The following is a 57,671-nucleotide window of genomic DNA, read 5'->3' as shown; positions in this document are numbered from 1 at the left end:
CGCGGGCCCTGTCGTTCGGCGCCCGGTTCGTCATCCTCGACGAGCCGACCGCGCAGCTCGACGGGGCCGCGATCACCCGGCTGTTCGGGCACATCGCCGAGCTGCAGCGCCAGGGCGTCACCTTCCTGTTCATCAGCCACCACCTCCAGGAGGTCTACGAAATCTGCGACACGGTGACGGTGTACCGGGACGCCCGGCACGTCCTCACCGCACCGGTCGCCGAGCTGCCGAAGGCCGACCTCGTCGCGGCGATGACCGGGGAAAACGCCGTGGCGACGCAGGAACGGGCCTCGTCGGCCCGGCACGGCGCCGAACCCGTGCTCCGGGTGGACGACCTGACCCTCGCCCCCTACTTCGAAGACGTGTCGTTCGACGTCGCGCCCGGCGAGATCGTCGGGCTGGCCGGGTCCGGCAGCAGTGGCAAGACCGAGCTCGCCGAAGCACTGGCCGGGCTGCGCAAACCCACCTCCGGCACGGTCTTCGTCGGGGACTCCCGGCCCCGGCCCGGCGACGTCACGGCCGCGCTGGCCGCGGGGGTCGGGTTCGTCCCGGAAGACCGCCACCACCAGGGTTTCGTGCCGGAGATGTCCATTGCGGACAACTCCACGATGAGCGTGATGGACCGGCTCGGCCCCGGCATCTTCGTCCGGTCCGGCCTGCGCGACCGGCTCGCCGGGCAGCTGATCACACGGCTGGCGGTGAAGACCCCGGGCCCGGAGCTGCCGGTGTCCGCGCTCTCCGGCGGCAACCAGCAGAAGGTCGTCATGGCCAGGGCCCTGGCCGGCGATCCCCGCCTGCTCGTGCTGATCACGCCCACCGCCGGGGTCGACGTGCGGTCGAAGGAGTTCCTCCTGGGCAAGGTCGCGGAGGCCGCCGCGGCGGGCACCGCGGTGCTGATCGCCTCGGACGAGCTCGACGACCTGCGCCTGTGCGACCGGCTGCTGGTCGTCGTGCACGGCAGGCTCACCACCGAAATGCCCGCAGGCTGGCAGGACCGCGAGGTCGTGGCCGCCATGGAAGGAGTCGACCTCGATGCCTGAAAGCCCCGCCGCGGTGGGCGCCCCGCCGCGGACCGGAACCCCGCCCGCGCCCCGGCGCATCGCACTGGCCCGCCTGCGCGACTTCGCGCTGGTGCCCGGGATCATCGCGATCGCCGTCGTCGGCCAGCTGGTGAACCCGGTGTTCCTCCAGTACGACAACGTGATCAACATCCTGCAGACGATGTCCGAGATCGCCCTGCTGGTGCTCGCCCAGACGATGGTGCTGGTCGTCGGCAAGATGGACCTCTCGCTGGAATCGACATTCGGGCTCGCGCCTGGCGTGGCGGCCTGGCTGACCGTCGGCGGTGGCCATTCGCTGGGGCTGCTGCCGTCGTGGACCGCCGTGCCGGTGGTGCTGGCCGTCGGCGTGGTGGTGGGGGCGCTCAACGCCCTGCTGATCGTCCGGTTCGGGCTGAGCGGGTTCGTCGTCACCCTCGGCATGCTGATCGTGCTGCGCGGCCTGCTGACCGGGATCTCCGGCGGCCAGACGTTCTTCGGCCTGCCCGATTCGATGCTCTACCTCGGGACGACGTTGTGGGCCGGGATCCCGGCGTCGATCTGGATCTGCGTGCTGCTGTTCGCGGGCGGGATCGTCCTGCTCGGCTACACCCGGTTCGGCCGCAGCCTGTACGCGATCGGCGGCAACGAGGACGCGGCGAAGGCGGCCGGCATCCGGACCGACCGGATCGTGTGGATCGTGCTGATCGGGGCCAGCGTGCTGGCCGCGCTCGGCGGGCTGCTGCTCTCGGGCCGGCTGGCGTCGGTGGCCGCGGCGCAGGGCAACGGCTACATCTTCACGGTGTTCGCCGCCGCCGTCATCGGTGGCGTGAGCCTGAACGGCGGCCGCGGCACGCTCTTCGGCGCGTTCACCGGCATCCTGCTGCTGTACATGATCCAGAACGTGCTGACCCTGGCCGGCGTGCCCGCCCAGTGGATCGGTGCGCTCAACGGCGCGATCATCCTCATCGCGCTGGTGATGTCCCGCATCACCAGCGGCAAGCGGCAGACCTGATGGCGGACCTCGGCCTGGGCACCGCGGGCCTGGGCAACGTCTTCGGCGACGTCGGCGACGAGGCCGCCGCGGAGGTCGTCGCCGCGGCGGCCGGCGCCGGGGTGCGGTACTTCGACACCGCGCCGTACTACGGGTTCGGGCTGGCCGAGCGCCGGCTCGGCCGGGCGCTGGCCGGGCTGCCTGCGGGCTCGTTCACCGTGTCGACGAAGGTGGGCCGGACGCTCACCGGCGGCGGCTGCTTCTTCGACTTCTCCGCGGACGCCGTCCGCCGCGGGTTCGAAGGCAGCCTGGACCGCCTGGGCCTCGACCGCGTCGACGTCGTCTACCTGCACGACCCCGACGACCACGAAGAGGCGGCCGCCTCCGAGGCTTGGCCCGAGCTGTGCCGGCTGCGGGATGAAGGCGTGGTCTCCGCGATCGGCGTCGGGATGAACCAGTGGGAGATGCCCGCCCGGTTCGTCGAGCGGCTCGACGTCGACGTCGTCCTGCTCGCCGGCCGGTACACCCTGCTCGACCGCGGTGGTGAGCGCCTGCTCGACCTCTGCGGCGAACGCGGGGTCGGCGTGGTGCTGGGCGGGGTGTTTAACTCCGGCCTGCTCATCGATCCCCGGCCCGGTGCCTGGTTCGACTACGCCCCGGCGGCGGCGGACCTGGTGGCCCGCGCCCAGCGGATGCGGGACGTCGCCGCGTCGGCGGGGTACGACCTGGCCGCGTGCGCGCTCGCGTTCGCCGCCGCGCATCCCGCCGTCACCTCCGTCCTGGTCGGCGCCACGAGCGCCGGCCAGGTGCGGGAGAACCTCGAGGCCTTCCACCGCGAGGTGGCGCCCGACCTGTTGTCCCGATTGCTTTCCGGTTAGCTCCCCGTCACCTTCTGGAGAGTGCGATGACGCCCCCTGCCCAGAATCCGTTGTCGCGCCGGCAGTTCGGTGCCCTCGCGGCCGCCGGGCTCGCCGCGGCCGCCGTGCCGCCCGCGCTGGCCGGCCCGGCAGCGGCCGCCGCCGCGCAGTGCTACGAGCCGGCCTGGCCGTCGGTCGACCGGCACTCGCCCGCGCCGGAGTGTTTCCAGGACGCCAAGTTCGGCATCTACTGGCACTGGGGCGCGTTCACCACGCCGGAGTTCGGCAGCGAGTGGTACGGCCGGAACATGTACATCCCGAACAGCGGTGAAAACGCCCACCACAAGGCGACCTACGGCGATCCTGCGGTGTGGGGCTACGACCGGTTCATCGACGGCGGCACCGACGTGGCGGGCAACCCCGTGCAGTTCGCGCCGAAGCTGGTCTCCCGCGGCGGGCAGTTCGACCCGGAGGAGTGGGCGCGGGTGGTCAAGGCGTCCGGGGCGAAGTTCGCCGGGCCGGTCGCCGAGCACCACGACGGGTTCTCGATGTGGGACAGCAAGGTCAACGAGTGGAACTCGGTGGCCCGTGGACCGCGGCTGAACCTGCTGAAGCTCTTCTCCGACGCGATCCGCGGGCAGGGCCTGAAGCTGCTGGTCGCGATGCATCACGCGTTCAACTACAACGGTTTCTACGACTTCGCGCCGCCGCAGAGCACGCCGAGCCTGCGCAAGCTGTACGGCCAGCTGCCACGTGCCGAAGAAGACGCGCTGTGGCTGGCCAAGCTCAAGGAGGTCATCGACCGCGCGAAGCCGGACGTCCTGTGGCAGGACTTCTCGCAAGGACGTCGTCGCGACGTTCAAGCACTTCGACCACGGCTTCACCACCAACGGCGAGGTCGCGGACTACGAACGCGGCGGCCCGGCCGACATCGTCACGCCGTACTGGCTCACCGACGACGCGATCAGCAGCAGCAGCTGGAGCTACACCCAGGGCATCGGCTACTACTCGAGCACGCAGATGATCCACGCGCTGATCGACCGGGTCAGCAAGGGCGGTAACATGCTGCTCAACATCTCCCCGACGCTCGAAGGCACCATCCCGGCCGAGCAGCGCGCGGTCCTCGCCGACTTCGGCACCTACCTCGGCCGCGTCGGCGAGTCGATCTACTCGACGCGCGTCTGGGACGTCTACGGCGAAGGCCCGACCAAGATGGGCGGCGGCTCGTTCGTCTCGCCGAAGGTGGGCACGGCCAAGGACTTCCGGTTCACCCGGGACAAGTCGAGCCGGGTGCTCTACGCGACCGTGCTGGCCTGGCCCGGGGCGACCGCGGACCTCACCACGCTGTCCGGCAAGCGGATCGACCTGAGCAGCCTGAAGCGCGTCGAACTGCTCGGCGCTCCCAGCGCGCTGAAGTACACGCAGGACGCCGCCGGTCTGCACGTCACGCTGCCGGCCAAGCCGTACGACTCGCCCGCCTACGTGCTCAAGCTGACCTTCGCGGGCAGGATCCCGGTGGTGGGTCCCGCCTCCGGCGCGAAGGTGTTCGCCGACCGCGGCTTCCGGGGCGCCAGTGCGGCGCTGGGGGTCGGCGGTTACACCGCGGCCCAGCTGAAGGCCGCACTGGCGAAACCCGTGTCCGCGATCTGGCCCGGGGACGGCTACCAGGCGCTCGGCTACCCGGCCGACGACTTCGCCGGGACCCCGAGCCGGTTCCTCGTGGCCACTCCGGACGTGCGGGCGTCCGCCATCGTGTCGATGCGCGTGGCGTTCGACCCCGCCCGGTGGTTCCGGATCGTCAACGTCACCAGCGGCCTGGCCGTGGACGGCGGGGGAGCGGTCGCGGCGGGCAGCAAGCTGAAGGTCTGGACCCCGGACGACAGCCCGAACCTCCAGTTCGGCATCGAGGACGCCGGCGACGGGTTCGTCAAGCTGGCCAACCGCACCAGCGGCCTGGTGATCGACGGCGCCGGTGCCACCACCGCGGGCGGCAACCCCGTGCAGTCGGCCGACACCGGTGCGGCGAGCCAGCAGTGGGCGGTCACCGACACCGGCGGCGGCGTCTTCGTGCTCGCCAACCGGGTGACCGGGCTGGTGCTCGACAGCGGCGGGAACGTGTCGTCGGGTTCCCCGCTGAAGGTGTGGAACGACGACGGCAGCTCCAACCTCCGCTGGTCGATCTCCGTTGTCTGAGAGGTCTGCACGCGCCGTGACCGGGCTCCGGTCACGGCGCTCCGCCGTCGAGCTCCCGCACCTCGGCCAGGTGCGCGCGCAGCCAGCGTTCGGACGTGTCGACGTGCATCAGCGCGGCGGCGGTGGCCACCGCGGGGTCGCGGTCGGCGAGTGCGTCGTAGATGGCCTTGTGCTGCGACAGCGTCACGTGGGTCGCGCCGCGTTCGACGGTGCCGCGCCAGACCCGCGCGCGCAGGGTCCGCGAGGAGATCCCGTCCAGCAGCGCGGTGAGCGTCTCGTTGCCCGTCGCGGTGACGACCGCTCGGTGGAAGGCGGCGTCGAGCACGGTGAGGCGTTCGACGTCCTCGACCGCCTCGTGCATCGCGTCGAGCAGTTCGCCGACGGCCCGCAGCTGCGCGTCGGTGATCCGGGTGGCGGCCAGGCCGGTCGCCGCGGGCTCCAGGAGCCGGCGCACCTCGGTGAGTTCGAGGACGCTGCCGCCCTGCATGAGCGCGACCGCGCTGCCGAGGCCTTCCAGCAGCAGGCTCGGGGCGAGACTGGTGACGTACGTGCCGTCGCCGCGGCGGACCTCGAGCACCCGGGCCAGGGCGAGCGCCTTGACGGCTTCCCGCGTGGGGCTGCGGGAGATCCCGAGCTCGGTGGCGAGTTCGTGCTCGGGCGGCAGCTTGGAGCCCGCCGGGAACCGGCCGGAGGAGACGAACTCCCGGATCCGGTCGATTGCTTCGTCGGTCAACGACCTCGCCATGGTTCTCCTTGCGCACCTCGCCTGGAGAACCAGTTTAGCATTCATATGATGTATGCCGGTGAAGGAGTCATTTTTATTGCGTGAGTTCGACTGATTCACCAGTTTTGCAACCAGGCTGACCCGGAGACGTGTGATGTCTGGGTCTAAGCTGGAGGTTATCGCGTCCCCGGCGGCGTGCCGGTGACGCTCGTCGTGCGCGGCAGCACCGGCCCGCCGCCCTCGTGGCGCGGGCCGGTGCGGTGCGGGAGTGCTCAGCGGTCGCCGGGCTCGGCATCCGGGTTCGCGGGCTGCGCACCGCGGCGGAGGTCCGCCTCGGTCCGGATCCGGGTGCGGTTCGGGTTGGCGACGCCGGTGGGGGTGGAGTTGTCGTTCACGTCCGTCCTTTCGACGATCGGTGATTACCCCGGCCGCCGGCTCGCCGAACAGTGGTCCGCGACACGGTCCTGTGGCTCACGTCGATCGGCCGGGCGGCACCGCCGGAGGCGAACCGGCGGCACGGAACGCGGGTCACCCGCCGGGACCGGCGAAGCCACCCGGCCGGCCTGGTGCGGTGCCGGAACTGTCAGCGGGACGCGGCCGCCACGGCCCGGGCGCGGTCGGCGAGCCGGGCGGTGGCGTGCAGCACCGTCACGACCGACCCGAGTGCGACCGCGCGGTCGCCCAGCTGTCCTTTGCAGACCGTCACCTGCGCACCGGCGAAGGGGAGGGCGTCGCGCAGGAGCGCGCTGCGCAGCGGGGGCAGCAGGAGTTCGTAGGCGGCGGCGAGCTCGCCGCCGATGATCACCCGGTCCGGGTTGACCAGGTTGCCCAGGACGGCGATGGCCGTGCCGAGGCGGTGCCCCGCGTCGGTGAGCACCCGGACGCAGGCGCGATCGCCCGCGACGGCGTGCCGGATGAGGTCGCCGGCCGCGAGCTCGGTGCCGTGGCGGGCCCGCAACTGGTCGAGCAGCGCCGGCAGGCTCACGTACGTCTCGAGGCAGCCTCGGTTGCCGCAGCGGCAGATCCGGCCGGACGGGTCGACGGTCATGTGCCCGAACTCCGCCGCCGTGCCGCACGAACCGCGGAACAGCCTGCCGCCCAGGACGAAGCCGGCGCCGACGCCGGTGCCGAGCTTGATGTAGACGGCGACCTGGGCGCCCTGGCCCGCGCCCCAGGTCACTTCGGCGAGCGCGCCGAGGTTGCCGACGTTGTCGACGATCACGGGCAGGCCGAGCAGGGCGCCGAGTTCCTCCGCCGGGCGCAGGCCGACCCAGCTCGGCGCGATGCTGGACGAGCCGACCGTGCCCGTCAGCGTGTTGACCGGCCCCGGCAGCCCGGCGCCCACGCCGATCACCTTGCTCTGCTTGACCCCCGCGGCGGCGAGCGCGTCCCGCGCCAGCGTGGCCGCGATCCGCAGCGAATCCCGCGCGTCGTGGTCGCGGTCCAGCGGGCGGAGCTGCTCGGTCAGCACCGTGTGCGCCAGATCCGCGACGATCACGCGGATGTGCGTGTGCCCGAAGTCGATGCCGACGACGGCGCCGGCGGCGGGGTTGAGGGTGAGCAGGGTGCCCGGCCGCCCCTGCTTCGGCGGCCCGCCGGGGCCCGGGCCGCCGTTCTCCACGATCAGGCCGTCCTGGTACAGCGCGCCGACGACGTTCGACACCGTGGCCCGCGAAACGTCCAGCAGGCGCGCGATCTCCGCCCGGGTCAGGGGACCGCGGGTGCGCAGGAGCTCGACCACCCGCTCGTGATTTCCCGGCCGGGCGCCCGGGCGCTGTGTCACCACATCCGAGATGTACACGGTCGCCGCCGAAGCGACAAGGGGTGAACTTATTCGACGATTTTCGACGGCGCGCCACGAATTTTCGGGCACTTTTGTTCATCCGGTTGACACATTGGGGCGCGTGGTCCCAGCATCAATGCTGCCGAGCAAGCGGTCAAAAGATCACCGGATGCCTTCCGGTGGCCGCGGCTCACCCGTTCGAACCACTCTCGCCCAAGGATGTGCGGACGTGAAACAGAACCGGTATCCCGGCGCCCAGCGCGCCGAACCCCGCTAGCCCCGTTGCCACCGCGGAGACCGCCGAACCCCGCTCGGCGGTCCGGATGGCTTTCCCGGGAGTGTTAGCGCTAACACTGTACTTTCCCGCGCCGCTCCCGGAACCCGCCATGCCGTCGCCGCGGCCTTCCGAGCGCAATGCGTGTTGTCCCCACGGAGGTGACCATGACCGTCCTCGACCTTTCCGATTCGCGGCCGACCCTGGCCGACGTGGCCAGGGCCGCCGGTGTCTCGTCGGCGACGGCGTCCCGGGTGCTCAACGGTTTTCCCCAGGTGCGCGCCGAGACCCGGCGCCAGGTCGAACAAGCCGTGCGGTCGCTCGGCTACGTCCGGCACCGCGCGGCCCGCGCGACGGAGGGACGGCGGACGGGCACGGTCGCCGTCGTGCTGTGCGAAGACGGCCTGCGGCTGTTCTCCGATCCGTTCTTCGGCCGCGTCATGAGCGGTGTCGACCGGGCGTTCACCGCGGCGGGCGTGCAGGTCGTGGTGCTGATGATGCAGGCGGCGGCCCAGGCCACCACCCTCCGGTACCTGGGCGGCGGGCACGTCGACGGAGCCCTGTTCGTGAGCACGCACACGCGCTGCACCACGGCGTTGTCCCGGGCCGACTTCCCGATGGTGAGCGTGGGACGGCCGATGGTGCCCGACCCCGCCCGGTACACCTACGTCGACGTGGACAACCGCGGCGGCGCCGAGGCGGCCGTGCGGCACCTGCAGGCCGCGGGGCGGCGGCGGATCGCGACCGTCGCCGGCCCGAAGGACATGGCGCCGGGCCGCGACCGGCTCGCCGGCTACGCCGCCGCGATCTCCGGCTCCGGTCTCATCGATCCGGGCTTGGTGGCCCACGGCGATTTCGGGCAGGCCTCCGGCGACCACGCGATGCGGCGGCTGCTCGACCGCAGGCCGGACTTGGACGCGGTGTTCGTGGCGTCCGACGTGATGGCGGTGGGCGTGCTGCGCGCCCTGCGCCGCACCGGGCGCCGGGTTCCCGACGACGTCGCGGTCGTCGGCTTCGACAATGCGCCGATCTCCCGGTCCACCGATCCGCCGCTGACGACGGTGAGCCAGCCGGTCGAGGACCTCGGCGCCCGGTCGGCGCGCGAGCTGCTCGCGGTGATCGACGGGACGGCCGGGCAGCCGCGCCGGGTGGTGCTCGGGACAACGCTGGTGGTGCGGGAATCCGCCTGAACCGTGCGGCCGCGGCGCCGCGGTGATCCGCGCGTGAGAAACGTGTGAGGCTTTCCGCGGTTCACTGGTCTTTGCTCGCTGTTCGCGATTGAATACATCGAATCGTGCGACCGCGTGTTGACACGACGGTCGGCGCAAACGGATGCTCGGCGTACCGGCCGAAAGGCCGAACCTCCGGACCGACAAGGGAGAGCCGAGTCATGACCACGCTGCCGGCGTCCCGTTTCGCTGCGTCCTGATGGAGCCGGAACTCATCGAGATCACCATCACCGTGCCGCACCCACCCGCGGCGGTGTGGACGATCGTGGGCAGCCCGCACCTCTACCCCCGGTTCGTCCGGGGGATCACGTCCTGCGAGCCGGTTTCCGAAGCGACCGGCCGGGGCGCCCGGTACCGGTACCGCGCCGGCGGGGAGGGCGAGGCCGAAATCTTCGTCCACCGCCGGGACGAGCACCTGGCCTGGTCGGGCCGGGAGCACCGGATGTCCGTCGTGCTGCGCCCGGTGCGCGAAGGCTGCGCGATCACCCTGCTGCTCACGCTGCTCGACGGCCGGTCGCCGGCGGTCCCGCGGATCCGGCAGCGGATCACGGACGCGGTCGCGGCGATCAGCGACCACCTCGGCGGAGTCCCCGCGGCGGATCCGCTGCCGCCGCGCCCCGCGAAGCGCGAGCTCGCGCGGATCCTGGTCAAGGCCGGGGTGCTCACCCCGGCCCAGCCCACCGGGACACTGCGGCAGCTGCGGTCGGTGGGCCGCTGGGGCTCGACCCTGGCCGGCGGCTACGAAGCGGTGGCGCGCCGGGCGCCGGAGTCCCTCGCACTGTGCGACGAGCGATCCGAGCGGACCTTCGGCGAGGTCGACGACCGCACCACCCGGCTGGCCGGGGTGCTGAAGCGCTACGGCATCACCGAGGGGTCGCGGGTCCTTTTGATGTGCCGCAACCACAATGCGATGGTCGAGACGATGATCGCCTGCAGCAAGCTGGGCGCGGACGTGGCCCTGATGAACACCGGGCTGGCACTGGGGCAGGCCGCCGAGTTCGCCCTCCGGCACGGGTTCCAGCTCGTGCTCGCCGACGCCGAGTTCGCCGCCCTGCGCGAGCAGCTGCCGTCGGAGATCCCCCAGCTGTGGACATGGCCACCCGGCGGCGGGTGGCACGGTCCGACGATCGAGGACCTGATCGAGGCGCAGCCGCCGGCCCGGATCGCGCCGCCGGGCAAGCCCGGCCGGCTCGTCGTGCTCACCTCGGGCACGTCCGGCCCGCCCAAGGGCGCTCGCCGCCCGACGCCGAACAACGTCGCGGACGCCGCCGCCGTGCTGTCGGAAATCCCGCTGCGGGCCGGGGAACCGATCCTGGTCGCCGCCCCGTTGTTCCACACCTGGGGCCTGGCCGCGCTCCAGCTCGGCATGGCGCTGCGCGCCGGTTTGGTGCTGCCCCGGCGCTTCGACCCGGAAGCGACGCTGTCGATGATCGAACGGCAGCGGTGCACGGCGTTGTTCGCGGTGCCGACGATGCTGCGGCGGCTGCTGGACCTGCCGGAGAAGACGCGCGCCCGCTATGACCTGTCCTCGCTGCGCGTGGTGGCCAGCTCCGGTGCGGGACTGCCGGGCCGGCTGGGCGAGGAGTTCATGGACGCCTTCGGTGACATCCTCTACAACCTCTACGGGTCGACGGAGGTGTCCTGGGCGGCGATCGCCGGGCCGGGCGACCTCCGGGCGGCCCGCGGCACGGCGGGCCGCCCGCCGATCGGCACCGCGATCCGCGTCCTGGACCGGGCGGGCACCCCCGTCCCGCCCGGCGCGACGGGCCGCCTGTACGTGGGCAACCGCCTGCTCTTCGACGGCTACACCGACGGGGAGCAGCTGGACGTCCGCGACGGCCTGATGGACACCGGCGACCGCGGGTACGTCGACGCCAACGGCCTGTTGTTCGTCCAGGGCCGCGAAGACGAGATGATCGTGTCCGGCGGCGAAAACGTGGCTCCGGCTCCGGTGGAGGAGGTCCTGCTCACGTTGCCGGAGGTGCGCGAGGCGGCGGTGGTCGGCGTCCACGACGCCAAGTACGGCCAGCGCCTGGCGGCCTACCTCGTGCTGGTACCGGGTGCGCAGCTGGACGCGGACACGGTGCGGTCGCACGTGCGTGAGCGGCTCGCGCGGTTCGCCGTTCCGCGGGACGTCTTGTTCGTCGAAGAGCTGCCGCGCAATGCCACGGGGAAGGTCGTGAAGCGGGCGCTGCGCCGCAGCTACCGCTGGTGACGACCTGGACCGTCAGGCCGGGCAGCTGATGTCGTGCGGGGGCGCCGCCGGCGTCAGCAGGTAGTGGTCGCCGGCCGACCGGGTGCAGGCGTTCTTCTCGTAGACCCCGTGGCCTGAGCCCTCGTACGTCAGCAGCGTCGTGTTCGCCGGTGCCTGCCGGTGGACGGCGAGGGCCCAGGAGTACGGGGTCGCCGGGTCGAACCGGGAGTTCAGCAGCAGGATCCGCGGCGCTCGCGGGATCGCCAGCCGGTGCGGCGGGTTCGCCGGCGGGCCGTGGACGCCCAGGCAGGCCATCGCTTCGCCGTGGCTGAGCGTGCTCCCGCGCAGGATCGGCCCGCGGCGCAGTTCTTCGGCGTGCAAGGCCGCGTAGTGCGCGAAACTGCGGATCCGCAGGTCGAAGTCCTGGCAGACGACGGCCAAGCGGATCGACTCGTAGTTGTAGGTGAACTGCGCGGTCACCGGCGGGTTCCCGGCCGCGGCGTCCGCGATCGTTTGGCCGATGTCCGCCCCATCGGGGCGGTACATGTCCTTCAGCACCCGGTCGCGCAGTTCGCTTTGCGCCTGCGGGATCGCTTCGGTCGCCGCGAGGGCTTTCCGCCAGACGGCGAAGACGTCCTGGCCGTGCAGCGTGCAGGTCGCCGTCCGGTCGCACCACGCGGCGAATTGGCGGAACGCCCCGTCCGCGGCGGCGGCACGGTCACCGAGGAAGCGTTCGACGCCGGCGCTGTGGTCGATGACGCTGTCGAGCACCATGGCCCGGACCCGGTCTCCGAACAGTTCGGCGTACTGCTGGCCGAGCAGCGTGCCGTAGGAGATGCCGAGGAAGCTGATCCGGGCTTCGCCGAGGGCGCGGCGGACGGCGTCCATGTCCCGGGCGTTGACCTCGGTGTTCGCGTGGTCGACGGGCAGGTTGCCGGCGCGGCAGCCGGCGACCGCCTGCTCGCGGTAGGCCCGCAACGCGGCGAACTCGGCCGGGCCGGCGGGCTCGTCGCCCGGCGGCCGTCCCGCGTCCGGGCACTCGATGAGTTCGCTGCGGCCGGTCCCGCGCACGTCGAAGCCCACGATGTCGAACCGGGCCCGGACCTCCGGGCTGAAGAAGGGTGACGTCAGCGGCAATTCCGCACTCGACGAGCCCGGGCCGCCGAAATCGGCCAGCAGCACCCCGAGCCGGTGTGCGGAATCCGTGGCCCGGTGCCGGCCCACCGCCAACGGGATCGACGGGCCGCCGGGGGAGCGCCAGTCGAGCGGCACCCGCACGGTGCCGCACTCACCGTCCGGCGGGGTGGGGCTGTCGGGGTCGACGGGACAGGCCGTCCAGACGATGGGGGCGGGCTGCCAATCGGCCTCCGCGACGGCGGGCGTGCCGCCGGTCACCAGGAGTGCGCTCGCCAGGACCGTTCCCCACATCCGAGGCTCCTCCCCGCGATGACCCGGACCCGGTCGACCGTAGGGCTTGCGGGTGTGGCACCACAAGGGGGGCGTTGCCGGGCAAGGGGCGATCGTCCACATGCGACGCTGGGTGGTGCGCCGACCGGAACTGTCGGTGGTCGCCGGTAAGCTGGATACCGGGGGGCGGAGGCCCGTCCCTTCGGGTGGGCGCAGCCCGGCTTCCGCGGCTTCGTCGCCGCGGCCGGCCGGTCCGCTATGGGGTCGTCAGGTATTCGCGTTCGGTGATTCGGCGCGGAAACAGTGTTGTTCTTTCCGCAGCCTCGCCCGGCGAAACCTGCCGTAATCAGGAGTCAGGCGGCGACTTTCCTGCGCGGAGCGCGTTTCCGCGGCGACGGCACGGACGATTCCGCGTCGTCACCGTGCGCCCGCTCGTAGGCGGCGACCACTTCGGAGGAGAGGCGGCCGCGCTCGGAGACGTCGAAGCCGTTCGCGTTCGCCCAGGCCCGGATCCGCTGGTTGCGCTCCCGGTCGGAGGCGGTGGTCGACTGGCCGGTGGCCACCCGCACCTTGCGCCCCCCGACGCGCCGGCCGGCGCCGATGTAGCGGGCCAGTTCGTGACGAAGGGCGGCCGCGTTCCGGTCCGAAAGGTCGATTTCGAAGCTGACGCCGTCAAGGCTGAACTGGACGGTCTGGGCGGCGGTGCTGCCGTCGATGTCGTCGAGGATCTCGACGGAGACTTTCTGGGCCACTGGGCTGCTCCTCCGGGTGGATGTGCGCTCGAGAACGCGAACGCAACAATGCGCAGCGTTCGACGCGAAGTGTATCCACAACCGGGCCGAAAGGGAATTCAACTCGCGGGGAAACGGGCGGGTCCGTTCGGCGTAATTGCCTGCTTCGGGGCCGGGGCGTAAATGCGGGGTGTCGCCTCAATGGGTGAAGAACGACTTCGAGTGGCGACGCCGGTGTGGGGGACTGGTCTATTGTGGACGTCCTTTGCGGACGGCGGTGGGTTCGGCATTCGATGGTGGCCGTGGGTTTTCGCTGTTTCGGGTGGTTGCCGGAATGGCTGTTCGTGATGGCCGGGTGAGTTGATGCCTGGGCGGGCCGCTGTTGGGGGTGCGCCTGGTGGAGTGAAGTCTGCCGGGGTCTTCCCGCCGGCCCGAACGCCGGATTGCTGAGGCGGCTGCGTATCGGGTCGGCAGGGGGGTGTGGCCGGAGGGGGCTTGCGCCCGGGCGTGCCGGGCTGGGGTGGGTAGGGCTGGGGTGGGCTGTGCCGGGATGGCGGTGGCGGGGTGGGCGGGGCGGGGGGTGGGCTGTGCCGGGGTAGCAACCGGGCGGGCAGTGCCAGGCGGCCCCGGCACCGGCGGGCTGGGCCGGGCCGGGCCGCGGCGGACGGTACGTGGTGCCGTCCGGCGGGGCTGCAGGCGTGCGAGAGTCGGGCTGGACCTCGTCGGCCGGGGTGCTCGGTGCGGAGCGGGGCCCTGGTTTGGCGGGATGCTCCTCGCGTAGGAAGGTGCCTCCGCCGAGAGCGCCCGGTGTGAGCCCGGTCCGCGGGGATGCTCCGCGCGCGGGATGGCAGAGGTGCCCGGCCCGCGACCGCGCGGGAACCGGAGATCCGGCCGGCCCTGCGCCCTCGCCCCGGGGTGCGTCCACCGGCGCAGTGGTCCTCCTCGGCGCACTCTGCAGGTGAACGCCGTTCACCCCGCCGGCCAATCAGTGCCCCGCATTCCGTGCCCACTTTGCCCGCTTGGGGGGCGTAGGTAAGGATCTGCACCACCGCCCTCTTCGATCGATCATTTCACCGATGTGGCCGTGTCTTCCGTGTTACCCGCCAATCGGGTGACGGGCCGTAAGCTGAACCACACCTTTCGATACGGCCCACTTCCGGCTTCCGGCGGCGGCTGTCACTCCAGTGGCACGGTGTCTGCGCAGGTGAGCGCGCTGCCGTAAAGTCAAACCTCCCAATCGAGGTAACATTTTCCGGCAGAAGAGTGAACAATAATCGACGCTGTACTACTCGCTGTCCGGGTAAAGAGCCGCGATTCTTGAACATTTTTAGCAATGCTCCGTTCGGCGGTACGAGCATGGCGTTCACTGGGTAGCGTGATGCCAATCCGGCTGGTCTTGGGGGCACTTGACTGCCGGATGACCGACCTGTTGCACGAAGAACGCTGGTTGTCGCGCGTGTTCGACGGTCGCTGGTGCCTAATCGGCGCCGCGGGGGCACCGTCGAAATCGGAACTGTTTCCGGGGTGGCGCGCGGCCGTCACGCTGGAAAGGATCAATGTGTCTCGCGCTCGTTCTTGCGGGTTCGCCTGGTGTGTGGCACGCCGGGCGGAACTGTTGAACGAGTGGCAAAAAGCCGCCGATCGGGGTGGGGGCAAAGCCCGGATCCGGCCGCCGTTTTTCGCGATTTCCCTGGTCGTGGGCCTCGCCTGCGGGTCTTCTCCCCGCGCCCTGATGGCCCCGCGCTGACCTCACCTGTGCTGCTCGAAAGGTTCCCGCAATGCCGCGATACGACGTCTCGGTTCCTGACGCCGACGACGACAGATCCACGCTCGCCGGCCTGTTCCAGGCGCAAGCCGCCCGCACCCCCGCGGAACCGGCGCTGACCGGCGCCGATGGCACGCTGACCTACGAGGCGGTCAACGCGCGGGCGAACCGGCTGGCGCGGCTGCTGATCTCCCGCGGCGCCGGCCCGGAAGGGGTCGTCGCGCTCGTGCTGCCGAGGTCGGCCGACCTCGTGGTCGCGGAGCTGGCCGTGGCCAAGGCCGGGGCCGCCTTCCTGCCCGTCGACCCCGACCAGCCCGCCGAGCGGCTCGCCTTCGTGCTCGCCGACGCCGACCCCGTGCTCGTCGTGGGCCGCGGCACCACCGAACACGCCCTCGACCTCGACGAACCCGGTCTGCTCGACGACCTGCCCGACACCGATCCCACCGACGCCGACCGGGTCCGGCCGCTGCACCTCGACCACCCGGCCTACCTCATCTACACGTCCGGCTCGACCGGTGTCCCGAAGGGCGTGCTCGTCACCCACCGCGGCCTGGCCGGCTTCTTCGCCGCCATGCGCGAGCAGTACGACGTGCGGCCCGGCGACCGGGTCCTCGAGTTCTCCTCGCCGAGCTTCGACGCGTCCATCCTCGAACTCGGCATGGCGCTGCCCCACGGTGCCGCCCTGGTCGTGCCGCCACCCGGCCCGCTGCTGGGCGACCGGCTCGCGGACGTGCTGGCCGAGCACAAGATCACCCACGCGCTCATCCCGCCGGTCGCACTGGCCACGCTGTCGGCAAACCACCCGCTGCCGGACTTCGGCACGGTGATCGTCGGCGGGGACGCCTGCCCGCCCGAACTGGTCCGGACCTGGGCGCCCGGGCGCCGGATGATCAACTCCTACGGCCCGACCGAATTCACCGTCGTCGCGACCTGGAGCGACCCGCTGGTCCCCGGCGGCCCGCCCCCGATCGGCCACCCGCTGCCGGACGCCACCGCCTACGTCCTCGACGACGCCCTGCGCCCCGCCGACACCGGTGAGCTCTACGTCACCGGCCCGGGCCTGGCCCGCGGCTACCTCGACCGGCCGGGACTGACCGCGAGCCGGTTCGTGGCCGACCCCTTCGGCGCGCCCGGCGCGCGGATGTACCGGACCGGTGACGTCGTCCGCCGGACCGCCGGAGGCGAGCTCGAGTTCGTCGGGCGGGCCGACCACCAGGTCAAGATCCGCGGCTTCCGGATCGAACCGGGCGAAATCGAAGCGCTGCTGCTCGGGCGCGAAGACGTCCGCGAGGCGGTCGTCGTCGCCCGCGAGGACCAGCCCGGTGTCAAACGCCTGGTCGCCTACGTCGTCGGGGACGCCGATCCGGCCGACCTGCGCGCTGCCGCGGCCGACCGGCTGCCGCCGTACATGGTGCCGTCCGCCTTCGTCCCGCTGGAGGCGATGCCGCTGACCCACCACGGCAAGCTCGATCGCGACGCGCTGCCCGAACCCGACTGGCAGGCCCAGGTCCGCGCCGCGCACACCGCGCCCCGGACCCCGGCCGAGCGGGCCCTCGCCGAAATCTGGGCCGACGTCCTCGGCGTCCCGGACATCGGCGTCGACGCGGACTTCTTCGAACTGGGCGGCGACTCCATCCTCGGCGCACGGGCGCTCGCCCGGATCCGCGCCCGCTTCGGCGCCGAGCTGTCCCCGCGGGTGGTGTTCGACGCCCGCACCATCGCCAAGCTCGCCGAGTTGCTGCCGGCTTCGTCCGGTGCCCCGGCCGGCCGGATCGAACCCGGGCCCCACGACGCCGTGGTGCCGCTCTCGCCGGTCCAGCGCCGCCTCTGGGTGCTCGACCGGCAGAACCCCGGCAGCACCGAATACAACGCCGGTGTCGCCCTCACCCTTGACGGCCCGCTGGACCACGACGCCCTGCGCGCCGCGCTGGACGCACTGGCCGCGCGGCACGAGTCGCTGCGGACGACGTTCCGCACCGTCGACGGCGAAGGCGTCCAGGTCGTCGCCGACGAGGGCACCATCCCGCTGCGGGAAGCCGACGCCGAAGCAGACCTCGACGCGCAGCTCGCGGCCGAACTGGACCGCCCCTTCGACCTGGCCACCGGACCGCTCACCCGGGCCACGCTGATCCGCCGCGGCCCGGAGGCGCACCTGCTCCTGCTGTGCCAGCACCACATCATCACCGACGGCTGGTCGGTCGGGCTGCTCGTCGACGAGTTCGCCGCGCTCTACGCGGGGGAGAAGCCCGCGCCCCTGGACATCGGCTACCGCGACTACTCCCGCTGGCACCACGACCGGCTGGCCGGGCCGCTGCGCGAGCGCCAGCTGGCCTATTGGCGCACGCAGCTCGCCGGGCTCGAACCCCTCGACCTGCCCACCGACCGGCCCCGCCCGCCCGTCCGCGCCACCGAGGGCGCGATCCGCCGGTACGAGCTGCCCGGCGGGCTCGCCGAAAGCCTCGCCGAACTGGGCCACGACACCGGCGCGACGCTGTTCACCACGCTGACCGCGCTCGTCCAGGTGCTGCTGGCCCGCTACACCGGGCAGGACGACGTCGCCGTCGGCACCGCGGTGTCCGGCCGCGACCACGACCAGCTCGAACGGCTCGCCGGGTTCTTCGTCAACACCCTCGTCCTGCGGTCCGCGGTCGACCGGGGAGAACCGTTCGACGCTTTCCTCGGCCGGGTCAAGGAAACGACGCTGGCGGCCTTCGCCGCCGCCGAAGTGCCCTTCGACCAGGTCGTCGACGACCTGCGGCCGGCCCGTGACCCGAGCCGGACCCCGCTGGTGCAGGTGCTGCTGGTGCTGCAGCAGGACCTGGTCCGGCCCCGGGAGGCGGGCGCCCTCCGCCTGGGCGAGCACGATCTGCCCCGCCCCCGGGCCCGGTTCGACCTCGTGCTGGAGTTCCAGTCGCAGGGCCGCCGCTTCGCGATCGAGTACGACACCGCGCTCTTCGACGCCACGACGATCGACCGCTTCGCCGGGCACCTGCGGGTACTGGCCGAAGCGGTGGTCGCCGAGCCGCACCGGCCGGTGGCCGAGCTGCCCCTGATGGACGGCGCCGAGCTGACCCACCTGGCCGAGCTCTCCCGTGGACCGGCGCTCGCAGCACCGGAAGCCACGCTGCCGCAGCTGTTCGAGGCCCAGGCGGCCCGCACGCCGGACGCGGTCGCGGTCGTCTGCGAGGACCGCTCGCTGACCTACGCCGAGCTCGACGACCAGGCCAACCGGCTGGCCCGGGTCCTGCTCGAGCGGGGCGCCGCGCCCGAGCGGTTCGTCGCCGTCTCCCTGCCGCGTACCGAACGCGTCCTGGTGGCGCTGCTCGGCGTGCTCAAGTCCGGCGCCGCCTACCTCCCGGTCGATCCCGCCTACCCGGCCGACCGCCAGGAACTGATCCTCGACGACGCCGCCCCGGCCCTGCTGCTCACCCCGGACGGCCGGGGCCCCGGGTCCGTCCCCGCCCTCGCCTTCGACGACCCCGCCCTGCTCGAGGGCCGTGCGGGCGAGCCGCTCGCCCGCGCGACCAACCCGGACCACCCCGCGTACGTGATCCACACGTCCGGCTCGACCGGCCGCCCCAAGGGCGTCGTCGTCGCCCACCGCAGCGCCGCGAACCTGATGGCGTGGGCGGGAAACGACTTCCGGGACGTCTTCCGTCCGGGGTCCACAGTGGTCGCTTCGACGTCGCTGAACTTCGACGTCTCGGTGTTCGAGATCTTCGCGCCGCTGATGACCGGCGCCACCGTCGAGATCGTCCGGGACGTCCTCGCGCTCGGCGAAGGCGAGCACACCGGCCGCCCGGTCGGGCTGGTCAGCGGCGTGCCCTCGGCGTTCGCCCAGCTGCTCGCCCAGGGCGCGGTCACGGTGCGGCCGTCCACTGTGGTCCTGGCCGGCGAGGCGCTGACGCTGCACGCGCTGCACGACATCCGGAAAGCATTGCCGGACAGCCGGGTCGCGAACATCTACGGACCCACCGAGTCCACTGTGTACGCCACGGCCTGGTACCACGACACCGACCGCACCCCGCCGATCGGCCGCCCGATCGCCGGCATCCGCGCGTACGTCCTGGACCCCGGGATGCGGCCGGTGCCGGTCGGCGTTCCCGGTGAACTGCACCTCGGCGGCGCCGGGGTGGCCCGCGGCTACCTCGGCCGGCCGGGCCTGACCGCCGGCCGGTTCGTGGCCGACCCCTTCGGCGCGCCGGGCGGCCGGATGTACCGCACCGGCGACGTCGTGCGCTGGACCACCCGCGGCGAGCTGGAATACCTCGGCCGCGCCGACGACCAGGTCAAGATCCGCGGCTTCCGGATCGAGCCCGGCGAGGTGGAGGCCGCGCTGCGGAAGCACCCGGACGTGACCGAGGCGGTGGTCGTCGCGCGCACCGACGCCGGGCACCAGCGGCTGGTCGCCTACGTCGTGCCCGAGGCGCCCGCGGACCTGCGGGAATTCCTCGGCGCCTCGCTGCCCGCGCACCTGGTGCCCTCGGCGTTCGTGCCCCTGGACCGGCTGCCGCTCAACCCCAGCGGCAAGCTCGACCGCCGCGCCCTGCCCGCCCCGGACTTCACCGGCGCCACCACCCGCGTCGCGCCGCGCACCGACACCGAACGGCGGCTCGCGGAGATCTGGGCCGACGCGCTCGGGCTGCCCGAGGTCGGCGTGGAGGACAACTTCTTCGAGCTCGGCGGCGACTCCATCCTCGGCATCCGGCTCGTGTCCGAGGCGGCCAAGGCCGGCCTGCGGATCACCACCAAGGACGTCTTCCGGCACCAGACGATCGCCGCGCTCGCCGCGGCGGCCGGGGTGGCCGCGCCCGCCGCCGAGCGGCAAGCGGCGACCGGCGAGGTGGTCGTCACCCCGATCCAGCACTGGTTCCTCGACACCGATCCGGCCGACCCGGACCACTTCGCCCAGCAGCTGAGCGTCCGGCTCGCCGAAGACGTCGAAGAAGACCGCCTGCGCCGCGCGGTGAACACGGTCGCCGCCCACCACGACGCCTTCCGGTTGCGCTTCCGCAAGACGGCGGACGGCTGGACGCAGGACCACGCCGAGCCGGGCGAGGTCGACGTCTTCGGCGCGGAGATCGACATCGAGCACGGCCCGCTGGTGCGCGCGGAACTCGACGGCACGATCCTGCGCCTGGCCGTGCACCACCTCGTCGTCGACGGCGTCTCGTGGCGGATCCTCCTGGAGGATGTCGACCACGCCTACCACGGCCGCGAGCTGAGCGCCCGCTCGACGTCCTTCCAGGAGTGGGCGAACCGGCTCGCCCGGCACGACTTCGACGGCGACCTCCCGTACTGGCAAGCGGTCGACGGCGCCCAGATCCCCTTGGACACCGACGGCGCCGGCACGGTGGCGAGCACCCGCACGGTCACCACCCGCCTGGACGCCGAACTGACCCGGGCGCTGCTGCAGGACGTCCCGGGCGTCTACCGGACCCAGGTCAACGACGTGCTCCTGGCCGCCCTCGGCGGAGCGCTGCGCCGCTGGACCGGCTCCGAGCGCGTGCTCGTCGACCTCGAAGGCCACGGCCGCGAGGACCTGTTCGACGACGTCGACCTGTCCCGCACGGTCGGCTGGTTCACGTCGATGTTCCCGGTCGCGCTCGGCGTCCCCGACACCGGCGTCGCGACCCTGCTCAAGTCCGTCAAGGAGCAGCTGCGGGCGATCCCGGCCCGTGGCCTGTCCTACGGCGTGCTGCGCCACCACGCCGGGACCGCCCCCGCGGTGACGCCCCGGCTCAGCTTCAACTACCTCGGGCGCTTCGAGGTCGAGGGCGAGCTCTACCGGGGGCTCGAGCGGGAACTCGAACTCGCGCAGCACCCCGCGGACCGCCGCCCGCACGCCGTGGACGTCGTCGCCCGGGTCACCGGCGGCTGCCTGGAGATCACCTGGTTCTACTCCGGGCAGCTCCACGAGGAAGCCACGATCCGCGCGGTCGCCGACGACCTCGTCCACGGGCTGGCCGGGATCGCCGCGCACTGCGCCGGACCCGGCGCCGGCGGCCGCACGCCGTCCGACTTCCCCCTCGCCGCCCTCGACCAAGCCACCGTGGACCGGCTGGCCGGCGACGGCCGGGACGTCGAGGACATCTACCCGCTCACCCCGGCCCAGGCCGGCATGCTGTTCCACCGGCTCACCGGCGGTGGACGGCACGCCTACCTGCAGCAGGTGACGTTCGTGATGAGCGACGTCCCCGACCCGGCGGCCCTCGCCCGCGCCTGGCAGCGGGTGGTGGACCGGACCCCGGTCCTGCGCACCCGGGTGGTCTGGGACGGCCTCGACGAGCCCGTGCAGGTGGTCCACCGGCAGGTCACCCTGCCGATCGAGCACCAGGACTGGACGACCGGACCGGCGGACCTCGACGCCGTGCTGGCCGCCGACCGGGACGCCGGCCTGGACCTGGGCGAGCTCCCGCTGATGCGGCTGCTGCTCGCCCGCGTCTCGGCGACCGAGGTCCGGGTGGTCTGGACGTTCCACCACCTGCTGCTCGACGGCTGGAGCCTCTTCCAGGTGCTCTCGGACGTCGCGGCGGCGCACGCCGGCCGCCCGCTGCCGACCCGCCGCCCGTTCCGCGACCACCTCCGGTGGCTGTCCGAACAGGACGAACAGGCGGCGGAAACCTACTGGCGGGCCCGGCTTTCCGGGCGCCCCGAGCCGGCCCGGCTGCGCACCGACCGCGCTCCCGGCGGGCACCCGGTCGAATCGACGGCCGCGTTGCGGACCGAGCTGCCCGCCGCGCCGCTGCGCACCGCCGCGCACCGCATGGGCCTGACCCTCAACACGCTCGTCCAGGGCGCCTGGGCGGTGCTGCTGGCCCGCCACACCGGACGGCCGGAGGTCTGCTTCGGCACCACGGTCGCCGGGCGGCCCGCCGAACTGCCGGGGGCCGACGAGATCACCGGCATGTTCATCACCACGCTGCCGGTCGTCGCCGACGTCGACGAGCGGGCGGCGGCCGCGGACTGGCTGCGCGACCTCCAGGACGCCCAGGCCGAGGCCCGGCGGTTCGACCACCTTTCCCTGGCCCGCCTGCAGAACTGGGGCGGGGAGTTCGACAGCCTCCTCGTGTTCGAGAACTACCCGGTCACCGCGGGGCTGGGGCTGCGCGGCCTGCGGGGTGTGGAGACGACCAACTACCCGCTCAGCGTCGTCGCCTACCCCGGTGAGGAACGCCTGGAGTTCCTGTTCGGCTACGACCCCGGGCTGTTCGACGCCGAGACGATCGCCGGGTTCGCCGGGCACCTGCGGACCCTGCTGTCGGAGCTCGCGACCCGGCCGCACGAACCGCTCGCCCGGCTGCGCATGCTCACCGGGACCGAGCAGCGCGAAGTCCTCGGCACCGGGACCGGCGCCGCGCAGGACCACCCGGAGACCACCGTGCCGGCGCTGTTCGCCGAGCAGGTCCGCCGCACTCCCCACGCGGTCGCCGTCACCGGCGCGGAAACCCTGACCTACGCCGAATTGGACGCCCGGGCGAACCGGCTGGCGCACCGCCTGCTCGCCCTCGGGGCGCGGCGGGACGAGCTGGTGGGGTTGCTGCTCGGCCGCTCCGCCGACGTCGTCGTCGCCGAACTGGCGGTGCTCAAGGCCGGCGGCGCGTACCTGCCGCTGGACGCCCGCGCGCCCCGCAGCCGGCTGACGACGCTGCTCGACGGCGTCCGCGTGGTGGTGACCGACGACGACGGCCGGGCACTCGCCCACGACGTCCACAATGGACCGGTGGTGGCGATCGGCGAGGCAGGCGACGAGCCCGCCGAGGCGCCCGATGTCCCGCTGCAGCCGGAAAACTTGGCCTACGTGATGTACACCTCGGGCTCGACGGGAACGCCCAAGGGCGTGGCCGTCAGCCACCGGGCCGTCGTCGGACTGGCCCGGGACCGGTCCTTCGCGGACGAGGCGCACCGGACCGTGCTCATGCACTCCGCGCTGGCCTTCGACGCGTCGACGTACGAGCTGTGGGTGCCGTTGCTCAGCGGTGGCCGCGTGGTCGTCGCGCCTCCGGGGGACATCGACGCCGACGTGCTGCGCGGGCTGATCACCACGCACGGGGTGACCGCGGTGTTCATCACCGCGGGGCTGTTCCGCGTGCTGGCCCAGGAGGATCCGGGCTGCCTGCGCGGCGTCCGCGAGGTGTGGACCGGCGGTGAAGTGGTGCGTCCCGCCGCGGTGCACCAGGTCGCGGAAGCCTGCCCGGGCCTCACCGTGGTGGACGTCTACGGGCCCACCGAAACCACGACCTTCGCCACCCGGTTCCCGCTGCCGCCGGGCGAGCCGGTGCCCGACGTGCTGCCGATCGGGCGGCCGATGGACGGCACCGCGACCTACGTCCTCGACCACGGGCTGCGGCCGGTGCCGCCGGGCGCGGTCGGTGAGCTGTACCTGGCCGGCACCGGGCTGGCCCGCGGTTACCTGCGGCACCCGGGACTGACGGCCGAACGGTTCCTGCCCGACCCCTTCGGCACGCCGGGGGAGCGGATGTACCGCACCGGCGACCTGGTCCGGTGGGCGCCTGCCCCGCTTTCCGGGGGTCCGGGTGGCGGAGCCCCCGGCCCGGGGCGAAGCCCCGGTTGTCACAGCGTGCTGGAGTTCGTCGGCCGGGCCGACGACCAGGTCAAGATCCGCGGCTTCCGGGTCGAGCTCGGCGAAATCGAGACGGCGCTGACCGCCCATCCCGACGTGACCGAAGCCGTCGTCGTGGCGGCCGAGACCGGCGGGTCGAAGCGGCTCGTTGCCTACGTCGTCGCGAGCGGGACGCCGGACCTGCGCGAGTTCCTGCTGCGCTCGCTGCCGGACTACCTGGTCCCGGCGGTGTTCGTACCGCTGGAAGCGCTGCCGCTCAACGAAAACGGGAAGGTCGACCGCCGGGCGCTCCCGGCCCCCGACTTCGTCTCCGGGCTGGGCTACCGCGCGCCGGCGACGGAGGCCGAACGGCTGCTGGCCGGCATCTGGGCCGAGGTGCTGCGGGTGGACCGGGTCGGCGCCGACGACAACTTCTTCGAGCTCGGCGGCGACTCGATCCTGTCCATCCAGGTGGTCTCCCGGGCCCGCCGGGCCGGGCTGAACCTGATGCCCGGCCAGGTCTTCGACCACCCGACGGTCGCTGCACTCGCCCTCGCCGCCGCTCCGGCCGCCCCCGCCGCGGCCGTCGCCGACGCCGGACCGGTGACCGGCGAGGTGCCGCTGACGCCGGTGCAGCACTGGTACCTCGACCCGCGGCCGGTGCACCCGGAGCAGTTCGTCCAGTCCGTCTCGGTGGAAGTGCCGGACCCCGCGGCGCTGCCTCGCGCGCTGCGCGAACTCCACCTGCACCACGACGCCCTGCGGCTGCGCTTCACCGACGGCGGCCAGCACCACGCGGCCGAAGCCCCGGACGTCCTCGGTGCCACCATCGACCTCGAGCACGGGCCGCTGCTGAGCGCCGAGCTGTCCGGCACGACGCTGACGCTCGCCGCCCACCACCTGGTGGTCGACGGCGTGTCGTGGCGGATCCTCCTGGAGGACCTGGAAACCCTCCTCGCCGGCGGTGCGCTCCCGGCCAAGACGACCTCCTTCCGCGACTGGGCCCGCACGCTGGCCCGCCACACGGCCGAGGGCTTCTTCGACGACGAACTCGCCCACTGGGCGGCGATCGACGCCGACCCGGCCCTGCCGGTCGACGCGGCGGGCGAAAACACCTACGGCTCGGCCCGCTCGGTCGTCGTGCGGCTGCCGGCGGAGGCGACCCAGGCGGTGCTGCACGACGTGCCGGGGGCGTACCGGACGCAGGTCAACGACGTCCTGCTGACCGCGCTCGGCCGCGTGCTGGGCGACTGGACCGGCCGCGACCGCGTCCTGGTCGACCTCGAAGGCCACGGGCGGGAAGAGCTGTTCGACGGCGTCGACCTGTCCCGCACGGTCGGCTGGTTCACCTCGATCTTCCCGGTCGAACTGACCTCGTCCGGCGAGGACTGGGGCGAGGCCCTGAAGGCGACGAAGGAGCGGCTGCGCGCGATTCCCCGCCGGGGGATCGGCTACGGCGCGCTGCGCCACCTGGCCGGCACCGCCCCGCGCCTCGAACCCCGCATCAGCTTCAACTACCTGGGCCGGTTCGACCACGGCGGCGGGCTGGGCGGCGCGGCGCACCCCGAGCAGAGCCGCGCGCACCAGCTCGACGTCATCGGCGCGGTCGTCGGTGATGAGCTGGAACTGACCTGGCACTACTCGGAAGGCGTGCACACCGAGGCCACCGTGCGCCGGCTCGCCGTCGCCCTCCTCGACGCGCTGACCGGGATCGTCGGGCACTGCGCCCGGCCGGACGCCGGCGGCCGCACGCCGTCCGACTTCCCGCTCGCCCGGCTCGACCAGGCCGCGGTGGACCGCCTCGCCGGCACCGGCCGGACGGTCGAGGACATCTACCCGCTCACCCCGATGCAGTCAGGCATGGTCTTCCACAGCCTCGTCGACGGCGCGGCCGGGACCTACCTCAACCAGGTGCGGCTGCGGCTGACCGGCATCGCCGACCCCGAGCGGCTGGCCCGGGCGTGGCAGCAGGTCGTCGCGGACACGCCCGTGCTGCGCACCCGCGTCGTCTGGGAGGGCCTCGACGAGCCGGTGCAGGTCGTCGAGCGGTCCGTCACGCTCCCGGTCGTCCACCTCGACTGGACGGCACTGGACGACGACGAGCGGGCGCGCGAGCAGGAGCGGTTCCTCGAAGCGGACCGGGCCGAAGGGTTCGACCTGACGGCCGCCCCGCTGCTGCGGCTGGCCTTCGCCCGGCTGCCCGGCGGCGACGTGCTGCTGGTGTGGACGTTCCACCACGTGCTGCTCGACGGCTGGAGCGCGGCGCAGGTGTTCGGCGAGGTGTGCGCCCGGTACGCGGGGGCCGCCGTCCCCGGCCGGCGCCCGGCGTTCCGCGAGTACCTGCGCTGGCTCGGCGAGCAGGACACCACGGCCGCCGAAATCCACTGGCGCGAGCAGCTCGCGGGCCTGCGGACGCCGACGCCGCTGCCGTACGACCGCCGTCCGGTGGAAGCGCACCGCGCGCGGTCCGCCGCGTCGGTCCGGGTGTCGGCGCCCGCCGACGGGCTGCGGGAGCTGGCGCGGCGCGCCGGCCTGACGCTCAACACGATCGTCCAAGGCGCCTGGGGACTCGTGCTTTCCCGCTACAGTGGGGAATCCGGCGTCGTCTTCGGCACCACCGTCTCGGGACGGCCCGCCGACCTGCCGGGCGTCGAGGCGATGGCCGGGTTGTTCATCAACACCCTGCCCGCGCCGGTGACCGTCCACGACGGACTCACCGTCGCCGGGTGGCTGCGGGACCTGCAGGCGGCCCAGGCGCGCTCGCGCCGGTTCGACTTCGTGTCCCTGGCCCAGCTGCAGACCTGGGCGGGCGGCAGCACGCTGTTCGACAGCATCCTGGTCTTCGAGAACTACCCGTTCGACACCGACGCCGTCGCCGCGTACGGGATCGGCCTGCACGAGGACGGCGAACTGCAGCCGACCAACTACCCGCTCAGCGTCGTCGTCACCCCGGGGGAGCGCCTGGACGTGTCGTTCGACCACGACCCGGACCTGTTCGACCGGGCCACCGTCGACCGGCTGGCCGGGCAGCTGCTGCTGGCCTTGGACCGCATCGCCGCGAGCCCGGAGAAGCGGGTCGGCGAGCTCGACCTGCTCACCGCCGACGACCGCGAGCGCGTCCTGCGGACGTTCAACGACACGGCCCACCCGGTGCCCGAGGCCACCGTCGTGAGCCGGTTCGCCGACCAGGTCCGCCGGACGCCGGACGCCCCGGCGGTCGACGGCCTGACCTACGCGGAGCTCGACGCCCGCGCCGGCCGGCTCGCCGCCCGGCTGATCGAACTCGGCGTCGGAGCCGAGGACCGGGTCGGGCTGCTGCTGGAGCGGTCACCCGACCTCGTCGTCGCCGAGCTCGCGGTGCTCAAGGCCGGGGCCGCCTACGTGCCGGTGGACCTGCGCGCGCCGGTGGGCCGGATGCGCCTGGTCCTGGCCGAGGCGGGCGTTTCCGTGGTCGTCGCCGAACAGTCCTATCAGGACGTCCACGATGGACCGTTCGTGTACGCGGCCGAGATCGGCGCCGGCACGGCCAGTGCGCCGGAGGTGCCGGTGCGGCCGGGAAACCTGGCGTACGTCATGTACACGTCCGGGTCGACCGGCCAGCCCAAGGGGGTCGCGGTGACCCACCGCGACATCGTGGCCCTGGCTTCGGACCGGTCCTTCGCGGGCGAAGCGCACCGGACCGTCCTGCTGCACTCGCCGCAGGCGTTCGACGCCTCCACCTACGAGGTGTGGGTGCCGCTGCTCAACGGCGGCCGGGTGGTCGTCGCCCCGCCCGGGGACGTCGACGCCGAGGTGCTGCGGAGCCTCGTCACCGAGCAGGGAGTCAGTGCGCTGTGGCTGACGGCCGGGCTGTTCCGCCTGCTGGCGCAGGAGGACCCCGGGTGCCTGCGGGGTGTCGGCGAGGTGTGGACCGGAGGGGACGTCGTGCCCGCCGCCGCGGTCCGCCAGGTGCGGGACGCCTGCCCGGGGCTGACCGTCGTCGACGGCTACGGCCCCACCGAGACGACCACCTTCGCGAGCCGGTTCTTCGTGGCCCCCGAAGACGCCGTGCCGGACGCGATGCCGATCGGGCGGCCGCTGGACAACATGGCCGCCTACGTCCTGGACGAGGGGCTGCGGCCGGTCCCGCCGGGCGTGACCGGCGAGCTGTTCATCGCCGGTGCCGGGGTCTCCCGCGGCTACCTCGGCCGAGCCGGACTCACCGCCGAGCGCTTTGTCGCCAACCCCTTCAGGACGCCGGGGGAGCGGATGTACCGGACCGGGGACGTCGTCCGCTGGACCGGCGACGGGGTACTCGAGTTCGTCGGCCGTGCCGACGACCAGGTGAAGATCCGCGGCTTCCGGATCGAGCTGGGCGAGATCGAGACGGCACTGAGCGCCCACCCGGACGTCACCGAAGCGGTCGTCGTCGCCCGGGACCGGCGGCTCGTCGCCTACGTCGTCACGGCCGGCAAGCCGGACCTGCGGGCGTGGCTGCAGCGGGACCTGCCCGACTACATGGTCCCGTCGGCCTTCGTGACGCTCGACGCGCTTCCCCTGAGCGCCAACGGGAAGGTCGACCGCCAGGCGCTCCCGGAACCCGCCGCGGAGCCGGTGGCCGGGTACGTGCCGCCGCGCACGGAGACCGAACGCGTGCTCGCCGAAGTCTGGGCCGACGTGCTCGGCGTGCCCGGTGTCGGCGTCGAGGACAACTTCTTCGAGCTCGGCGGGGACTCGATCCTGTCCATCCAGGTCGTCTCGCGGGCCCGGCGGCACGGCCTCGCGCTCACCCCGCGGGACCTGTTCGCCCACCAGACGGTGGCCGCGCTGGCCGTCGCGGCGGGCTCGGCCGCGGTCACCGTGGCCGAGCAGGGGCCGGTGACGGGCTTCGCCGCGCTGACCCCGATCCAGCACTGGTTCTTCGCCGGGGACTTCGGCGATCCGAACGGGTTCACCCAGTCGGTCCGGATCGAGCGGGCCGAACCCTTCGACGTCGGGACGCTGCGCGCGGCGCTGGCCACCCTGACCGGGCACCACGACGCCCTGCGCATGCGGTTCACCGGCGGCGGCCAGGAGAACGCCCCGGCCGAACCGGCCGAGATCCTCGGCGCGGACATCGACGTGACCCGCGGACCGCTGCTCACCGCCGAACTGCTCGAGCCGTCGGTCCTGCGGCTGACGGTCAACCACCTCGTCGTCGACGGCGTTTCCTGGCGGATCCTCCTGGAAGACCTGGAAACCGCCTACCGCGGCGGTCCGCTGCCGCCGAAGACGACGTCGTTCCGCGACTGGGCCAACCGGCTCGCCGCGCACGCCGAGGCCGGTGGCTTCGACGACGAACTGCCCTACTGGCGCGAAGCTCTGGCCGTCGATGCGACTCTGCCGGTCGAGAACTCCGCCGAGACGGGCACCGGCACGGTCACCACGCGCCTGGACGCCGAGCTGACGCGCGCCCTGCTGCAGGACGTCCCGGGCGTCTACCGGACGCAGGTCAACGACGTGCTGCTGGCCGCGCTGGGCCGGGTGCTGGCCCGCTGGACCGGCCGCGACGGCGTGCTGATCGACCTCGAGGGCCACGGCCGCGAAGACCTGTTCGACGACGTCGACCTCTCCCGCACGGTCGGCTGGTTCACCTCGCTCTACCCGGTCGCCCTGCGCATCGACGACGAGTGGGGCACCCTGCTCAAGTCGGTGAAGGAGCAGCTGCGCGCGGTGCCCCGCCGCGGGGTGGGCTTCGGCGCGCTGCGGTACCTGACCGGGACCGCGCCCGCGCTCGAGCCCGAGATCAGCTTCAACTACCTGGGCCGCCTCGACGGCGCGGCGGGCAGCCTCGACTCGTCGGTCGGTGAAGGCGCGGGCCGGGCGCACCTGCTCGACGTCGTCGGCCGGGTGGACCGGGACACGCTCGAACTGACCTGGTACTACTCGCGCGACACGCACACCGCCGCCACGGTGGAGAAGCTGGCCGCGGACCTGGTGGCCGCGCTGGGCGAAGCGGTCGCGCACTGCGCCGAGCCCGGCGCGGGCGGCCGCACCCCGAGCGACTTCCCCTTGTCTACATTGGACCAGCGGCAGGTGGACCGGATCGCCGGCGACGGCCGCGGCGTGGCCGACATCCACCCGCTCACGCCGATGCAGGCCGGCATGGTGTTCCACGGGCTTTCCCAGGAATCCCAAGGGGTCTACTTCGAACAGGTCACCGCCGTCCTCGACGGCGTGGCCGAGCCGCGGTTCCTGGCCGCAGCCTGGCAGCACGTCGTCGACCGGACCCCGGTCCTGCGCGGCAGCGTCGTCTGGGAAGACGTCCCCGAGCCGCTCCTGGTCGTCCACCGCGAAGCCCGGGTCCCGGTGACCGAGCTGGACTGGCGCGACCGCGACCGGGAGGAAGCCCTGCGCGAGCTGCTCGCCCAGGACCGCGCCCGGCCGTTCGACCTGACGGCCGCCCCGCTGCTGCGGGTCACCTTGGCCCGGCTGCCGGACGACGCCGTCCAGCTCGTCTGGACCTTCCACCACGTCCTGCTGGACGGCTGGAGCGTCTTCCAGGTGCTGTCCGACGTCTGCACCGCCTACGCGGCCCTGCGCGACGGCACTGCGCCCGTGCTGCCGCACCGCCGTCCGTTCGGGGACTACGTCACCTGGCTGAGCGGCCAGACCGCCGAGGGCGCCGAGGAGTACTGGCGCGGCGAACTCGCCGGCATCAGCGAGCCGACGCCGTTGCCGTATGACCGGGTCCCCGCGTTCGCGCACGAATCGAGCTCGTCGACCTGGGTCGGCCGTGACCTCGACGAGGCCGCGACCGGCCGGCTGGCGGCGTTCGCCCGGCGCGAGCGGCTCACCGTCAACGCCGTCGTGCAGGGCGCCTGGGCGCTGCTGCTGGCCCGGCACAGCGGCGAGGACGACGTCTGCTTCGGCGCCACCGTGTCCGGGCGCCCGGCCGGGCTGGCCGGCGTCGACGACATCACCGGCATCTTCATCAACACCCTGCCGGTGCGGGTCACCGCCGATCCGGCGGCCCCGGTCGCCGCCTGGCTGCGCGGCCTGCAGACCACCCAGGCCGAGTCACGCCGGTTCGAGCACGTGCCGCTGACCGCGGTGCAGGCCTGGAGCGGCGTCGAGGGCGGCCGGAACCTGTTCGACAGCCTCGTGGTGTTCGAGAACTACCCGGTCACCGCCGATGACGTGGACGGCGCTGTCGCGCACGGCGTGCGGCTGCGCGAGCTGCAGGCGATGGAGACGACCAACTACCCGCTCAGCGTCGTGGCCGCACCCGGCCCGCGCCTGTCGCTCGGCCTCGGCTACGACCCGGCGCTGTTCGACGAGGCGACCGTCCAACGGCTCGCCGGGCGGCTCGAACACCTCCTGGCCGCGATCGCCGAAGACCCGGCCCGGCCACTGCGGGAACTCGACGTCCTCGGCGCCGACGAACGCGACCAGGTCCTCGTGGCCTTCAACGACACCGGCCACGACGTCCCGCCGGTCACGCTCACCGAGCTGATCGAGGCCCAGGCGGCGCGCACGCCCGACGCCGTCGCCGTCGTCTCGCGCGAAGAACGGCTCACCTTCGCCGAACTCGACACGCGTGCCGACCGGCTGGCGAGGCAGCTGGCCGCGCGCGGGGCCGGGCCGGAGCGGATCGTCGCGCTCGCCCTGCCGCGTTCGGTCGAGATCGTCGTGGCGCAGCTGGCCGTGCTGAAGACGGGCGCCGCCTACCTGCCGGTCGACCCGGACTACCCGGCCGAGCGGATCGCGTTCATGCTCGAGGACGCGAAACCGGTCGTCGTGGTGACCAAGCCGGGGACCCCGCTGCCGTCCGGCGACGTGCTCGTCCTCGACGGTGCGGAGGCCTACGGCCCGGCCACCCCGCTGGGCCGGTCCGTGCCGCTGAGCGCACCGGCGTACGTCATCTACACCTCCGGCTCCACCGGCACGCCCAAGGGCGTCGTCGTCACCCACGCCGGCCTGGCGAGCTTCTCCGCCGCCGAGATCGCCCACTTCGACGTCCGCCCCGGCGATCGCGTGCTGCAGTTCTCCTCGCCGAGCTTCGACGCTTCGGTGCTGGAACTGTGCATGGCGCTGCCCGCGGGCGCGGCGCTGGTCGTGCCGCCGCCCGGACCGCTGCTCGGCGAGCACCTGGCCGCCGTGCTGCGCGACGAGCGGGTCACCCACGCGCTGATCCCGCCGGTGGCCATGGCGAGCGTCCCCGACACCGAGCTGCCCGCGTTCCGCACCCTGGTGGTCGGCGGCGAGGCCTGCCCGGCCGACCTGGTGGCCCGCTGGGCACCGGGCCGGCGGATGATCAACGCCTACGGGCCCACCGAAACCACGGTGGTGGCGACCTGGAGCGATCCGCTCGAACCGGGGGCCACCCCGCCGATCGGGCGGCCGATCCGCAACACCCGCGTCCGCGTCCTCGACGCCGCGCTGCGGCCGGTGCCGGTCGGCGTCGCGGGGGAGCTGCACGTCTCCGGTGCCGGGCTCGCCCGCGGGTACCTCGACCGGCCGGGACTGACCGCCACGCGGTTCCTCGCCGATCCGTTCGGGGCGCCGGGGGAGCGGATGTACCGCACCGGCGACCTGGTGCGGTGGCGCGCCGACGGCACCCTCGAATTCCTCGGACGCGCCGACGACCAGGTCAAGATCCGGGGCTTCCGCATCGAGCCCGGCGAGATCGTGGCGGTGCTGCGCAAGCACCCGGGCGTCCGCGACGCCGCCGTCGTCGCGGTCGACCAGCGGCTGATCGCCTACGTCGTGGGCGAAGCGGGCCCGGGACTGCGGGAGCACGTCGCCGCGGCCCTGCCGGCGCACTTCGTGCCCGCCGCGTTCGTCCGGCTCGACGAGCTTCCCCTGACGGCCAACGGAAAGCTGGACCGGCGGGCGCTGCCCGCTCCGGCCGCGCCGGAAGAGAGCACCGGGTACGCGGCTCCGGAAACCGAGACCGAAGAGGTCCTCGCGGCCATCTGGGCCGAGGCGCTCGACCTGGACCGGGTCGGCGTCGAGGACAACTTCTTCGCCCTCGGCGGCGATTCGCTGCGCAGCCTGCGGATCACCTCGATGACGAAGTCCGCCTTCGACGTCGAGATCACCCCCAAGGACGTGCTCACCGCCGGCACCGTGCTGGCGCTGGCGGAGCTCGTCGAAGAACGGGTCCTGCAGGACCTCGAACGGCTCGCCGCCGGTCAAGACCACTGAAAACCCCTTACAGGAAAGGTGAAAACCCCATGCAGGACGACGCCGAATTCCAGGTACTCGTGAACGACGAGGGCCAGTACTCGCTGTGGCCGGTGGCGAACGAGGTACCCGCGGGCTGGCGCGCCGACGGCTTCCGCGGCGGCCGCCAGGAGTGCATGGACCACGTCGACGAGGTGTGGACGGACATGCGTCCCCTGAGCCTGCAGCGGCAGATGGCCGCCGACGCCGAGCCCGCCGCGGCGCGTCGTGAGTGAAAAAGCGGGTTAGAACCCGCTTTTCCCCTCACGACCGGCTGCCCCACCGAACGACGCGGAAGGTCCCCACCTCATGCCCTATCCCACGACGCTCTCCCAGTCCACCCTCGAGGTTCCGGTCCGCGATCCGCGGTCCGGGGCCGACGGGCGGCTGCAGCGGCTGCTCACGGGGCTCGCCCACAAGCACGGCGTCCCGGCCGCCCAGCTCGTCGTCACCGACGGCGGCCGGACGGCGTCGGCCACGGCCGGTGAGATCACCGCCGAGGCGAAGTTCCCGGTCGGCTCCATCACGAAGGCGTTCACCGCGGCGCTGGCGATGCTGTTGGTCGCCGACGGCGACCTCGACCCGGACGATCCGCTGGGCGAACACCTGGACGGCCTCGGTCCCCAGGTCGGCAGACCGACCGTCGGGCAGGTGCTCAGCCACACCGGCGGGCTGCCGGCCGCGCTCGGCGCCGCCGCGGACGGGGCCGGCTCGGCCCGGCGGTACCTGCGGGCCTGCCGCGACGCCGGGCTGGTCCAGCCGCCCGGGCTGGGCTTCTCCTACTCCAACGTCGGGTACGTGCTCACCGGCTACCTGGTCGAGGCCGTCACCGGGATGAGCTGGTGGGAAGCGATGGAGAGCCTGCTGCTCGACGAGTTCGGCATCGACGCCGCGTTCGTCGTGGGGCCGGGCGCGCGGCGCCGGACCGGGGCCCACGTCAGCGGGCACGCCGTGCACGCGGCGAGCGGCCGCGCCCGGCCGGTCGCGCAGACCCTGACCCCGGCCGAGGCCGCCGCCGGGGCGCTCGCGCTGAGCGCCGCGGACCTCGCCGCCTTCGGCCGCATGTTCTGCGGCGGCGACGGCCCGCTGCCGGCGGAGCTGGCCGAGCGCATGCGCCGCCCGGTGCCGGGGGCGGAGCCGTTCGGGCTGGCCGACGGCTGGGGGCTCGGCCTGGCCGGCTACCGGGGCGCCGACGCGGACTGGAGCGGCCACGACGGCACCGCCGACGGCACCTCCTGCCACCTGCGGATCGACGCCTCGCACGGCCGGGTCGTCGCGCTCACCACCAACGGCAGCACCGGTTCGGCGCTGTGGACGGACCTGGTCGCGGCCCTGCGGGCCGACGGCCTCCCGGTCGGCGACTACGAGCTGCCCCGCGACCTGGACCGGGCCGCCCGCCCGGCCGCCGACCTGACCGGCCGCTACACCAACGGCGACCTCGAGTACGAGGTGGACGTCCGCGCGGACGGGGACGCGGTCCTGGTGGTCGACGGCGAGGTCTACCCCGAGCTGGCGCTGCTGCGCGACGGGGCCTTCTCGGTCCGCGAACCCGGCACCGGCCGCCGGATCATCGGCGGCCGCTTCCTGACCGACCCGGCCACCGGCACCGTCAGCGCCATGCAGGCCGGCGGCCGCGTCGCCCGGCGCCGTCGCCGCGCCTCCTGAACCGCTTCTCCCGCGGCCCGTCGTGAGTGGTAAGGCGGGTGGGAACCCGCCTTACCACTCACGACCCCGGACCACCCGAACTGCGTTGTGAGGAAACGAAAGCGATGACCACCTCGAGGAAGAGCCGCATCGACGCGCTGCCCGCGGAACTGCGGGAGACGCTCAAGCGCCGGCTGGCCGGGCGGGCGGAGCGGTCCGACGTGATCGGCCGGGCGCCGCGGGAGAACGCCCTGCCCCTGTCGTTCGCGCAGCAGCGCCTGTGGTTCCTCGACGAGTTCCGCCCGGGGGACGCGGAGTACAACAGCGCGGTGGCGCTGCGGCTGACCGGCCCGCTCGACACCGGCGCGCTGACCGGCGCGCTCGCCCGGCTGGTGGCGCGCCACGAAGCCCTGCGCACGACCATCGACGACACCGGCGGCAGCCCGGTGCAGGTCATCCACGACGCTCCGGAGGTCCCGGTGCGGACGGTCGACCTGACCGCCGATCCCGCACTGCGCCCGGCCGACCTGGACGAGGTCCTGGAGGCGGAGTACGGCCGGTCGTTCGACCTCCGCCGCGGCCCGCTGGTGCGGCTGCTGCTGGTGCGGGTGGCCGAGGAGCACCACGTCCTGCTGATCACCGCCCACCACGTCGTCACCGACGGCGAGTCGATGGGCATCCTGGTCGGCGAGCTCGGCGCGCTGTACGCGGCCGCCGTCCGCGGCGAACCCGCCGAGCTGCCCGAACCGGCGGTCCAGTACGCCGATTTCGCCGTGTGGCAGCGGAACCGCCTCGCCGGGCCCGCCCTCGACCGGCACCTCGCCTACTGGACGACGCAGCTGGCCGGCGTCGAACCCCTGGACCTGCCGTCCGACCGGCCCCGGCCGGCGGTGCGCACGACGGCCGGTGCCGTGCACCACTTCGGCGTCCCGGCCGAGGTCGCCGCGGGACTGGCCGAGCTGGCCCGGGTCCACGACACCACGCTGTACACCGTGCTGGTCGCCGCCTGCCAGGTGCTGTTCGCCCGCTACACCGGCCGCACCGACATCGCCGTCGGGACCGTGGTATCCGGCCGGAACCGGCCCGAACTGCAACGGACGGTCGGCTTCTTCGTCGACACCGTCGTCATCCGGTCCACTGTGGATCGTGCCGCGCCGTTCGGGACGTTCCTCGACGCCGTCCGCACGACCGTGCTGGAGTCCTTCGAACACGCCGAAGCGCCGTTCGAAAAGCTCGTCGAGGCGCTGCGCCTCGAGCGCGACGCCAGCCGCACCCCGTTGTTCGACGCGATGGTGCTGCTGCACGGGAGCCAGGCCGGGCAGGCGGACTTCGTCGGGCTGAGGGCCGAGCCGGTCGAGGTCGCCCGCCGCGCGGCCAACTTCGACCTCACCGTCGAGTTCCAGCCGTCCGGGGACGCGCTCGAAGGCTCCCTGGAGTACAACACCGACCTGTTCGACGAGCGGACCGCCGTCGCGCTGGGCGAGCACCTCACCGTGCTGCTGACCGCGATCGCCGCCGACGCGCGGCGGCCGGTCGGTGAGCTGCCGCTGCTCACCGGCGGCGAGGAGACCCGGCTGCTCACCGAGTGGAACGACACCGCGCTGGACGTTCCCGAGGCGACGCTCACCGAGCTGTTCGAGTCGCAGGCCCAGCGCAGCCCGGACGAAACCGCGCTCGTCGCGGGGGACATCGCGCTGAGCTTCGCCGAGCTCAACGCGATGGCGAACCGGCTGGCCCGCCACCTGGTCACGCTGGGCGCGGGCCCCGAGCGGGTGGTGGCCCTCGCCCTGCCGCGCACCGCCGACGCGATCGTGGCCTTCCTGGCGGTCCTGAAGGCGGGGGCGGTCTACCTGCCGATCGACCCCGCCCTGCCCGCCGAGCGGAAAGAGCTGCTGCTGCGCGACTCCGGCGCCGAACTGGTGCTCGGCCCGGCGGACATCGCCGCCGCGAACCAGGACCACCCGAGCACCGACCTCACCGACGCCGACCGGATCGCGCCGCTGCGGCCGGACAACACGGCCTACGTCATCTACACGTCCGGGTCGACCGGCCGGCCGAAGGGGGTGGCGGTCCCGCACCGCAACCTCACCAACCTGCTCGTCAACCACCGCCACGACTTCGCCCCGCCCGGGCGGCGGCTGCGGGTGGCGCTGACCGCGACCCTGTCGTTCGACACGTCCCTGGAAGGCCCGCTGCTCATGGCCGACGGCCACGAGCTGCACCTCATCGGCGACGACGTCCGGCTCGACGCCCACGCCCTCGTCGACCACATCGCCGAGCGCCGGATCGACTTCCTCGACCTCACCCCGACCTACCTGCGCCGGCTGATCCCCGCCGGGCTGCTGACCGACCCGCGGCACCGGCCGAAGATCCTCATGCTCGGCGGCGAAGCCCTCGACGAAACGCTCTGGCGGGAGCTGGCCGCGGCCGAAGTGACCGTGGCGCACAACTTCTACGGCCCCACCGAGTACACCGTGGACGCGGTCTCGTGCCGGGTCGGCGCCACGGCCCGCCCGGTGCTGGGCCGTCCACTGGCCAACACCCGCGCCTACGTCGTCGACCAGGACCTGCGGCCGGTACCCACCGGCGTGCCGGGCGAGCTGTGCCTCGCCGGGGCGCAGCTCGCGCGCGGCTACCTCGGCCGCCCGGGCCGGACGGCGGGGAGCTTCGTCGCGAATCCGTTCGGCGCGCCCGGTGAACGGATGTACCGCACCGGCGACCGGGCCCGCTGGACCGCCGACGGGCAGCTGGAGTACCTGGGCCGGCTCGACGACCAGGTGAAGATCCGCGGCTTCCGGGTCGAGCCGGGCGAGGTCGAGGCGGCGCTGGTGCGCCTGCCCGGCGTCACCGCGGCCGTCGTCGTGGCCACCCGGCCCGAAGAGGGCCACGCCCGGCTGGTCGCCTACGTCGTCGGGGCCGGAGACGTCACGCCGGACGCCCTGCGGGCCGGCCTGCGGGCCAGCCTGCCCGACTACCTGGTGCCCTCGGCGTTCGTCCCGATCGACGCGATTCCGCTGACCCCGCAGGGCAAAGTCGACCGCCGGGCCCTCCCCGCACCCGACGCCCCGGCGGACGGCGGCCAGGCCTACGTGCCCGCGCGCACCGCCGTCGAGCACCAGCTGGTGGCCATCTGGTCCGAGGTGCTCGGCAACGACCGCATCGGCGTCGAGGACAACTTCTTCGGCCTCGGCGGCGACTCGATCCTGTCCATCCAGGTGGTCGCCCAGGCCCGGCAGGCCGGCCTGCGGCTCACTTCGCGGGACATCTTCCTGCACCAGACCATCGCCGGGCTCGCCACCGCCGTGCAGACGGCCGCGGTGCACACGCCGGCCGCCGGGCCGGTCACCGGGCCCGCGCCGCTCACCCCGATCCAGCACTGGTTCTTCGACACCCACGGGCCGCTGGCCCACTTCACCATGTCCCAGCTGCTGGAACTGCCCGCCGACGTCGACCAGCAGGCGCTCCGGACCGCCCTCGACGCGGTCGTCGCCCACCACGACGCCCTGCGCACCCGCTTCTTCACCGTCGACGGGCAGTGGCGGCAGGAAGTCGTCCCCACGCCGCCGTCCGGGCTCCTGCGGTTCCGGGACCTCTCCTCGCTGGGCGACGCCGGGCAGCGCGCCGGCCTCGAGGCCGCGGCCGCGCAGGTGCGCGCCGGCCTCGACCTCACCACCGGCACCCTCGCCGGCGCGGTGCTGCTCGCCCGCGGCACCCGGCCGCCACTGCTGTTCCTGGCCGTGCACCACCTGGTGGCGGACGGCGTTTCGCTGCGGCTGCTGCTCGGCGACCTCGAAACCGCCTACGGGCAGGTCGTCGCCGGCGCGCCGGTCCGGCTCGCGGCCACCGCCACGCCGTTCACCCAGTGGGCGCACCTGCTGGAGCAGCACGTCCGGTCCGGGGGCTTCGACGACGACCTCGAGCACTGGACGCGGGTGGCCCGCCGGGTCCCGGCGGCGCTGGCGGCCGACCACGCGGGCGCGGGCACCACCGGCTCCACGCGCACGCTGACCGTGACGCTCGGCGCCGAAGACACCGACGCGCTGCTGCACCGCGTCCCCGCGGCCTACCGGACCCAGGTCAACGACGTGCTGCTGAGCGCGCTCGGCCGGGCGCTGGCCGACCGCACGCGGGAAGACGGCGTGCTGATCGCGCTGGAGGGGCACGGCCGCGAGGACGTCCTCGACGGCGTCGACCTCTCGCGCACGGTCGGCTGGTTCACCACGCAGTTCCCGGTGGCGCTCGACCTGCCGCCGTCGGGGGACTGGGGGGCCACCCTGAAGGCGGTCAAGGAGCAGCTGCGGGCGGTCCCGCGCCGGGGCCTGAGCTACGAGGCCCTGCGGTACCTCGGCGAGCCCGGCGCGCCCGGGCACGCCCTGCAGGCCTTCCCGCTGCCGCAGATCTGCTTCAACTACCACGGCCGCTGGGACGCCCAGGCCGGCGCGGACGGCCTGTTCCGCGGACGGCACGACAGCCCGGGCGCGGAAATCGCCCCGGACGAGGCGAGCGCCTACCAGCTGGACGTCACCGGCGTCGTCGAGTCCGGCGTGCTGTCGCTGACGTGGTCCTACTCCGACCAGGTCAACGACGAGCACACCGTCCGCGAGCTGGCCGAGGCGATGCTGACCGGCCTGCGGGAGATCGTCGCCCACTGCGCGCGGCCCGGCAGCGGCGGCCGCACGCCGTCGGACTTCCCGCTGGCCCGCCTCGACCAGGCCGGAGTGGACCGGCTGGTCGGCGACGGCCGCGACGTCGACGACGTCTACCCGCTGACTCCGCTGCAGGCGGGCATGCTGTTCCACAGCCTGCTCGAGCCGGCCGCCGATGCCTACGTCGACCAGGCCCGGATGCTGCTGGACGGGGTCCGCGACCCCGACGCGTTCGCGCAGGCCTGGCAGCAGGTCGCCGACCGGACCCCGGTCCTGCGCACCGAACTGGTCTGGGAGGGCGTCGAAGAACCCCTGCAGGTCGTGCGGCACCGGGCGGTCGTGCCGATCGCCCGCCACGACTGGCGCGGGCTCTCCGAAGCCGAGCAGGCCGAGCAGCTGGACCGGCTTTCGGCCGAAGACGCCACCACGGGTTTGGACCTCACCACCGCGCCGCTGATGCGGCTGGCCATCGTCGCGCTGACCCACGACCGCGTGCTGCTGATGTGGACCTCCCACCACATCGTCCTCGACGGCTGGAGCCTCGCGCAGATCTTCACCGAGGTGTGCGAGCAGTACGCCGCGATCACCGAACACCGGGTGCCGCGCGTACCGGTCCACCGGCCGTTCCGCGACTACCTCGGCTGGCTCGCCGCTCAGGACGTCTCGGCCGCCGAAAACCATTGGTCGGACGTGCTTTCCGGCTTCGCCGCCCCGACCCCGCTGCCCTGGGACCGGCCGCCGGCGAGCGCGCACCGGACCCGCTCGTCGCGGACGGTGCGGACCGCGTTGTCCACGGAGGACACCGACCGGCTGCGGGAGGTCGCCCGGCGGCACGGCCTGACCGTCAACACCCTCGTGCAGGGCGCGTGGGCGCTGCTGCTGGCCCACCACAGCGGCGAATCCGACGTCGTGTTCGGCACCACCGTCTCCGGCCGCCCCGACGACCTGCCGGGCGTGGAGACCATGATCGGGATGTTCATCAACACCGTCCCGACGCGCGTGCAGGTCGACACCGGCCAAGCGCTGCTGCCGTGGCTGCAGCGGCTGCAGGACGAGCAGAACCAGGCCCGCCGCTACGACTTCCTCGCCCTCGGGAAACTGCGCGCGCTCAGCGACGTCCCGCCGGGGGAGAACCTGTTCGACAGCATGGTCGCCTTCGAGAACTACCCCTTCGACGAGAACGCCGCCGCGCAGGCGGGCGTCACGCTGCGCGAAGTGACCGCGCTCGACGCCACGACGTTCCCGGTCACCCTGCGCGCCTACGCCGACCGGCAGCTGGGCTTCGAGCTGGGCACCGACCCGGCGCTGTTCGACGAGGAGACCGCCGCGGCGATGGCGGCCCGCCTGGAGACCCTGCTGCTGGGCATGGCCGAGGACCCGGACCGCCCGATCGCCCGGCTGCCCTGGCTGCCGGCCGCCGAGCGCGCGCAGCTGGCCGCGGCCGACGCCGTGTCGCTGCCCGCGCCGGCCATCACCGAGCTGTTCGCCGCCCAGGTGGCCGCCCGCCCGGACGCCGTCGCCCTCACCGCGGACGGCACCCACTTCACCTACGCCGAGCTGAACGCGCGGGCGAACCGCCTGGCGCACCGGCTGATCGCGCTCGGCGCCGGGCCGGAACGGTTCGTCGCGCTGCGCCTGCCGCGTTCGGCGGAGCAGGTGGTCGCGATCCTCGCCGTGCTCAAGGCCGGGGCCGCCTACCTGCCGATCGACCCGGCCACCCCGGCCGAACGCGTCGACCGGATGCTCGCCGACACCGATCCCGTCGCCGTTCTCGCGCCCGAAGACGTCGACGTGGCCGAGGGCCCGGACACCGACCCGCCGCAGCGGTGCACGCCGGACCACCCCGCCTACGTCATCTACACCTCCGGCTCGACCGGGCTGCCCAAGGGCGTGGTGATCCCGCACCGCAACGTCACCCGCCTGTTCGCCGCGACCACCCGCTTCGGGTTCGGGAGCGACGACGTCTGGACGTTGTTCCATTCCTACGCGTTCGACTTCTCCGTGTGGGAGATCTGGGGTCCGCTGCTGCACGGCGGCCGGCTCGTCGTCGTGCCGCACGCGGTGTCCCGCTCGCCGCGGGAGTTCCTGCGCCTGCTGGCCGACGAACGGGTCACCGTGCTCAACCAGACGCCGTCGGCGTTCTACCAGCTCGTCCGGGCCGACGAAGACGAGCCCGGTGCCCGGCTCGCGCTGCGGTACGTGATCTTCGGCGGCGAGGCCCTCGACACGCGCCGGCTGGCCGGCTGGTTCGTCCGCCACGGCGACCGCGCGCCGCGGCTGGTGAACATGTACGGCATCACCGAAACCACCGTGCACGTCACCGAACACGACCTGGAGTCCGATCAGGACACTCCTGGCGTCATCGGCACCGCCCTGCCCGACCTGCGCGCGTACGTCCTCGACCCGGACCTCGACCCGGTCCCGGCCGGGGTACCGGCCGAGCTCTACGTGGCCGGCGACGGCCTGGCCCGCGGCTACCTCGGCCGCCCCGGGCTGACCGCGGCCCGGTTCGTCGCCGACCCGTTCGGTGCGCCGGGGTCCCGGATGTACCGGTCCGGTGACCGGGTTTCCCGCACCGCCGACGGCGGCCTGCGCTACCACGGCCGCGCCGACCAGCAGGTGAAGATCCGCGGCTTCCGGATCGAACCGGGCGAGATCGAGGCCACCCTGCTCGCCCTGCCGGACGTCGGCTCGGCGGCGGTACTGGCCCGCGAGGACGAGCCCGGCCGCAAGCGCCTGGTCGCCTACGTCGTCCCCGCGACGCCGGACGCCCCGCCGAGCGCGGCCCGGCTGCGCGAGCACCTCGGCCGGTCCCTGCCGGACTACATGGTCCCCTCGGCGTTCGTCACGCTCGGCGAACTCCCGTTGACCCGCAACGGGAAACTCGACCGGCGGGCGCTTCCGGCCCCCGCCGCGGCGGCCGGCGAAGACACCGCGTTCGTCGAACCCCGCACCGAAACCGAGCGCACGGTCGCGACGGTGCTGGCCGCCACGCTCGGCCTGGAGCGCGTCGGAGCCGACGGCAACTTCTTTACCCTCGGCGGGGATTCCATCCTCAGCATCCGGTTCACCTCCGCACTGCGCGAGGCCTTCGGCGTCGACGTGTCCCCGCGGACGGTGTTCGACCACCCGACGGTGGCCGCGCTGGCCGCCGTGCTGCCCGCCGCGTCCGCCACCCCGCTGTCCGCCGCGATCACCCCGGTGGACCGGGCCGGTGAGCTGCCGCTGTCCTTCGCCCAGCAGCGGCTGTGGTTCCTCGACGAGTTCGCCCCCGGCAGCACCGACCACGTCACGGTCTTCGGCGTACGGCTGCGCGGCGACCTGCGGCCGGACGCCCTCGCCCGGGCCCTCACCACGCTGATCGCCCGCCACGAGTCACTGCGCACCACGTTCCCGGCCGTCGACGGGCGCCCCCGCCAGGTCGTCGGGGAGCCGTGGCGGCTCGCGCTGCCCGTCACCGAAGTGTCCGATGAGGACGCCTTGCGGCAGCTGCTGGCCGACGACCTCGCCCGGCCGTTCGACCTCGCCCGCGGCCCGCTGCTGCGGGCCCGGCTCGTCCGCCTCGCCCCGGACGACCACGCGCTCGTGCTGTCCCTGCACCACATCATCACCGACGGCTGGTCGATGGGCGTCCTGATCGGCGAGCTGGCCACCCTCTACGGCGACGAACGGGCCGAACTCCCCGCGTTGTCGATCCAGTACGCGGACTTCGCCGCCTGGCAGCGTGAGCGGCTCACCGGCGACTTCCTCGACGACCAGCTCGGCTTCTGGCGGCGCGAACTCGACGGTCTGCGCCCGCTGGACCTGCCGACCGACCGGCCGCGCCCGGCCACCCGGACGTCGAACGGCGCCGAGCACGAGTTCACCCTCGGCGCCGAGGCCCTCGCCGGGCTGCGCCGGCTGAGCACGGACCGCGACACGACCCTGTTCACGGCGCTCGTCGCCGCCTGCCAGCTGGTGCTGCGGCGCTGGTCCGGCCAGGACGACGTCGCCGTCGGCACGGTCACCTCCGGTCGCGACCACCCGGAGGTCCAGGACCTGGTGGGGCTCTTCGTCAACACCGTCGTCCTGCGGTCCTCTGTGGACGGCAGCCGCGGCTTCGGCGAACTGCTCGGCGCCGTCCGCCGGACGGTCCTGGACGCGTTCGCCCACCAGGACGTGCCGTTCGAGCGGATCGTCGACGAGCTCAGCCCGGACCGCGACCCCAGCCGCACCCCGCTGTTCGAGGTGCTCGTCACGCTGCAGAACGCGGGCACCCGGCTGCCCGCCCTCGCCGGGCTCACCGCCGGCGAGCTGACGCTGCCGATGACCACCGCCGGGTTCGACCTGAGCGTCGAGTTCGAGGAACGGCCGGACGGGCTGCGGGGGTTGTTGAACTACAACACCGACCTGTTCGACGCGGCGACCATGACCCGGTTCGCCGAGCAGCTCACGGTCCTGCTCACCGCGGTCACGGCCGAGCCCGGCCGGCCCGTCGACACCCTGCCGCTGCCCGCGGCCGAACACGACCTCGTCGTCGGAACCTGGAACGCGACCGACCGGCCGGTGCCGGAGCGCACCGTCGTCGAGCTGTTCGAAGCCCAGGCGGCCCGGACGCCGGACGCGACGGCGGTGGTCGCCGGCGACACGACGGTGAGCTTCGCCGAGCTGAACGCGCGGGCCAACCGGCTCGCCCGCGTCCTCGTCGGCCGGGGTGCCGGGCCCGAGCGCCTGGTCGCCGTCGCCCTACCCCGCTCGGCCGAACTGGTGGTCACGATCCTCGCGGTCCTCAAGGCCGGTGCCGTCCATCTGCCCCTGGACCCCGAGCTGCCCGAACGGCGGCGGGAGGCGCTGCTGGCCGACGCGCGTCCGGCCCTCGTGATCACCGAACCCGTTGCCGCCGAGGAGGCGGACACGAATCTCCCCGACCGGCCCGAGCCGGACCACGCGGCCTACGCGATCTACACCTCCGGCTCCACCGGAACGCCGAAGGGGGTGCTCGTCACCCACCGCGCTCTGGCCAACTTCGCCGTCGACCACGCGGATCAGTTCACCGCCGCGGCCGGGAAGGACCGGCTGCGGGTGGCGCTGACCGCCGCGTTCTCCTTCGACGCGTCCTGGGAAACCGTGCTGCTGATGCTCACGGCCGGGCACGAACTGCACGTGATCGACGGCGACACCCGGGTCGACCCGGCCCTGCTCGCCGGGTACGTCGCCGAGCACGGGATCGATCTGGTCAACTCGACACCGTCGTTCGTCCGCCACCTGCTGGAAGCGGGACACTGCCCGCCGGTGCTCCTGGTCGGCGGGGAGGCCGTCGGCGAGGCCTTGTGGCGCGACCTGAGCGACCTCGACGGCGCCACCGCGTTCAACCTCTACGGCCCGACCGAGTGCACGGTCGACGCGACCCTCTGCCGGATCGGCGAGACCGGCCGCGAAGTGATCGGCCGTCCCACCGGCAACGTGCGGGCCTACGTGCTCGACGACCGGCTGCGCCCCGCCCCGATCGGCGTGCCCGGCGAGCTGCACCTGGCCGGCGTCCAGCTGGCCCGCGGCTACCTCGACCGGCCCGGGCTGACCGCGAATCGCTTCCGCGCCAACCCCTTCGGCCCGCCGGGCAGCCGGATGTACGCCACCGGCGACCGCGCCCGCTGGACCGCCGACGGGCACCTGGAGTACCTCGGCCGCGCCGACGACCAGGTCAAGATCCGCGGTTTCCGGATCGAGCCCGGCGAGGTCGAGGCGGCGCTGCGCGCGCTGCCCGAGGTCGCCGACACCGTCGTCGTCGCCCGGCACGACGACGGCCACGCCCGGCTGGTCGCCTACGTCGTCCCCGCGAACGGCGCTCCGGCCGACCCGGCGCGGCTGCGGACGGCGCTCAAGGAGACCCTGCCCGAGCACCTGGTGCCGTCGGTGTTCGTGCCGCTCGAACGGCTGCCGCTGGCCACCAGCGGCAAGGTCGACCGCCGCGCGCTGCCCGCGCCCGCCGTCCACCCGGCCCCGGCCGGGGGCCGGACCGCACCGCGCACCGAGACCGAACGGCTGCTGGCGGAGATCTGGGCCGACGTCCTCGGCGTCGCGGAGCCCGGGGTGGACGACAACTTCTTCGCCCTCGGCGGGGATTCCATCCTCAGCATCCAGGTCGTCTCCCGGGCCCGGCGCCGCGGCCTGCGGCTGACCTCCCGGGACGTCTTCCGCCACCAGAACATCGCCGAGCTCGCGCTCGTCGCGGGCGCCGAAGCGGCTGCCGAGCCCGAAGCCGGGTTCACCGGCGCGGCCCCGCTCACGCCGATCCAGCGGTGGTTCTTCGAAACCGGCCACCACGACCACTTCACGATGTCCACGCTCGCCGAGCTCGACCCGGACGTGGACCTGTCCGCCCTCGAAACCGCGCTGGGGGCGGTGCTGGCCCGGCACGACGCCCTGCGCACCCGGTTCACCCGCACCGGCGACGGGTGGCGGCAGGAGTTCGCTCCCGAACGGAAGATCCCGGCGCTGCGGCACGTCGAATCGTCCGATGTGGACGTGGTCGCCGCCGAAGTGCGCGCCACCCTCCGGGTCGGCGAGGGGCCGCTCGTCGCGCCCGTGCTGATCACCGACGAGGGGCGGCCACCGCGGCTGCTGCTGGTCGTCCACCACCTGGTGATCGACGGCGTGTCCTGGCGGATCCTGCTGGAAGACTTCGAAACCGCCTACCGCCAGGTGGCTGCCGGGCAGCCGGTCGACCTCGGCCCGGCCCCGGCGAGCTACCTCCGCTGGGCGGACCGCCTCGCCGGGCACAGCTTCGAGGCCGAACTGCCGTACTGGACCGGCGTGCTCGACGGCGTCGACCCCGCCCTGCCGGTGGACGCGACGGGGGAGAACACCGCCGGAAAAGCCCGCACCCTCACCGTCCGCCTGGACGCCGAGACCACCGACGCCCTGCTGCGCCAAGTGCCGGAGGTCTACCGCACGCAGATCAACGACGTCCTGCTCAGCGCGCTCGGCCGGGTGCTGGCCCGCTGGACCGGCCGAGACCGCGTCCTGATTTCCCTGGAAGGCCACGGCCGCGAAGAGCTCTTCGACGACCTCGACCTGTCCCGCACGGTCGGCTGGTTCACCGCCGAGTACCCGGTCGCGCTCACCGTCCCGGCGGCCGACGACTGGGGACCGACCCTGAAGGCCGTCAAGGAGCAGCTGCGAGCCGTCCCGGGCAAGGGCCTCGGCTACGGCTCGCTGCGGCGTCCCGGCGACCCGGTGCCGCAGATCTCCCTGAACTACCACGGCCAATGGACCGCCGGCGGCGACGGCGACGGCCTGTACCGGGGCTGGGGCGGCGACCTCGGCGACGACATCGACCCGGCGCGGCCGCGCACCGCGCTGCTGGACGTCGTCGGCATCGTCGACGACGGCCGTCTCGAACTGGCCTGGACCTACGCACCCGGCGTGCACCGCGAGGACACCGTGCGCGGGCTCGCCGAGCAGGTCCTGACAGCGCTGCGCGAGATCGTCGCACACTGCGCCGGCCCGGACGCCGGCGGCCGCACGCCGTCGGACTTCCCCCTGGCCCGGCTGAGCGCGGCCGAACTGGACACCGTGGCCGGAGACGGCCGCACGGTCGAGGACGTCTACCCGCTCACCCCGCTGCAGGCCGGCATGGTGTTCCACACCCTGGTCGACGACGGCTCCCCGGCCTACTTCGAGCAGGTCCGCATCCGGCTCGCGGGTGTCACCGACCCCGCCGCGCTCGCCGCCGCCTGGCAGCGGGTCGTCGACCGGACCCCGGTGCTGCGCACCCGGCTCGTCTGGACCGGTGTCGAAGAGCCGGTGCAGGTGGTGGACCGGGCCGCGACCCTGCCGGTCACCCACCACGACTGGCGCGGCCTCGGCCCGGCGGACCGGGAAGCCGCGCTGGCGGACGCCCTCGCGGCCGACCGCGCCGTTCCGTTCGACCTGACCCGGGCCCCGCTGACCCGGCTGACCATCGGCGCCCTCCCCGGCGACGAGGTCGACCTGATCTGGACGTCCCACCACGTGCTGTTCGACGGCTGGAGCTCCGCCCAGGTCTTCGCCGAGGCGTGCGAGGAGTACGCCGCCGCGACCGCCGGCGTCCGGCCCGCCCTGGTCACCCGGCGCCCGTACCGCGACTACCTCGCCTGGCTGGCGGACCGCGACCAGGCCGCCGCCGACGGTTTCTGGGCGGACACCCTGGCCGGCTTCGACGCGCCGACCGCGTTGCCCTACGACCGCCCGCCGTCCGAAGCGCACCAGTCCCGCTCCACCGATTCGGTCCGGGTTGAGCTGCCGGCGGCCGCGACACTGCGGCTGCGGGAATTCGCCAGGACCCACGGCCTGACCGTCAACACCGTCGTGCAGGGCGGCTGGGCGCTGCTGCTGGCCATGCTCTCCGGCGACCGCGACGTCGTCTTCGGCACCACCGTTTCCGGCCGCCCGGCCGACCTGGCCGGCGTCGAGACCATGATCGGGCTGTTCATCAACACCATCCCCACCCGCGTCCGCGTCGACGCCGCGCTGCCGGTCGCCCGCTGGCTCGGGCGGCTGCAGGCCGCGCAGAGCGAGGCCCGCGACCACGACTTCGTGTCGCTGGCCCGGCTGCGCCCGCTCAGCGACGTCCCCGCCGGGCAGAACCTGTTCGACAGCATGGTCGTGTTCGAGAACTACCCGATCAGCGAGCCCGCCACCGCGGGCGCGCCCCGGGTCGTCGAGGTCGCTTCGGCCGACGCCACGAACTTCCCGCTGTGCCTGCGCGCCTCCCTCGACGACGGCCTCGCGCTCGATCTCGCCTACGACCCCGCGCTGTTCGACGCCGGGACCGTCACGGCGCTGACCGATCGCCTGGTCCTGCTGCTCGACGCCGTCACCGCGGACCCGGACCGGCCCCTGGCCCGGGTGCCGTGGGTCGACGCGGCCGAACGGGCCCGGGTGCTCGCCGACGCCCACGGCCCGGGTGCCGCCGGGACGCCGTCCACCGTGCCGGTGCTCTTCGCCGACCAGGTCGCCCGCCACCCGGACGACCCCGCCGTGCTCGCCGCCGACCGGACCCTGACCTATCGCGAGCTCGACCAGCGGGCCAACCACCTGGCCGGACGGCTGGCCGGGCTCGGCGTCACCGTCGAGGACCGGATCGGGCTGCTGCTCGAACCGTCGGTCGACCACGTCGTCGCCGAACTCGCCGTGCTCAAGGCCGGTGCGGCTTACGTGCCTCTGGACACCCGGGCGCCGCGCGAGCGGCTGCGCGCGGTGCTCGCCGAAGCCGGGGTGTCGGCCGTGGTGTCCGGCGACACCTGGGTGCCGACCGCCGAAGCCGTCCACAGTGGACCGGTGCTGACCGTCGGCGAACAGCGGTCCGCCACCGCGCCCGATCCCCGCGTGGGGCCCGAGAACCTCGCCTACGTCATGTACACCTCGGGGTCCACGGGGGTGCCGAAGGGCGTCGCCGTGCGCCACCGCGACATCACCGCGCTGGCCCAGGACGGCCGGTTCGCCGGCGGTGCCCACACCCGGGTGCTCGCGCACTCGCCGCTGGCCTTCGACGCGTCCACCTACGAGCTGTGGGTGCCGCTGCTGGGCGGCGGCGCGACGGTCCTGCCCGACGGGCCCGACCTGACCGTCGAGTCGTTGCGGCGCGCGATTTCCGCGCACGGCGTGACGTCGGCGTGGCTGACCGCCGGGCTCTTCCGGCTGCTCGCCCAGGACGCGCCGGACGGCCTGCGCGGCCTGCGCGAGGTGTGGACCGGCGGCGACGTCGTCCCGCCCGCCGTGGTGCGGACGGTCCAGGCCGCGTGCCCCGGCCTCGTCGTGGTCGACGGCTACGGCCCCACCGAAACGACCACCTTCGCCACGTCGTTCCGGATGGCCGGGGAGGCCGTGCCCGAACCGGTCCCGATCGGCCGACCGCTCGACGGCATGCGCGCCTACGTGCTGGACGCCGAGCTGCGTCCGCTGCCCGCGGGCGCGCCCGGCGAACTGTGCCTGGCCGGCGCGGGCCTGGCCCGTGGCTACCTCGGCCGGCCCGGCCTGACCGCCGAGCGGTTCGTCCCCGACCCGTTCGGCGCGCCGGGGGAGCGGATGTACCGCACCGGCGACGTCGTCCGCCGCGGACCCGACGGCGAGCTCGTGTTCCTCGGCCGGTCCGACGACCAGGTCAAGCTGCGCGGGTTCCGGATCGAGCTCGCCGAGGTCGAGGCCGTGCTGGCCGCCCACCCGGCGGTCGCGCAGGCGGTCGCGAGCATCCACACCGACGCCTCCGGCACGCGGCGGCTGCTCGCGCACGTCGTCCTCGATCACCCCGCCGATCCGGACGAGCTGCGGGCGCACGCCGCCGCGACGCTGCCCGAGTACATGGTGCCCGCCGCGGTGCTGGTGCTGGCCGCGCTTCCGTTGAACCGCAACGGGAAGGTCGACCGCCGGGCGCTGCCCGCACCGGACGGCCCGGTGGCGTCGCAGCGGCCCTACGCCGAGCCGTCGACCGCGACCCAGCGCGCCGTGGCCGGGATCTGGCAGCGGCTGCTCGGCGTCGAGCGGGTCGGGGCACAGGACAACTTCTTCGAGCTCGGCGGTGACTCGATCCTCAGCATCCGGCTGGTGTCGCGGCTGCTGGCCGAATGCGGCGTCTCGCTGTCGCCGCGGGCGGTGTTCGCGCACCCCACGGTTTCCCGGCTGGCCGCCGCGATCGAAACCGTCGGGGCCACCGCGGCCGACCCGATCCCGGCCGTGCCGCGCCACGGCGAGCTGCCGCAGTCCTTCGCCCAGCAGCGGCTGTGGTTCCTCGACGAGTTCGACCCGGGTGGCACCGAGTACGTCACCAGCTCCGCCGTGCGGCTGCGCGGTGAACTGGACGTCGACGCGCTCGCCGGGGCCTTCACCGCGCTGGTCGCCCGCCACGAGCCGCTGCGGACGACGTTCGGCTCGGCCGACGGCCACGGCGTCCAGTTCGTGCACCCGCCTTACGAGGTGCCGCTGCCGGTCGTCGACGCTCACGAGGAAGAGCTCGCGGAAATCCTGCGTGCCGACGGCGAACAGCCCTTCGACCTGAGTGAAGGGCCGCTGCTGCGGGCGAAGCTGATCCGGCTCGCGCCGCGGGAGCACGTGCTCACGGTCGCGGTGCACCACATCGTCACCGACGGCTGGTCGAACGGCCTGATCGCCGAGGAGGTCGGCGCGTTCTACGCGGCCGCGCTGCGCGGCGAAGCGGCGGACCTCCCGCCGCTGCCGGTGCAGTACGCGGACTTCGCGGCCTGGCAACGCGGCCGGCTCGCCGAGCGCGTCCTGGCCGGCCAGGTCGACTACTGGACCGAGCGCCTGCGCGGCCTGACCCCGCTGGAGCTGCCCACCGACCGGCCCCGCCCGCCGGTGCGCACCACCCGCGGCGCGACGCACGAGATCGTCGTCCCGGCGGCGGTGACCGCGCGGCTCGAGCAGGTGAGCCGGCAGCGTTCGGCGACGTTGTTCACGACGCTCGTCGCGGCGTGCCAGGTGCTGCTCGGCCGGTGGGCCGGCCAGGACGACGTCGCCGTCGGCACGGTCACCTCCGGCCGGGAGCGGCCCGAGCTCGAGGGGCTGGTCGGGTTCTTCGTCAACACGCTGGTGCTGCGCTCGCAGGTCCGTCCTTCGCTGGCTTTCACCGCGTTCCTCGACGAAGTCGCGGCGGGGGTGCGGGCGGCGTTCGACCACCAGGACCTGCCGTTCGACCGGGTCGTCGACGCGGTGCAGCCGGGCCGCGACCCGAGCCGGACACCGCTGTTCCAGGTGATGGTGGTGCTGCAGAACAGCCCCCGCGAGACAACCCGGCTGCCGGGCCTGGAAACCGAGGAGCTCGCCCAGCCCGCGACCGCGGCGAACTTCGACCTCACCCTGGAGTTCCAGCCGGACGGCGACGTGCTGCGGGCCGCGCTGACGTACAACACGGACCTGTTCGACGCGGCCACGATCGAGCGCCTGGCCTCGCACCTGGAAGTGCTGCTGGCGGGGGTCGCCGCCGACCCGGACCGGCCGGTGGCGCGGCTGCCGCTGATCGGCCCGGCCGAGCGCGAACTGGTGCTGGAGACCTGGAACGACACGGCGGTTCCGGTGGAGCCGCTGACGCTGCCCGCGCTGATCTCGGCCCGCGCCCGGCGGACCCCGGACGCGCTGGCGGTGATCGGGAGCGAGTCCCTGACGTACGCCGAGCTGGAGGCGCGCGCTTCGCGGCTGGCGTCGGTGCTGGCCGGGTACGGGATCGGGCCGGAGCGGATCGTGGCACTGGCCCTGCCGCGGTCGGTGGAGATCGTGGTGGCGCAGCTGGCGGTGTGGAAGGCCGGCGGGGCGTTCGTCCCGGTGGACCCGACTTACCCGATCGAGCGCATCACGTTCATGCTCGCGGACGCGCGCCCGGCGCTGGTGCTGACGGTGGAGGGACTGGCACCGCCGGTGCCCGAAGGGGTGGAAGTGCTGGCGCTCGACGACCCGGCGCTGTTCGAGGCCGGACGGGCCGCGGCCGCTGCCGAGCCGGTGCGCAGCGGTGAGCCGGCTGAGCCCGCCGCCGCGGTGGCCGTGCGGCCCGAGCACCCCGCCTACGTCATCTACACCTCCGGCTCCACCGGGCGCCCCAAGGGCGTGGTCGTCACGCACGCCGGGCTGGCGTCCTTCGCCGCCGCCGAGGCCGAGCACCTCCGGGTCGGCGAAGGCGACCGCGTCCTCGCCTACTCCTCGCCGAGCTTCGATGCCTCGATCCTCGAACTGTGCCTGGCCCTGCCCTCCGGCGCCGCGCTCGTCGTCGTGCCGCCCGAACCGCTGCTCGGCGAACCCCTCGCCGAGTTCCTCGCCACCCACCGGATCAGCCACACGCTGATCCCGCCCGCCGCGCTGGCCACCGTCCCGGCGACCGACCTGCCGGACCTGCGCACGCTCGTCGTCGGCGGGGACGCCTGCCCGGCCGAGCTCGTCGACCGGTGGGCGCCCGCGCGGCGGATGATCAACGCCTACGGCCCCACCGAGTCGACGATCGTCGCGACCTGGAGCGAGCCGCTGGTCCCGGGCAGCCCGCCCCCGATCGGCCGGCCCATCCCGAACACCCGCGCCTACGTGCTCGACGCCGCGCTCCAGCCGGTGCCGGTCGGCGTGGCGGGCGAACTGTACGTCGCCGGGCCGAGCCTGGCCCGCGGCTACCTCGACCGGCCGGGCCTGACCGCCGACCGGTTCACCGCCAACCCGTTCGGCGCGCCGGGGGAGCGGATGTACCGCACCGGCGACGTCGTCCGGTGGACCGTCGCCGGGCAGCTGGAGTTCACCGGCCGGGCCGACGACCAGGTCAAGGTCCGAGGCTTCCGCATCGAACTCGGCGAAGTCGAGGCGGCGCTGACCCGCCACCCCGGGGTGGCCGCCGCCGTGGCCGCGGTCCAGCAGGACGAGTCGGGCCACAAACGCCTGGTCGCGTGCTTCGTCGCCGCGCCGCACACCGAGCCGGGGCCGGATCTGCCGCCGGCCACGGCAGACGGTGACCCTTCCCCGGAGAACGCGCCGGCGAACGGCCCGGTCGGCCCCGCCGAACTGCGGGAATTCCTCGCCCGGTCGCTGCCCGGCCACCTCGTCCCCTCGGCCATCCTGGAACTCCCGGCCTTGCCGATCAGCCCGAGCGGCAAGGTCGACCGCCGCGCGCTGCCGGTGGTCGCCGCCGCGGCCGAGCCCGCCGCCCACCACGTCGAGCCGGTGACTCCGGCCGAACGGGTGCTCTGCGAGATCTGGGCGCAGGTTCTCGGCCTCGACCGGGTCGGCACCGCCGACAACTTCTTCGAGCTGGGCGGCGATTCCATCCTCAGCATGCAGGTCGTCTCCCGGGCCCGGCAGGCCGGGCTCCAGGTGTCCACCAAGGACATCTTCCTGCACCAGACCGTCGCCGCGCTCGCTCCCGAAGCCGGGGTGGTGGCCGAACGGACCGAGGTGGACGGCCCGGTCGTCGGGCCGGTGCCGCTCACCCCGATCCAGGACTGGTTCTTCGCCACCCACACCGTCAACCCGCACCACTTCAACCAGTCGATGCTGGTCGAGCTCGCCGACGGCTTCGACGCCGGCGCCCTCCGGCGCGCCCTGGCCGCGGTGTGGACCCACCACGACGCCCTGCGGATGCGCTTCAGCCACACCGAAACGGGCTGGCACCAGCACAACGCCGACGTCGAGCCGGTACCCGCACTGCGCCACGAGGACCTGACCGCCGTCCCCGAGGCCGAGCGGGCGGCCGCGCTGGAGCGGATCGCCGACGACGTCCACGCCGGGTTCGACCTCACCCGCGGTCCGCTGCTGGCCGCCGTCCTGGTCACCGCCGATCCGGCGTGGCGGCCGCGGCTGTTCCTGGCCGCGCACCACGTCGTGGTCGACGCCGTGTCCTGGCGCATCCTGCTCGACGACCTCGACACCGCCTACCGCCAGGCCGCCCGGAACCTCCCGGTCGACCTCGGCCCGCGGACGACGTCGTTCCGGGACTGGGCGCACCGCCTGCGCGACCACGTCCGGGCCGGTGGCTTCGACGACGAACTGGCGTACTGGACCGGCCTGCCCCCCTCGGCCGCGCTGCCGGTGGACCACGACGGCGACGACACCGGCACGGCGGAGGTCACCGTGGCGCTCTCCGCCGACGACACCGACGCCCTGCTGCGGTCGGCGCCCGCGGCCTACCGCACGCGCGTCAACGACGTCCTGCTCGCCGCGCTGGCCTGGGCGCTGGCCCGGTGGACCGGCCGCCCGGACGTGTCGATCGCGCTGGAAGGCCACGGCCGCGAGGACGTCCTCGACGACGTCGACCTCAACCGGACCGTCGGCTGGTTCACCACACTGTTCCCGGTCGCACTGTCCATTGAGGACACCGACTGGCGGACGCTCGTCAAGTCCGTCCGCAAGCAGCTGCGGGCCGTGCCCGGCAACGGGTTCGGCTACGGGGCCCTGCGCCACCTCGGCGACCCGGACGTCCGCGAGCGGCTCGCGGGCCAGAACCCGCAGATCTCGTTCAACTACCTCGGCCAGTGGGACGGTTCCGGCGCGGCGACGACGTCCGAGAGCCTTTACGCCGCCGTCCGGGGTTCGCTCGGCCGCGACCACGACCCGGCCGAACACCGCCCGCACCTGCTCGACCTGGTCGGCGCGGTCCAGGACGGCGAGCTGGTGTTCTCGCTGATCTACCAGCCCGGCCGCCACGACCGGCGGACCGCCGAAGCGCTGGCCGGCGACTTCGCGGCCGCGCTGCGCCGGATCGCCGCCGACAGCTCGGCCCCGGCCCGGCGGAAGGAGCGGCGGTGACCACGCGGCTGTCGCGGAACCGCAACTACCAGCTGCTGTGGGGCAGCCAGGCGCTGTCGGAGGCCGGGTTCAGCGCGTCGATGATCGCGTTGCCGCTGCTGGTGCTGGCGGTGACCGGCTCGCCGGCGCTGTCCGGGCTGGTGCTCGGCGTCGACGCGATGGCCCAGCTCGTCGCGGGCCTGCCGGCGGGCGCGCTGGCGGACCGGTGGGACCGCAAGAAGATCCTGCTCGGCTGCGAGGCGGTGTACGCACTGGCGGTGGCCAGCCTGGCCGCGGCGATCTGGTGGGACGCCGTGAGCGTGCCCCACCTCGTCGCGGTCGCGGCGGTGATGGGCTGCTGCCGGTCGCTGTTCGGCCCGGCCGAAGGCGCGATGCTGGCCGGCGTCGTGCCGCCGGCCCAGCTGCCGACGGCGGTGGCGATGAACTCCGCGCGCGGCGCGCTCGGCCAGCTGTCGGGGACCGCGGTCGGCGGGTTCCTCTACGGCCTCGGGCGGGCCGTCCCGTTCGCCTTCGACGTGCTGGTCCACCTGATCTCGCTGGTCGCGCTGACCTTCGTCCGGGCGCCGCGCCGCGAGGCCGCCGCGCCGGCGGGCGGGCACCTCGGCCGGGAGATGGCCGAGGGGCTGCGCTGGGTGTGGAGCGAACGGCACGTGCGCGTCACGGTGGCCTGCGCGGTGAGCCTCAACTTCTTCTTCAGCGCCTACTACATCGTCATCATCGTGCTGGCCAAGGAGCGCGGCGTCACCTCGGGCGAGATCGGCGTGATGGCCGCGATGCTCGGCGTCGGCGGCGTGGTGGGCTCGCTCATCGCGCCCTCCCTGCAGCGGCGGCTGAGCCCGTACGTGTCGATCATGAGCGTGTTCTGGGTGCTGACCCTGCTGACCCCGCTCGCGGCCGTGATCCACGACGGCTACCTGCTGGGCGCGCTGTTCGTCGCCATGGCCCTGCTCCCGCCGACCGCGAACACGACGATCGGGACCTACCAGCTGCTGCTCACCCCCGACCGGCTGCGCGGGCGGCTGACCAGCGTGATGGGCGTGATCGGCGGCGTCTCCGCGGCGACCGGGCCGGCCTTCGGCGGCCTGGTCGTGCAGGCGTTCCCCGGCACGGACGCCGTGCTGCTGTGCGCGGCGGGGATCGCCCTGGTGACGCTGGTCGTCACGGCCAGCCCCACCCTGCGCCGGTTCCCCCGCGCCGACACCCTCGTCCCCGAACCCGAGCCGACGACCGAGGAGAAAACCTCATGACCACCCAGGAATCCGGCGTCTCGTTCGCCTTCGAAGAGCTGCTGGCGCGCTCGGCGGCGCTGCGCGAGCGCGGCCCGGTGCACCACGACGAGGAGCGGGGGCTGTGGCGGGTGCTCGACCACCCGGGCGTCTCGCGGGTGCTGTCCGACCCGGCGGCGTTCTCGTCGGACTTCAGCGGGCTCACGCCGGTCCAGGAGGACTTCGAGACCTTCCGCAAGGGCAACTTCGTCGGGATGGACCCGCCGGACCACCGCAAGCTGCGCACGCTGGTCAGCCAGGCGTTCACCCCGCGCGTGGTGGCCGGCCTCGAGCCGCGGATCCGGGCCATCGCCGGCGAGCTGCTCGACGAGGTCGGCGGCGAGTCCCGCTTCGACGTCGTCGACGCGCTGGCCTACCCGCTGCCGATCATCGTGATCGCGGAGCTGCTCGGCGTCCCGGTGGCGGACCGGCCGCTGTTCACCCGCTGGGCCCAGGTGCTCTTCAGCGGCGACCAGCTGGGTGAGTCGGCCGACATGGAAGACATCCAGCGTGCGCTGGACGCGATCGCCCCGACGATCCGCGAGATGAACGCCTACATCCTCGACCACATCCGCCACCACCGCGCCCACCCCGGCCCGGGCCTGACGAGCAGGCTGGTCGAGGCGGAGTTCAACGGCGAGCGCCTCGAGGACCAGGAGATCGTGGGGTTCGTCGCGCTGCTGCTGATCGCCGGCCACATCACGACGACCGCGCTGCTGGGCAACGCGGTGGTGACCTTCGACCGCAACCCGGCCGCGGCGGCCGCGCTGCGCTCTTCGCCGTCGGGCCTGCCGGCGGCGCTGGAGGAAGTGCTCCGGATGCTGCCGCCGTTCCCGGAGCTGGGCCGCCGCACGACGCACGAGATCGAGCTGGGCGGGCACCGCATCCCGGAGAACTCGATCGTGATGGCGGACCTGGCCGCGGCCAACCGGGACCCGGCGTTCTTCGACCGGCCGGACGCGTTCGACCCGGCGCGCTCCCCGAACCCGCACCTGACCTTCGGCCACGGCATCCACTTCTGCTTCGGCGCGCCCCTGGCGCGGCTGGAGGGGCGGGTCGCGTTCGAGGTGCTGTTCGAGCGCTACCGGGACCTGGCGGTCGCCACGGACGCGCCGGTGGTGTTCCAGAACCCGTCGGTGATCGTGAGCGTCCGGCACCTGCCGCTGGACGTCGAGCGGGCCTGACCGGTCACCGCGCCGGGACGGACGCGGGGGCGGACCTCCCGTCGACCACGGCCGCGACCACCGCCAGCCCGGTGGTCGCGGCCGCGGCGAGCAGGAGCACCCGGCCGCCCAGGCCGCTCGCCGCACCCGCGAGGGCGGCTCCGGCCGCCGCCGAGGTCACCTTCAGGCCCGCGCTCGTCACGAACACCTGGGCCAGTGCGCCCGCCGGGGCGTACGTGCCGCGGGCGGACAGGGTGGCCGTGAACGACATCGCGTTCAGCAGCCCCAGCACCGCGAACCCGGCGACCGCCACCGCGTAGGCCGGGGCGAACGCCGACGCCGCCGTGGCCGCCGCCATGGCCGCGAACAGCCAGGCCGCCAGCACCTCCGGCTCGCCGCGCAACGGCCACGCCGTCACCAGGGCCGAGCCCAGGAGACTGCCCGCGCCGTACGCGACGGTCAGCGTCGCGCCCGCCGCGGCCGTGCCGTGCAGTTCGGTGCCGAAGCGCACCGCCACCACCGGGAGCGCCCCCAGTTCGAGCGCGGCCAGCAACGTCATCACCGTCACCCGCCGCAGCGGCCCCCGCCGCACCAGCACGGCCAGCCCGGCACGCAGGCCCGCGGCGTCCTCCGGGCGGGCGTGGCCCGCGAGCGGCAGCGTCACGACCAGCGCTCCCGCCGCCCCCGCCGCGACGGCCAGCGCGAGCACCGCCTCGAGCGGGCCGGCCAGCGCGGTGAGCGTCGCCGCGGCCGCCGGGCCTGCCGTGCCG

General features: G+C 73.8%; 18 protein-coding genes and 2 pseudogenes (1 of these 20 running past the window's edge). 14 read left to right on the top strand and 6 right to left on the bottom strand.

Annotated features, from left to right (window positions below):
* From IE317_RS30060 to IE317_RS44755, 5 genes and pseudogenes are all read left to right on the top strand, one after another.
* Positions 1–1,040, top strand: the 3' portion of a protein-coding gene (locus tag IE317_RS30060; RefSeq protein WP_191314723.1) for a sugar ABC transporter ATP-binding protein. It extends 460 nt beyond the left edge of the window; the window shows 1,040 of its 1,500 coding nt (coding positions 461–1,500); its start codon lies beyond the left edge, outside the window; the stop codon is at positions 1,038–1,040.
* Positions 1,033–2,052: an ABC transporter permease gene (locus tag IE317_RS30055; protein WP_191314722.1), complete on the top strand. Its 1,020-nt coding sequence runs from the start codon at positions 1,033–1,035 to the stop codon at positions 2,050–2,052. The genes IE317_RS30060 and IE317_RS30055 overlap by 8 nt, the downstream gene beginning before the upstream one ends.
* Positions 2,052–2,909: an aldo/keto reductase gene (locus tag IE317_RS30050; protein ID WP_191314721.1), complete on the top strand. Its 858-nt coding sequence runs from the start codon at positions 2,052–2,054 to the stop codon at positions 2,907–2,909. Before IE317_RS30055 ends, IE317_RS30050 begins: the two co-directional genes overlap by 1 nt.
* A gap of 26 nt (positions 2,910–2,935) precedes the next feature.
* Positions 2,936–3,989, top strand: a pseudogene (locus tag IE317_RS44760) (alpha-L-fucosidase); the annotation flags it as partial.
* Positions 3,990–4,100: 111 nt separating this feature from the next.
* Positions 4,101–5,081, top strand: a complete 981-nt coding sequence (locus IE317_RS44755) for an RICIN domain-containing protein (RefSeq protein WP_229903000.1) — start codon at positions 4,101–4,103, stop codon at positions 5,079–5,081.
* 31 nt (positions 5,082–5,112) lie between these two features.
* Here IE317_RS44755 and IE317_RS30040 read toward each other — a convergent pair whose 3' ends face one another.
* The 3 genes from IE317_RS30040 to IE317_RS30035 form a co-directional block, all read right to left on the bottom strand.
* Entirely contained in the window at positions 5,113–5,826 is a 714-nt protein-coding gene (locus tag IE317_RS30040) for a FadR/GntR family transcriptional regulator (RefSeq protein ID WP_191314720.1), read from the bottom strand.
* 251 nt (positions 5,827–6,077) lie between these two features.
* Positions 6,078–6,200, bottom strand: coding sequence for a hypothetical protein (locus tag IE317_RS45195; RefSeq protein WP_268246917.1), 123 nt, complete (start codon positions 6,198–6,200; stop codon positions 6,078–6,080).
* Positions 6,201–6,388: 188 nt separating this feature from the next.
* Positions 6,389–7,591, bottom strand: a complete 1,203-nt coding sequence (locus IE317_RS30035; RefSeq protein ID WP_191314719.1) for an ROK family transcriptional regulator — start codon at positions 7,589–7,591, stop codon at positions 6,389–6,391.
* Between the two features lie 438 nt (positions 7,592–8,029).
* Here IE317_RS30035 and IE317_RS30030 point away from each other — a divergent pair, with 438 nt between their 5' ends.
* Both IE317_RS30030 and IE317_RS30025 read left to right on the top strand, forming a co-directional pair.
* Positions 8,030–9,052 (top strand): LacI family DNA-binding transcriptional regulator, encoded by a 1,023-nt coding sequence (locus IE317_RS30030; RefSeq protein ID WP_191314718.1) that lies wholly within the window; start codon positions 8,030–8,032, stop codon positions 9,050–9,052.
* A gap of 238 nt (positions 9,053–9,290) precedes the next feature.
* Positions 9,291–11,306 (top strand): AMP-binding protein, encoded by a 2,016-nt coding sequence (locus tag IE317_RS30025; protein ID WP_191314717.1) that lies wholly within the window; start codon positions 9,291–9,293, stop codon positions 11,304–11,306.
* A gap of 12 nt (positions 11,307–11,318) precedes the next feature.
* Here the strand turns inward: IE317_RS30025 and IE317_RS30020 are convergent, their stop codons facing one another.
* Both IE317_RS30020 and IE317_RS30015 read right to left on the bottom strand, forming a co-directional pair.
* Positions 11,319–12,713 (bottom strand): alpha/beta hydrolase, encoded by a 1,395-nt coding sequence (locus IE317_RS30020; RefSeq protein ID WP_191314716.1) that lies wholly within the window; start codon positions 12,711–12,713, stop codon positions 11,319–11,321.
* A 332-nt stretch (positions 12,714–13,045) separates the two neighbouring features.
* Positions 13,046–13,444 (bottom strand): histone-like nucleoid-structuring protein Lsr2, encoded by a 399-nt coding sequence (locus IE317_RS30015; RefSeq protein ID WP_191314715.1) that lies wholly within the window; start codon positions 13,442–13,444, stop codon positions 13,046–13,048.
* A 1,396-nt stretch (positions 13,445–14,840) separates the two neighbouring features.
* Between IE317_RS30015 and IE317_RS30010 the strand changes: the two genes are divergently transcribed.
* The 7 genes from IE317_RS30010 to IE317_RS29980 all read left to right on the top strand — a co-directional run bounded on the left by IE317_RS30010 (position 14,841) and on the right by IE317_RS29980 (position 56,922).
* Positions 14,841–15,170: a hypothetical protein gene (locus IE317_RS30010; protein WP_191314714.1), complete on the top strand. Its 330-nt coding sequence runs from the start codon at positions 14,841–14,843 to the stop codon at positions 15,168–15,170.
* 31 nt (positions 15,171–15,201) lie between these two features.
* Positions 15,202–32,919: a non-ribosomal peptide synthetase gene (locus IE317_RS30005; protein WP_191314713.1), complete on the top strand. Its 17,718-nt coding sequence runs from the start codon at positions 15,202–15,204 to the stop codon at positions 32,917–32,919.
* 29 nt (positions 32,920–32,948) lie between these two features.
* Complete coding sequence (locus IE317_RS30000; protein ID WP_091309248.1) at positions 32,949–33,173, top strand: MbtH family protein; 225 nt, start codon at positions 32,949–32,951, stop codon at positions 33,171–33,173.
* A gap of 73 nt (positions 33,174–33,246) precedes the next feature.
* Positions 33,247–34,602, top strand: a complete 1,356-nt coding sequence (locus IE317_RS29995) for a serine hydrolase domain-containing protein (protein ID WP_191314712.1) — start codon at positions 33,247–33,249, stop codon at positions 34,600–34,602.
* Between the two features lie 104 nt (positions 34,603–34,706).
* Positions 34,707–54,473: a non-ribosomal peptide synthase/polyketide synthase gene (locus IE317_RS29990; protein ID WP_191314711.1), complete on the top strand. Its 19,767-nt coding sequence runs from the start codon at positions 34,707–34,709 to the stop codon at positions 54,471–54,473.
* Positions 54,470–55,720, top strand: a complete 1,251-nt coding sequence (locus IE317_RS29985) for an MFS transporter (RefSeq protein ID WP_191314710.1) — start codon at positions 54,470–54,472, stop codon at positions 55,718–55,720. The genes IE317_RS29990 and IE317_RS29985 overlap by 4 nt, the downstream gene beginning before the upstream one ends.
* Positions 55,717–56,922 (top strand): cytochrome P450, encoded by a 1,206-nt coding sequence (locus IE317_RS29980; protein WP_191314709.1) that lies wholly within the window; start codon positions 55,717–55,719, stop codon positions 56,920–56,922. The genes IE317_RS29985 and IE317_RS29980 overlap by 4 nt, the downstream gene beginning before the upstream one ends.
* A 4-nt stretch (positions 56,923–56,926) precedes the next feature.
* On the opposite strand, the pseudogene IE317_RS29975 reads toward IE317_RS29980, so the two are convergent.
* Positions 56,927–57,671: pseudogene (locus IE317_RS29975) on the bottom strand (MFS transporter); the annotation flags it as partial.

This window comes from Amycolatopsis bullii (genome assembly GCF_014654205.1).
GTDB classification, from domain to species: domain Bacteria; phylum Actinomycetota; class Actinomycetes; order Mycobacteriales; family Pseudonocardiaceae; genus Amycolatopsis; species Amycolatopsis plumensis.
This window is presented reverse-complemented; position numbering and strand designations above follow the sequence as displayed.

What these genes read in the sequence shown, in the direction of transcription:
- IE317_RS30005 (WP_191314713.1), top strand. Translation starts at nt 15,202, where the DNA reads ATGCCGCGATACGACGTCTCGGTTCCTGACGCCGACGACGACAGATCC.
- IE317_RS30000 (WP_091309248.1), top strand. Translation starts at nt 32,949, where the DNA reads ATGCAGGACGACGCCGAATTCCAGGTACTCGTGAACGACGAGGGCCAG.
- IE317_RS44755 (WP_229903000.1), top strand. Translation starts at nt 4,101, where the DNA reads ATGGGCGGCGGCTCGTTCGTCTCGCCGAAGGTGGGCACGGCCAAGGAC.
- IE317_RS29995 (WP_191314712.1), top strand. Translation starts at nt 33,247, where the DNA reads ATGCCCTATCCCACGACGCTCTCCCAGTCCACCCTCGAGGTTCCGGTC.
- IE317_RS29980 (WP_191314709.1), top strand. Translation starts at nt 55,717, where the DNA reads ATGACCACCCAGGAATCCGGCGTCTCGTTCGCCTTCGAAGAGCTGCTG.
- IE317_RS30050 (WP_191314721.1), top strand. Translation starts at nt 2,052, where the DNA reads ATGGCGGACCTCGGCCTGGGCACCGCGGGCCTGGGCAACGTCTTCGGC.
- IE317_RS30040 (WP_191314720.1), bottom strand. Translation starts at nt 5,826, where the DNA reads ATGGCGAGGTCGTTGACCGACGAAGCAATCGACCGGATCCGGGAGTTC.
- IE317_RS30055 (WP_191314722.1), top strand. Translation starts at nt 1,033, where the DNA reads ATGCCTGAAAGCCCCGCCGCGGTGGGCGCCCCGCCGCGGACCGGAACC.
- IE317_RS30020 (WP_191314716.1), bottom strand. Translation starts at nt 12,713, where the DNA reads ATGTGGGGAACGGTCCTGGCGAGCGCACTCCTGGTGACCGGCGGCACG.
- IE317_RS30010 (WP_191314714.1), top strand. Translation starts at nt 14,841, where the DNA reads ATGACCGACCTGTTGCACGAAGAACGCTGGTTGTCGCGCGTGTTCGAC.
- IE317_RS30030 (WP_191314718.1), top strand. Translation starts at nt 8,030, where the DNA reads ATGACCGTCCTCGACCTTTCCGATTCGCGGCCGACCCTGGCCGACGTG.
- IE317_RS30025 (WP_191314717.1), top strand. Translation starts at nt 9,291, where the DNA reads ATGGAGCCGGAACTCATCGAGATCACCATCACCGTGCCGCACCCACCC.
- IE317_RS29990 (WP_191314711.1), top strand. Translation starts at nt 34,707, where the DNA reads ATGACCACCTCGAGGAAGAGCCGCATCGACGCGCTGCCCGCGGAACTG.